Consider the following 56006-nt stretch of genomic DNA (forward strand, 5'->3'; position numbering starts at 1 on the left):
ACAAGGGCCGAGGCCTGTCCGCACCACGGCCACTCGCTGGCCCAGTGCGTCAGGCCGACCAGCGCGGGCGCGGTGGCCGCCGCGGCGAGGTGCTCGCCGGCCGGGTGGTGGCGCAGGTCCGCGGTCACGTACGCGTCGACGCCCTCGGCCGTCGCCTTCGCGAGATACGAGTCGCCCGCGCCGCCGGACACCGCGACGGTCCGGATCAGCCGGTCCGCGGCGCCCGCGCCGAGCACGCCGGGCACCGTGGCCGGCAACGCGTCGGCGACCCGCTGGACGAACTGCGCGAACGGCTCGGCCTCGGGCAGGTGGCCGATCCGGCCGATTCCGGTGGCGCCGCCCGGTTCGTGCGGGTCGAGCGGCCGGTCGACCTCCAGGCCGATCGCCTGCGCGAGCGCGTCGGACACGCCGGGGTCGGCCGAGTCGGCGTTGGTGTGCGCGCAGTAGAGCGCGATGCCGCCGCGGATCATGCGGTGCACCAGCGAGCCCTTGGCGGTGTCGGCGGGGACGCCGTGCACGCCGCGCAGCAGCAGCGGGTGATGAGCGACGATCAGCTGCGCGCCGATCTCCTCGGCTTCGGCGAGCGTCTCCTCGACCGGGTCGACGCAGAACAGCACGCGGTCGACGTTCTCGGCCGGGTCTCCGCAGACCAGCCCGACCGCGTCCCAGCTTTCCGCCAGCCGGGGCGGGTAACTGCGTTCGAGGACAGCGATGATCTCGGCTAAGGCAGGCACCTGGGGATCCTCGCACGACTGCTCTGGAACACTGCTGACCATGCCCAAGCTGGTGTTTGTGTGTTCCGGGAACATCTGCCGCTCCCCGATGGCGGAGCTGGTCTTCCGCAAGAAGCTCGCCGACGCGGGGCTCGCGGACGCCGTGCAGGTGTCCAGCGCGGGCACCGGTCCGTGGCACGTGGGCGAAGCGGCCGACCGGCGGGCGCGCGCCACGCTGAAGGCGCACGGCTACCCCACCGAGCACATCGCGGCCGAGGTCAGCGAAGAGGACCTCGAAGCCGACCTGCTGCTCGCCGCCGACGAGAGCCACCTGGGCTTCCTGCAGTCCCGCGTCGCGGACCCTTCGCGGGTGCGGCTGCTGCGTTCGTTCGACCCGTCCGCTCCGGAAGGCGCCGAGGTGCCGGACCCGTATTACGGCGGCGACGACGGTTTCGAGGACGTGCTCGGGATGATCGAGCGGAGCGTGCCGGGACTGCTGAAGTGGGTCCGCGAACAGGCGTGACGTCCGGTCCGCGTGCGCGCACGGAACGCGACGGCCTACCGTAGAGGGGTGCGGTTGCGGTTTCTGCTCCGGCCGGGATGGCTGGCGTTGACAGTGGTGGTGTTCACCTTCGCCATCTGCTGTTACACGTTGCTGGCCCCGTGGCAGTTCCGCCGCGACAACGAGCAGGTCACCCAGAACAACGCGCTGACCACGTCGTTCACCGCGAAGCCCGCGCCCGCGGCCCAGCTGCTGCCGCCCGGGACGAAGCCGGACAAGAACACCGAGTGGCACCTCGTGTCGATCACCGGCACGTACCTGCCTTCGGCCGAGGTGGTCGCGCGGCTGCGCACTGTGCAGGGCGAAGGCGCGTACGAAGTTCTCACCCCGCTTCGCGCTACTGACGGCACTGTGTACCTCATCGACCGCGGCTATGTGGGGCTCAGCAGCAATTCCGGTGTGCTCCCGTACGCAGCCGCGCCGGGCGGACAGGTGACGGTCGTCGCGCGCGTGCGAAGCGACGAGACCGACCCGAAGAACCGCGAAGCGTTCGCCGACGCGTCGACGAACGGCAAGCTGCAGAGCTACACCGTTGACTCGCGCGTGGTGGCGAAGGCTTCTGGCCTCACCATCCGGCCGGGGTACTTCCAGCTCGACGCGAACCAGCCCGGCGTGCTCAGCCCGCTGCCGCTGCCGCAGCTGGAGTCGGGGCCGTACTTCTCGTACGCGCTGCAGTGGCTGGCGTTCGGCACGATGGCGTTGCTGGGCTGGCTGTACTTCACGATCCGCGAACTGCGTCCGGGCGGTGCGCTGACGACCGAGCGCCCGCAGCGCGGCCGGCGCAAGTCCGTCGCGGAGATGCTCGCCGAAGACGAGGACGAGTACTCGCCGACCGCCTGAGTGGCCTGGTCAATTCTTCGAAAGTTGGCCCTTTGTCGGGGCCACTTCCCGTGGCGATACTGACCGCATGCTGATCCATCCCTGGGACGCCGCCGACGAGAACGAATGGCGGGAATGGCTCGCCGGACACGATTTCGGCGAACTGGTCGCCGGCGGCCGCGGCCGTGATCTGCCCGTGGTCGTGCCGACGCACTTCGTCTTCGACGGCGACGCGACCGTGCGGCTGCACCTCGCCCGGCCGAACCCGGTGTGGCCGCTGCTGGAGGAACACCCGCGCGCGCTGCTGACGGTGACCGGCGATTACACCTACATCCGCTCGGACTGGAACACCGCCGAGGATCCCGCGCTCGGCGTGCCGACTTCGTACTATGCGAGCGTGCAGCTGGCCTGCGACGTCCGGCTCGTCGACGATCCCGAGGAGAAGGCCGCGCTGCTGAACCGCCAGCTGGCCCATTTCGAACCCGACGGCAAGCGCACCCCGGTGTCCGCTGTGGACGCTCCGGACCGGCGGCTGCTGCCCGGGATTCGCGGCGTCGAGCTGACCGTGACCGACGTGCGGGCGAAGTTCAAGTACGGCGGGAACAAGAAATCCGAAGACCGGCAGCGGATCAAGGCTCATCTGTCCGAACGCGACGGTTACGGCGACGCGGCCGCGGTGGCGCACCTGAAACCCTGACGGCTCAAGGGGTTCGGCGACGGACTCCGGACAGCAGCGCCACGAGCACCGACGTACCGGCGGCCAGCCAACCGACCACTCGGGACAGCTCCACCGCGCGCGTCACGTGCCCGGCGTCCGGATTCCGCCCGACCCCGAGCACCGGCAGCTCCACGACCCCGTGCGGATACTCGGTCCGCCCGCCGACCCGGATCTCCAACGCGCCGGCGAAAGCCGCCTCGACCCGGCCGGCGTTCGGGCTCGGATGCGCGATCGTGTCCCTCCGCCAGGCCCGCCACGCGCCGCCCGCGGAACCGCCGACCACCGGCGCGCCCGCGACAGTCAACGCGGCCGCGACCCGGGTCGGCAGGAGGTGCACGAGTTCGTCCAGCCGGTCGATCACCCAGTGCCCGGGAAGCAGCCGCCGGAGCACGCCGACAGTCCGCGCCGCGAGCAACCCGGGCACGCCCGCGACCGCGCCCCACAGCAACGGGGTGACGACCACTTCGGACGTGTTCTCGGCCAGAGTTTCCACGGACGCACGGGAAAGCCCGATCGTGCCGAGCCCGTCGGTCACGCGCGGGTCCAGTTCGGACAGTGTGCCGCGCGCCGGGTCGAGACGGCCTTCCTCGAGATCGCGGGCCAGTTCCGTCCCCTGCGTGGCCAGCCCGGCCGCGCCGACGACCGCCCAGGTCGCGACTGCCGTCGTGGTCGCCTGCAGGACGGGACTGCGCCGGCCGGCGCGCTCGGCCAGCACTCCGGCGGCGACGGCCGCGCCCGCGATGCCCAAGCCCGCCGTGCGGCGCGGGCCGGCGGCGGCGACCACCCGGCGGAAGGCGGTGACCGGCGGCCGTCGCCGCGGATCGCCGAGTGCCCCGTCTGCGGCCAAACCGAGAATCAAGCCGATCGCGCGCGCCGCGCTCACCTGTAGCCCCCCGAACGTGGACGATTCAGCCGCCGAGATTACTCGACACCGCGGCGGCGATTTCGTCGCGTGCCTGCTCCACGATGTCGCGCATCGCGCGTTCGGCGCGCTCCGCGTCGGCGAGGTCGATCGCCTCGGCGACTTCGACGTGCAGCGCGACTGCCTCGGGCTGCGGTTCCTCCGGCATCAGGCCGTGCCCGGTGCGGCCGGCGAGCACTTCGGCGACCACGGAGGACAACTGCGCGAACATCGGATTCCGCGACGCGGACAGCAGCAAATCGTGGAATGCGACGTCGTGGCCGAGGAAAGCGTCGAGGTCGCGGGCCCGCGCTGTCCGCTGGAGGTGCACCGCCAGCGCGCGCAGCCGTCCGCGTTCCTCCGGGGTCGCCCGGAGCGCGGCGAACCGGGCGGCGCACGGTTCGACGGCCGAGCGCAGTTCGGTCAGCGTGCGCAGCGCGGCGGCCCGGTCCGCGCCGTCGAGCTGCCAGCGGATCAGCCTCGGGTCATAGTGGTTCCACTCGGCCGGCTCGCGGACGGTGACCCCGACGCGGCGGCGGCTGCTGGTCAACCCCATCGTCTCGAGGACCCGCACGACCTCGCGGGCCACTGTCCGCGAAGCCCCGTACCGCTCCTGCAGCTCCTCCGAGCGCAGCACCGCGCCCGGCGCCAGCTCGCCGCTCGCGATGGCCGCGCCGAGCTCGTCGAGCATGTCCTCGTGCCGATCAGTCCCCACCAGCTCAACTTAACGCTCTGACTCGATTAAGTACTACTTCTTCTTGATTAAGTAGTACTTTTGAGTTTGACTCTCCAGGGCACAAAGACGTGGGAGGTGCGCATGACGGTCATCGTGGTGATGGGCGTATCGGGCTCGGGCAAGACGACGGTCGGCACGGCGCTCGCGAAGGAACTCGGGACCGTCTACGCCGAAGCGGACACCTTCCACCCGCGAGCGAACATCGAGAAGATGACCGCCGGGCACCCGCTGAACGACGAGGACCGGGCCCCGTGGCTCGCCGCGATCGCGGAGTGGATCGGCAAGCACCACGAAGACGGCGCGGTGGTCAGTTCGTCCGCGCTGAAGCGGCGCTACCGCGACGTGCTGCGCGGCGGCGGGGACGTGTGGTTCCTGCACCTGCACGGCTCGCGCGAACTCCTGGCCGAGCGGATGAAGACCCGCAGCGGCCACTTCATGCCGGTCTCGCTGCTCGATTCCCAGCTCGCCGACCTCGAACCGCTGGAAGCGGACGAGCCAGGAGCGACCTTCGACATCACCCTCCCGCCCGCCGACCTCGTCGCGTCGGCGCTGAAAGCGTTCCAGGAGCGCGCATGACCATCCTCGCCGCCGGCTGGACCGGCCACGACACCCGCCTGATCCTCGCCACGGTGCTGGCCATCGCCGTGATCGTGGTGCTGATCAGCAAGGTCAAACTGCATCCGCTGCTCGCGCTCACACTGGGCTCCGGCGCGCTCGGCCTGGTCGCCGGAATGCCGGTCGACAAACTGCTGAAGAGCTTCACGAACGGCGTCGGCAGCACCGTCGCGTCCGTCGGGGTGCTGATCGCTTTCGGCGCGATGCTGGGCAAACTGCTCGCCGACTCCGGCGGCGCGGACCGGATCGTGGACACCGTGCTCGGCCGGGTCCGCGGGCCCGGGCTGCCGTGGGCGATGGCGCTCGTGGCCGCGCTGATCGGGTTGCCGATGTTCTTCGAAATCGGCCTCGTGATGCTGATCCCGGTGGTGCTGCTGGTCGCCAAGCGCAGCGGGAAACCGGTGCTGCTGCTGGGGATTCCCGCGCTGGCCGGGCTGTCGGTGCTGCACGGCCTGATCCCGCCGCACCCCGGCCCGCTGGCCGCCGCCGGTTCGCTGAACGCCAACGTCGGCCTCACCCTGGGCCTCGGGCTGCTGGTCGGCCTTCCCACGGTGATCATCGCCGGTCCGTTGTTCGGCCGCCTCGCCGCCAAGATGGTGCCCGACGCCGCGCCGCCCGCCCGGCTGGTTCCGGAGTCCGAGAGCACCGACGAAAAGCACCGCCCGAGCTTTGTCGCCACGCTGTCCACGGTGCTGCTGCCGGTGGTCCTGATGCTGGCCAAGGCCCTCGCGGACATCTTGGCGGGCAAGGGGAACCCGGCCCGCCGCGTCCTGGACTTCATCGGCGACCCGCTCGTCGCGCTCCTGCTGGCGGTGCTGGTCGGCATGGTCGTGCTGGGCCGCCCGGCACGGCTGAACCGGGAACGGCTGTCGTCGATCATCGGCGATTCCCTCGGCCCGATCGCCGGGATCGTGCTGATCGTGGCCGCCGGCGGCGGGTTCAAGCAGACCCTCGTGGACGCCGGGGTCGGCGACGTGATCACCAACCTCTCCAAGGGCGCGCACCTGTCCCCGCTGCTGCTCGGCTGGCTGGTCGCGGTGGCGATCCGCCTGGCGACGGGTTCGGCGACGGTCGCGACGGTCTCCGCGGCGGGCATCGTGGCCCCGCTGGCCGCGACGCTGGACCCGACGCACAACGCGCTGCTGGTGCTGGCCATCGGCGCCGGATCGCTCTTCTTCTCGCACCTGAACGACGCCGGGTTCTGGCTGGTCAAGGAGTACTTCGGGATGTCGGTCGGCCAGACGCTGAAGAGCTGGTCGGTGATGGAAACGGTGATCTCGGTGGTGGCGATCGCGTTGATCCTGCCGCTGGGCGCGTTGCTTTAGCGCTCTTCTCCGGCCGCTGGGCTCCGCTCGCGTGGAGCCCAGCGGCCGTTCTTCCGGTTGACATGTGACCTTTTGGTCACCTATCCTCGGCGTGTGCCCGACGAGGACCTGGTTTTCAAGGCTCTGGCGGATCCGACCCGCCGGTTCCTGCTCGACCTGCTCTACGAGCGCGACGGCCGCACGCTCACCGAGCTGGAGTCCGAAGTGGACATGACCCGGTTCGGGGTGATGAAGCACCTCAAGCTGCTCGAGGAGGCCGAGCTGGTCACCTCGCGCAAGGAGGGGCGGGAGAAACGGCATTTCCTGAACCCGGTCCCGATCCGCCAGATCCACGACCGCTGGATCGACAAGTACACCGCACACCACACCTCGGCATTGCTGGACCTCAAGGCCCAGCTCGAAGCCGAAGAAACCTTGAAGGAGCCCGGAAAATGAGCGACACCACGACCGTGCAGGTCCACCGCGTCTACATCAAGGCCACCCCGCAGGCGGTGTGGGACGCCATCACCAAGCCGGAATGGACCGCGAAGTACGGCTACACCGGCCTGGCCGAGTTCGACCTCAAGCGCGGCGGCAAGCACCGCACCAAGCCGACCCAGGAGTTCATCGACTCCGGTTTCACCAGCGATCTCGTCAACGGCGAAGTGCTCGAGGTCGATCCGCCGCGCAAACTGGTGATCACGTGGAAACTGCAGATGGACCCGAGCCTCGTCGCCGAGCCGTACACCACGCTCACCTACGACATCGAGGAAACGCAGACCGCGGGCACCCGGCTCACCGTCACCCACGACGTCACCGGCGCGCCGAACCACGCGGCACTGGTGTCCGGTCAGCACGAGGACATCAACGCCGGCCCGGGCGAGAACGCGGGCGGCGGCTGGGCGTGGGTCCTGTCCGACCTGAAGTCCGTTTTGGAGACGGGCAAGAACCTCACGGCCTGAGGCGAGGGTGGGGTGGCCGCCTCGGCAGCCACCCCACGGTCATGCTCGTTGCGTCGCGGCTTTCAATGCCGCCTTCGCGGAGTCAGCTGCCCCGATCTTGTCCAAACCGAACAGTGCGGCCCCGACCACCGGGTTCACTTCCACCACGCGCACCTGCGCGCGCGGGGCCACCTTCAGACACCGCCGTTCGATGTCCGCGATCACCGACGCGCTCACGCCGGTCAGCACGCCGCCGCCGAGGATGACCTCGGGGGCTGACGTCGTGAGGTCCAGGCGGCGCATGATCGCGGCGACCAGCAGGCTCACTTCCTCGGCGAACCGGGTCACCACGTCTTGCGCGACCTCGTCGCCGGACGCGGCCACTTCGAACAGCAGCGGGCAGAGTCCGTGGATCGAGGCCGCGTCGATCTCCTCGAAATGCAGGCCCTGCACCACATCCAGCAGGGTCGAGGCACCGTAGTACTCCGCGACCGCCGATTCCAGCGCAGTCCGCGGACCGCGGCCGTCCTCCGCGCGGACGGCCCACCACAGCGCTTCCTCGCCCAGCCGGTAACCGCCGCCCCAGTCGCCGGACACCTTGCCCAGCGCGGGAAACCGATACGACCGGCCGTCCGGGGCGAAGCCCGCGCCGTTGATGCCCGCACCGCACACCACTGCTACCCCGGTTCCGTCGGAGCTTCCGGCGCGCAACAAGGCGAGCACGTCGTTTCCGACGTCCAAAGTGGAACTCCAGCCGCGCCCGGACAACGCCTTGTGCAGCGCCGCTTCTTCCCGGGGGAAGTCAAGGCCGGCCAGATAAGCCGAGGTGTGCACGGCGAACGGCGGTTCGGTCGGCAATCCGCCGGAGCGAAGGGCTTCCTGGACGAACTCTTCCAATGCGGCAACGCATCCGTCGACCCCGACGCGCTGGGGAGAAACGCCGGGGCCGCGGGACGCGCCGAGCACGACACCGTCCCGCGAAACCACCAGCACTTCGGTCTTGCTGTTCCCCCCGTCGATCGCGACGACGGCGTCGCTCATGCCCGCGCCCAGGGAAGGAAATCGCGGTTGCGTGCGACGAGTTCGTCCGCGAGCCGGTCCGCCTTCGCGTACTGGCCGACCAGCGGGTGCGCGAGCAGGGCGTCCGCGACCCGGTCCCGGCCGCCCTTGATCGCGGCATCCAATGCCAGGTACTCGTAGGCCGTCACTCCGCCGATCAGCCCGGCGAACCGCGGGTCGACCGGGGACTGCGGGATCGGCGTCGCGCCGGATGAATCCACAGTGGACGAAACCTCGATCACCGCGTCGTCCGGAAGGAAATCGAACGTGCCGTTGTTGCGGACGTTCACCACGTGTTCCTCGGCGGCGCCACCGGAGGTGAGCGCGTGCACGAGCTGCACCGCCGCCTCCGAGTAGTACGCGCCGCCGCGCTTCTCCAGCGACTCCGGCTTGGTGACCTGCTCCGGGTCGAGGTAGATCTTCAGAAGTTCTTCCTCGACGTCGCTGACCACCTCGGCCCGCGGACGCTCGGTCTGCTGCTTCGCGACCTGCGCGTCGTGCGAGTAGTAATACTTGAGGTAGTACGACGGCACGGCTTGCATCCGCTGCATCCACTCGACCGGCACGCTGACCTCTTCGCCGAGGTATTCCGCGTGCTGGGCCAGGAGTTCCGGCAGCCGGTCGACCCCGTCGACCAGGACGCCGCGCTCCCAGCTCAGGTGATTAAGTCCGGTGTGGACCAGCTTGACGTCCCCGGTGGAAGCGCCGAGCAGCTTCGCGAACTTGCGCTGCAGGTTGATCGCGACGTTGCACAGGCCGACCGCCCGGTGCCCCTCCTGCAACAGCGCGCGCGTCACGATGCCGACCGGGTTGGTGAAGTTGACGATCCAGGTGTCGTCGCCGGCCACCTTGCGCACGCGTTCGGCGATGTCGAGCACCACCGGCACCGTGCGCAGCGCCTTCGCCAGGCCACCCGCGCCGGTGGTCTCCTGGCCGACGCAACCGCACAGGTGCGGGAAGGTCTCGTCCGAAGCGCGCGCTTTCTGCCCGCCGACGCGCAGCTGGATCAGGACCGCCGACGCGCCGTCGACGCCCTCCTCCAGGTTCGCCGTGATGCGCACGCGGGCCGAATGTCCCGCGTGGTCCAGCAGCCGCTGGCTGAACTCCCCGACCGCCTCGACCCGGTAGGCGTCCGGGTCGATCAGCACGATCTCGTCGACGTCGAGCGAGGCCCGCCTTCCGGCGATGCCGTCGATCAGCTCCGGCGTGTAGGTGGACCCACCGCCGACCACTGCCAGTTTCATCCCTTGACTCCCGTGAACGTGATGCCCTTGACGAACGATTTCTGCGCGAACACGAACAGCACGATCACCGGCAGCATGATCAGCGCGGTGGCGGCCATCGTGAGGTTCCATTCGACGTGGTGCATGCCTCGGAAGGACGCGATCGCCAGTGAAAGCGGCCAGTTGTCTTTGTTCTCGCCCGTGTAGAGCAACGGGCCGAAATAGTCGTTCCAGGTGAACAGGAAGCAGAACATCGCGGTGGCCGCGATCCCCGGCTTCGCCATCGGAATCAGCACCCGGGTGAGCACCCGGAACTCGTTGCAGCCGTCGATCTTCGCCGCCTCCAGGTAGTCCTTCGGAATGGTGAGGAAGAACTGCCGCAGCAAGAAGATGGAGAAGGCGTCGAAGAAGAAGTACGGCACGATGAGCGGCACCAAAGTGCCGGTGAACCCGAGCCGCACCCACAGGTCGTACAGCGGTACGACGGTGACCTGCGGCGGCAGCATCATCGCGACGACCACGAGCATGAAGCACAGGTTCTGCCCGCGCCACCGCAGTTTCGCCAGCCCGTACGCCGCCGGGATCGCCGAGACCAGCGCCCCGACCGTCGCCAGCGCCGAGTACAGCAGGCTGTTGCCGAAGTACTCCAACAGCGGCGCTTTCTGGAACACCTCGACGAAGTTCTCGAAATGCCATTCGGTCGGCCACAGGCTGGACGTCATCGCCTGATCGCTCTTCATCACCGAAGTGAGGAAGACGAACAGCAACGGCAGCATGAAGAGCACGCCGAGTGCGATGCCGACCGCGTGCGTGGCCACAAAGGACAGCTTCTTGTCCCAGCGCCGCTTGAACTTCTCCCGCGGATGCACCGGAGCAGCCGGACGCGGTGGCGCCGAAAGCGTCGTCATGCCCCATCCTCCTGATGTTGGGTCTTGCGCATCTGCCGCACCAGAATCCAGGTGAAGCCAGCGGAGACCAGGAACAGCAGCACCGCCATCGCGGCCGCGTAACCCATGTTGAAGTACCGGAAACCCTGGACGTACAACCAGATCGGATAGGTCAGCGTCGAATTTTCCGGCGCACCGATCAGCTTCGAGTTCCCGGCGACGTCCGCCGTGCCCGCGGAAGCCGAAGCGGCGACGATCGCCTGGGTGAAGAACTGCAGTGCGTAGATCATCGAGTTGACCACGCCGAACAACAGCACTGGGGAGATCGACGGCAGCGTCACGTGCCAAAACCGGCGCACCGGACCGGCCCCGTCGAGTTCCGCGGCTTCGTACTGCTCGGCCGGCACGTCCAGCAACGCGGCCAGGATGATGATCATCAGCTCGCCGGAACCCCACAGTGCGAGCAGGGTCAGCGCGGGCTTCGACATTTCCGGGCTGTTGAACCACAATCCGCCGTCAATGCCCACGAGCCGCAGGAACCGGTTCACCGGACCGAATTCCGGGTTGAACACGAAGACGAACGCGAGCGTCGCGGCCGCCGGCGGGGCCAGCGCGGGCAGATAGCAGAGCGTGCGGACGAGGCCGACGCCCGACTTCAACCGCGAGATCACCGACGCCACGCCGAGCGAGAACAGCACCCGGCAGACGGTCAGGATGATCACCAGCCACAACGTGTTGTACGCGGCGGTTTTCACCAGCGGCTCGCTGGTGAACATGCGCACGTAGTTGTCGAACCCGATCCACTGTGGAGGGTTGATCAGGTCGTAGCGGGTGAACGAGTAGAACAGCGTCGCGCCGAGCGGGTAGGCGAAGAAGACGAGGAACCCGAGGGTAGCCGGCGCCATGAACCAGAACACCGTGCGCCGGCGCTTGGCCCGGGGAGACCCCCGCCGCGCCTGGTTCGACACGGCAGGGGTTCCGGTTTCCGCTGTGGTCAGCGTGGTCATCCGCCGGCGCCCTTCTGCGCCAGTTCGTCGTCGATCTGCGCGTCGACCTTCTTCAGGCCCGCGTCCAGGTCGGGCACCGAGCCGGCCTGCCACTTCTCGGCGAAGTCGTTGACCGCCTTCAGGAACGCGTCGCCGATCGGCGTGGTCGGGTTGGCGACCAGCTTGCCGCTGTTGTAGATGTCGGTGAAGGTCTTGAACTGCGGCGGCATCTTCAGGTTCGGCGAGTTCAGCGAATCCTTGGTGCTGGGCACGTTGTTCAGGCCGTTGGCCATCTCGACGAGGGTGTCGGTGTCGAGCGTGGCCTGCTTGATCAGCTCCCACGCCGCGCCGGGGTTCTTCGCGCCCTTCGGGATCGCGATGATCGTGCCGGTGCCGAACCCGCCGCCGTACTGGCCGGCCAGGCTGTCGAGCACCGGAGCCGGCGCGGTGCCGTAGTCGAGCGAGGGCGCCTGGTCCTTGATGAAGGCGGTGCGGAACTCGCCGTCGTAGATCATCGACAGCTTGCCGGTCTGGAACCCGTTGTCCTTCGAGTACTCGTCACCGAGGCCGGCCTTGAACTTCTCGACCTTCTCGTGCCCGCCGTAGAAGTCGATGAGCTTCTTCTGGAACTGGAACATCTCCTTCCAGCCGGGGCTGGAAGAGAGCGACGATTTCCCGTCCGGGCCGAGGAACTTGGCCCCGAAGTTGGGTGCCCAGTACTGCGCCTGGTTGGCGTAGAACGGCATCGACGGCAGGAAACCCGCGGTCTTGATCGAACCGTCCGGGTTGAACTCGGTGAGTTTCTTGACGTCCTCGAACAGTTCGGTGGTGTTCTTCGGCGGGCCGGCGATGCCCTTGGCCGCGAACTGCGCCTTGTTGTAGAAGAACCCGTACACGTCGGCGAGCATCGGCATCGCGCACCGCTTGCCCTGGTACGACGTGTAGTCCCGGACTGCCTGCGGGATCTGCTCGAGGTCGATCTTGTCGCGCTCGATATAGGGCTTCAGGTCCTGAAAACTGCCGGTGGAGCACCACGCGCCGAGGTTGTCGGTGTAGAACGAGATGGCGACGTCCGGCGGGTTGCCGCCGCGGATCGACTGGGTGAGCTTGTCGTCGTCCTGGTTCCCCTCGTGCTTGATGGTGATGTTGGGGAACTTCGCCTTGAGCTTCTCCAGCGCCTTCGTGACCACGCCGTACTCGCGGTCGGTGAACTTGCTGTAGACGGTGATGGTGAGCTTGTCGTCCTTGTTCGGCGGGGCCGCGGCCTCGCCGCCGCCGGCGGGCGCGGCGGCGCCGCACGCGGCGGTCGCCAGCAGCGTGCTCGCCGCGACGGCGCTGAGCAGCAGAGATCCGCGCTTGCGCGCGAGTCTCCGGAGGCGGGTGGGAGCGGACATGAACCCTCCTGTCCTTCGGGTGGGTCTACTCGGTCGGGGACGGGGCTTGCTCTCCGGCGGACCGGCGCGGCCCGAGGAGCGTGGGGGTGACGACGCCGAAGACGTCCTCACGGGCGGTGGCGAGCGCGGACTGCAGCGCACCGGCGCGCACCGCGTTGCCCTGCACCGAAGCGACGCCGACGGGCGTGCGCGGCAGGACCAGTTCGTGCAGCCTTTCCGCGACGATCCCGGCGAACTCCTCGCCCCCGGCGCGGCTGGTCTCGCCGCACAGCAGGATGAGCTGCGGGTCGGCGACCGCGACGAGGCTGGCGACCCCGCTGGCGACGCGCCGCGCGAGATCGTCCAGAAAGCCCTGGTGCGCACCACGACGTGCCTGGGCGACGGCGTCCCATCCGCTTTCCGCGGAAATGCCGTGCGCCTTCGCGAGCCGCACGATCGCGGACGAGTCGACCAGGTTTCCGTATCGGGCTCCGGCCCGCGGCCAGCTGTCGCCAGTGTCCACAGTGGCCGGATCGGGGACGCGCATCCAGTCGATCTCGCCGCCGCCACCGGTCGCTCCGCGCAGCAGCCGCCGTCCGATCACGACCGCGCCGCCGACGCCCTCGGACAGCCAGACCAGCACGAAGTCGTCCACGTCCTGCGCGTTGCCGACGGTCATTTCCTCAACGGCGACAAGGTTTACGTCGTTTTCGATCTTGACTGTCACGCCGAGTTCGTCGCTCAGCCGCTTCGGCACGTTGAACCCGAGCCAGCCTGGGATGTGCGGAGCCGAGGACAGCAATCCAGTGCGCGGGTCGAACGCGCCCTGCGCGCCGATGACCACCGTGGCCAGATCGTCGAGCTGCAGGCCCGCGGCCTTGGCGACCCGGCGCAGCGCCTGGCCGAACGAGCCGACGACGTCCGCGTCCTCGGCCACCGGGAGCTGCACGCGGTATTCGGCGAGCACGGCTCCGGCGACATCGGCGACCACGAAGTCCGCGACCCGCGGGGTCAGGTCGACGGCCGCGACGTGCGCCAACGCGCCGTTGACCGCCCACAGCTGCGCGCGCGGTCCGCGTCCGCCGCCCGCGCGCTCTCCCGCTTTGCCGACGAGATTGTCCTGCTCAAGCCGGGTGAGCAGCTGCGCGGTAGCGGGTTTGGACAGCCCGATGGCGGCCTCCAGCTCGCCGCGGGTCATCGGCCCGTTCCGCAGCAACGCCTCGATCGCCGCGCGGTCGTTCATCTCGCGCAACGTTCGCGGACTGCCGGCTCGCACCTGGCTGCTCCTTTATTAGGAAACTTTACAGACGGTTTTCCGGGACTGTAGTGAGCGCGGCCACACGGCGTCAATGGGCTCTGGAAACAGCGGGGTAACGGCTTGATACCGCGGGATGTCGGCGACCGGCACAGGGTGACCGGGCGAGCGCGGACCGTACGCGGTCCAGACCAGCGGAACGGGGTGGTCCGGGAATCCCGGGGCCACCGGCACCCGGTGTTCGCGGTACGTGAGGGGAACCCTCACGGAATCTGACTCCCTCAGGGTGGCCCTGACGGACGGTGCCGACCTCGAAAGGAGTGAAGGGCTCCTTGCGGGAATCAGATTCCCGCAAGGAGCCCTTCACGGACAAAACCGGGATCAGGTGCGGGCCCACGAGCCGGGCCGCACCCGTCCGTCACTCCTCGGCTTCGGCCCAGGCTTTCAACATCACGCGGGCGATCGACGAGTTCCCCGGCAGCAGCAGGTTCGACGCGCCACCGGCGATCGGCGTCGGCACCCCGGTCCCGGCGTTGCGGAACGCGGCCCGAACGTCCTCCCGGGACACCCACAGCGCTTCTTCGATCTCGCCCTCCGCCGGGACCAGCGGCACGTCGCGGTCCGCGCGCGCGGTGAAGCCCAGCATGATCGACCGCGGGAACGGCCACGGCTGGCTGCCCAGGTACCGCACGTCCCGCACCTCGATCCCGGCCTCCTCGCGGATTTCGCGGACGACGCAGCCCTCCAGGGACTCCCCCGCCTCCACGAATCCGGCGAGCACCGAATACCGGTCCGGCGGCCAGATCGGCTGCCGCGCGAGCAGCACGTGCGAACCGTTGACCCCGTCGAGGTCGTGCACCAGGCAGATCACCGCCGGGTCGGTGCGCGGGTATTCCTCGTGGCCCTTGGCTTCGCAGCGGCTGGCCCAGCCGAACTGGACCAGCTGCGTCGGCGAGCCGTCGCGGCTGCAGAACCGCGACTGCCGCCGCCAGTGCCGCAGTGCCTGCGCGGTGGTGAACAGCCCGGCCGACGTGTCGTCCAGCTGCTCGCCGTAACCGCGCAGCTCGACCCACAGCTCGCCGTTGGCGCGCGGGACCTCTTCGATCACGCCCCAGCTGCCGGCCAGCCGCACGGAGTCGACGTCGCCTTCGATACTGCCGGGCAGCGACCAGTAGTCGACGTCCTCCCACTCGCCGAGGAACACCGCGTCGGCGGGCGGTTCGGTGCCGAAGTCCATCGCCTTGCGGGTGGCCAGCGCGGAACCGCCCTCGGCGACCGGCGTGCGGCCCTTGTCGTCGAGCAGCACCACGCGGGCTTCCGACCACTTCGCGGCGAGCCGCTCCGGGTTGGTGCGCAAGGTTTCCTGCCGGTCCACTGTGGAACGCGACAGCGTCGGCAGGGCACCCAGTTCGAACGGAACGCTCATCAGTCCTTCTCGCTTGCCGAAACTCCGAGCGCGGCCAGCTTAGGCGCGAGCAGGTCCGCGTCGCCGACCACGACGCCGGTGAACCGGCCCGGCGCGAAGAACTCCGCCGCGGCCTCGGCGACCTGGTCCGCGGTGACCGCCGCGAGCCGCTCCGGGTGGCTCTGCAGCCACTCGATGCCGAGACCGTTCGACGCCAGCGCCATCAGCTGCCCGGCGAGCCCGCCCTGCGACGACGTGCCGGTGACGAGCGAACCCATCGCGTACTGGCGCACCGATTCGACCTCTTCCGCGGTCGGCGGCACGGTGCCCAGCCGGAACAGTTCGTACCGGGTTTCCAGGTACGCCGCGGCGGTGACCTCGTTGGCGGTGTCCGCGTCCACATTGACCACTGCCGTGTCGCCGGTGAACTCGAAGCCCGAGTGCGCGCCGTAGGTGTATCCCTTGTCCTCGCGGATGTTTTCCACCAGCCGCGAGGAGAAGTACCCGCCGAATGCCAGGTTCGCCAGCTGCAGCGCCGGGTACCGCGGGTCGACGCGCGGCACGGTCTGCGCGGACAGCCGGATCTGCGACTGCACCGCGCCGGCGCGCGGCACCAGCAGGACGTTGCCGCCGGTCAGCGCGGGCAGCGGCGGCAGCACCACGGCCGACCGGTCCGACTGCCAGCCGCCGAGCGCCCGCTCGAGTTCGGCCGGAACCTCTTGCGGGTCAAGGTCTCCGACCAGCACGAGCACCGCACCGCGCGGCAGCACCGAGGCATTGTGCAACGCACGCACCTGCTCGGCGGTCACCTCGGCGACGTCCTCGGCCTGCGGCACCTCGCGCGTGGCCGGGTGGTCGCCGTACCGGTGCTTCTGCAGCGCTTCGCGCGCGATGGTGCGCGGCTGCGTCCGTGACACCGCGATGCGCTCGATCAGCCGCTCCCGCTCGCGCGCGACCTCCGTGTCGCTGTAGGTGGCACCGGTGAGCACGTCGCCGAGCACATCCAGCAGCGTCGGCAGCCCCTCGGACAGCGCGGTGCCGCCGATGAACAGCCGCTCCGGGTCCACGCCCGCGTTGAGGTCGCCGCCGATCAGCGCGACCTCGGCGTCGATTTCCACCCGGTCGCGGCGCGCCGTGCCGGTGAGCACGGTTTCCGCGAGCACCTCCGCGGTGGCCGCGTGCATCCGGTCCTCGCCCGCGAAGGGGATCCACAGCCGCAGCTCGACCATCGGGACGCTCGCCTTGCGCACCGCGAGCACGCGCAGCCCGTTGGAGAGCGTGGTGTCCACATGGGACAGATCGGCGGCGGCGCGCTGGTCCCCGAGCGGGGGCAGCGGACGCGGTCCGGCGGCGGTGCGGCCGATCTCCTCGGCGCTGCGGTGTGCGGCTTTGACCTGTTCAGCCGAGGTCACTGTTCCGTCCCTTCGGTGCTTGCGGGCTTCACGACGAGCACGGCGCGCGCGTCCGGGCGCAGCGCCTTCGCCGCCGCCGACACCGCCTCGCCGGAAACCGCGGACAGGCGGTCGGCGAGCTGGTAGACGAGGGACGCGTCGCCGTAGAGCAGTTCGAACGCGCCGAGCGCCAGCGTGCGCGACACGAGCCGGTCGTGCTCCGTGTGCAGGCTCGCCGCCCAGCGCGCGGTGACCTTCTTCAGTTCCTGTTCGTCCGGCGGCGTGGACGCGAGCTTCTCCAGCTCCTCGTCCAGCGCTGCCAGCACGCGCTCGCGCGGCACGTCCGGCGGGTGGATCGCGGTGATGGTGAACGTGTCCGGGTCGCGCGCCTCGAACGGGCCGAACAGCCCGGCCCCCGCGCCGACGTCGACCACCAGCGGTTCGACGTGCACCAGCCGCTGCTGCAGCCGCGAACCGTCACCGTCGGTGAGCACGCCCGCCAGCACCAGATACGAGAGGTAGCCGTCGAGGTCGTTGATCGGGTCCGGCATCCGGTAGCCGACGGCCAGCGCGGGAAGCGGCGCGTGCGCGTCGGTGTGCTCGCCGTTCAACTGCGTGGTGGGCAGCGGCTCGGAGAAGGACGGACGGACCGGAGCGGGCCGGTGCGGGACGTCGCCGAAGTGCTTTTCGATGAGCGCCTTCGCGTTCTCGACCTCGAAGTCGCCGGCGACGGTGAGCACCGCGTTGGCCGGCGAGTAGTAGGTGTCGAAGAAGGCGGCGCAGTCGTCCAGCGTCGCGCCCTCGAGGTCTTCGAACGCGCCGTAGCCGTCGTGCGCGTTGGCGAAGGTGGAGTACAGCACCGGCGGCAGCAGGATCCACGGGAATCCGCCGTACGGCCGGTTGCGCACGTTCAGCCGGATTTCCTCCTTGACGACCTCGATCTGGTTCGCCAGGTTCTCCGCGGTCAGCTTCGGCGCGCGCATCCGGTCGGCCTCGAGGAACAGCGCGCGCTCCAGCGCCGCGGCGGGCAGCACCTCGTAGTAGTCGGTGTAGTCCGGGTGCGTGGAACCGTTGAAGGTGCCGCCGCTGGACTGCACGTGCCGGAAGTGCGCCAGTTTCTCCAGGCTTTCGCTGCCTTGGAACATCAGGTGCTCGAAGAGGTGCGCGAAACCGGTCAACCCCTCCGGCTCGGAACGGAAGCCCACGTCGTAGTGCACGCTGACCCCGACCACCGGCGCGGTCGGGTCAGGAGCGAGCACCACGCGCAGACCGTTGTCGATCGTGAAACGGAAGAGCTCGGGATCGGCCATGCCCTCCACCCTACGCAGGCGCGGGCGTCTTCGGCTCGTCCGGTCGGAGGTGCCTCGCGCCCTCGAACGCGACGGTCAGTGCGGCCACGAATCCGCTGGTCCGCGCCAACGGCACGGCTTCGGCGCCGGACCCGCCGTACCAGTACGCCGACAGCGAACAAGCGTTAGCTAGCCAAGCGTCTGCTTCCCCCAGCGCGTACGCGTAGGGAAGCGCGCGAGAGGCGAGCAGTTCGTCGTCCGGCGCTTCCATGGTGCGCAGCTGTGCGTAGAGGCCGAGAAGGCGGTCTCGGAGGTCTAGGCCGGCCTTCGTCCGCTCCGGTAGGAGGTGCGCTGCGGCGGTCACGGCGAGGCCGGTGGCGAGAAGTACCAACCCGAGTTGCGCGTAACCGACGGTGAAGGCCAGCAGGATGGTGAGGAAGAGGCCGTACCCACATAGCCGCGGGCCGATCTTCGAGAGCCGCTTCGGGGAGCGCCAGCCGCGACGGACTGTGTCCGCAACCAGCTCAGCTACGCCTGCTTCGCGTACTTCGGCAAGCGTCGCAGCTTCGCCGGGTACTGCGGCCGCGTACACCGCGTACTCGAAGGCTGTCAGGTGTTCATCGGGTGGGTTGCGACGTACGAGGGTCCAGCTGCGCGGGCCGTCTTCGCTGACCCATAGGTAGTTACGGACGCATAGGTCGAGCACTGTCGCGGCCACGTCGACGGAGCTGACACGCCCAGCGAGAAGCAGTCCTACGTGCCCAGGGAGCACGCCGTCCGGCGAAGAGAAGCGGCCGTGGTCGAGAAGCGGCACGGGGGTGGGGTTGCCGGGCCGCCGGTCGCGTCGGCGGCGTACGAACACTGCGACGGCACCAGCGAGCGAAAGCACCGCGAAGGCCAACCACGCCCACCACACGGGCGCGCTCGCGGAGAAGGGGCCAGCGGGGACGAGCTTCTCGTTCGCGGCGACAGTGCCGCCGGGGAGCTCGGCAGTCAGCTGCACGCGCGAGCCGGGCTGGAGGTTGGGCACCGAGACGCGGGTGAGGCCGGAGTGGTCGATCTGCGCGGCACCGCAGCGGGTCGTCGAGCCGGGCGGGCCGGCGAGGCAGCTGAGCGCGTCCGGGACGGCGGGCGCGGCGAAGGTCGCCCGGACCAGTTCGAGACGGGTGTCCCAGCCGCCGGCGACGTCCCAGGTCACGTGCTCGACGCCGAGACTGGCGCCGACCGCACCGTCCACTGTGTACCGGAGCACGGACGTTCCGCCACGCAGGTAGAAGGTCACCTGGTCGCTGCCGGATTCGGCGTTGCCCGCGCCTTCGATGCTGATGTTGCGGATGCCGAGGACGCGGGAGTTGGCGCGCAACGGGATGGTGCGGGTCATCGAGGTGTCGCGCGGCACGGAGACTGCTTCGGTGACGGACAGGCTGCCGTCGCGCTGGACCTTCAGGGCCACTTCGACGCTCTGCGGCAGGCCAGGGAGGGACGGCTGGTCTTGCGCCGCAGCCGGAACCGGAGCCACGCAGAGGAACGCGATCAACAGCAAAGCGGCGAGTTTCATTGCGCGGACACCACCGCGCGCCGCTCGGCCATCGCTTGGATCGCGTCGATCTCCGCCGCCAGCGGGGATTCGACGCGAGCTGCCGGGGCACCCAGCGCACGGCCGCTTCGGGTTTGCCACGGCACCCTCGGAGCGGCGGCGGAGGTGGCGACTCCGGCAATCAGGAGGGCGACGCCGATCAAGGCTTCGCCGACGGTGAGGGCCAGGACGACGGTCGTCGCGATGCCCGCAATTGCCAGGACGGCCCCGGCTCGGCGCACGTGGGATTGCCTCTCGGACAGCCAGCCTCGGCGGCGCGCTTCCGCGTCGAGAAGGGCTTTCAGCTCAGACTGATCCGGCCGCGCCGCCGCGAGCGGGCCTGGCGGGAAAGCGTTCTTGACGGCTTGCTCGAACGGCGTGAGCGGGTCGGCTTCGCCGTGGGTGACCTGGCCGTCGGCGATATGCAGATGGCCGCGGTCAACCAGATCGAGGACGGTGCCAGTGAGGTCGAGTTCGCCGCGCGCGACGTACGCGAGGTACGCGGGTGGCACTCCGGGAGCAGGCGGTCTCGTGCGACGACGCAGCACGGTGGCCCCGACCAGCAGGTAGAGCACCAGTGCGAGACCACTGAGGACGGTCGGGAAACCTGGCGCGAAGGCAGCCAACGGTCCAGTGGGGACGAATCGGGCATTATCCGGCAACGGTCCCGTTTGGACCGCCAACTCGATCCGATCCCCTTGGGGCAGCACATTCTGCTCGGCATGCGCTCCCCCGCTGCGCAGTTCGGAAAACGTGCACTGCCGCGACGAACCCGGCTGCCCGGCATAGCAGTCCGCTGTGGACACTCCCGGGGCGCTGAAGGACGCGGTGACCCGGTCAAGCGTCCGATCCCAGCCGCCGGTGAGCTGAAACCGCACCTGTCCCGCGGCGACCGCACCGTCCACTGTGTACGTCACGGTGGCCGGCCCGGTGACCGTGACCGTCGTTCCGTCGGCGGCACCGGCACCGGAGACGTGGAGGTCAGTGATCGAGTAGAGCCGGTCCTCGTCGTCGCTGACCGGGATGCGTTCGGCGATGCGGTGGACGGCTGGGGCGTCGGTGACGATGCGCTCGATGACCGTGAGCTGACCGTCCGGCGCGGTGGTGACGGTGACGTCGTCGGCGAGCATGGCCTCAGCTCGGTGGGGTGAAGGGATTGTCGGATTTCGGCGGCGCGGGAGGAGGCACCGGCGGTGCGGCGGCGGGCGGACCGTACTGCGGCGGCGCAACGGCGGGCTGGCCGTACTGCGGCGGTGCAACGGCGGGCTGGCCGTACTGCGGCGGCGCAACGGCGGACGGTCCGTATTGCGGCGGCGCGATCCGGGCGTGGTCGCGGTTGCGGCGTTCGCCGAGCACCGCGGTGAGGAAGACCCACGGCGGCATCCCGTGCGGCAGCGGCACCCCGATCGCCGCCGCAACCTGCTGCGCCAGGCCGAAGCCGAGCGACGCGGCCGCTTCCGGGCGCAGTTCGTGGTAGCGGCCGAGGTATTGGCGGGAAGCCAGGGCGAGGTCGTCGGTGAGGCCGCTGAGGTCGAAGTGCGCGGCCCACGCTTCCAGGCCCGGCGGCACCACCAGAATCGCCTGCGCGGACCGCGGCACGCGCTCGCGGATCACCAGCGTGCCCGCGAGGTAGTCGCCGACTCGGCGACCGTTCGACGACGTCAGCGACACGATGACAGCCACCGCGCCGAGGAAGCCGAGTGCCCAGAAGTCGACGAAGAAGCCGGCGAGCGCGCGGGTCAGCGCGTGCCGGAAGCTGATCGGGCCGCCGTCGAGGCGCACCACGCGCAGGCCGAGCGCGAGTTTGCCGAGCGAACGGCCGCGGCTGAGCGTTTCGAACAGCACCGGGTAGCCGATCACCACCAGCACGAACGTGGTCAGCATCAGCGCGACGGTGAGCGCCGAGTCGAACGAGCCCGCGGTCAGCGTCAGCGCGACGAGCACGAGCAGCAGCAACGCGGCCTGGACGAGGACGTCGAGCAGCATCGCGACCGCGCGGCTGGCGAGCTTCGCCACCCGCAGGTCGAGGACGACGGCCTCACCGGTGACGAGATCGGACTCTTCCTGCACGAGGCCAGCGTAGAGCGCCGGGCACTATCCTTGGCGGCGGAGGAGGTGGCCGGTGGACGTCGACGTGTTCGTCGCGGCGCACAGCGCGGAGTGGAACCGGCTCGGCGAGCTCGCCGGACGGCGCAGGCTGACCGGCCCGGAGGCGGACGAGCTGGTCACGCTGTATCAACGCACGGCGACGCATCTGTCGATGATCCGCTCGACCGCGCCCGACCCGGCCCTGCTGGCGAGGCTGTCGGCGCTGGTCGCCCGCGGCCGCTCGGCGGTCGCCGGCTCGCACAGCCCGGCATGGCGCGAGGTCGGCCTGTTCTTCACCCGCCGCTTCCCGGCCGCGGTGTACCTGAGCCGCCGCTGGTGGATCCCGGCGGCGCTGCTGTCGGTCGCGGTGATGGCGGTGCTGGGCGTGTGGATCGCCGGCGACCCGCAGGTGCGCGCGTCGCTGGTGTCGCCGGACGAGGTGAAGGCGATGACCGCGCCGGGCGGCCAATACGAGACGTACTACTCGAATGGCCCAGCGGCGTCGTTCGCGGCGAAAGTGTGGACGAACAACGCCTGGGTGGCGGCGACGTGCCTGTTCCTGGGCGTCGCGCTCGGCTTGCCGGTGATCGCCGCGCTGTGGATGAACTCGCTCAACGCCGGGGTCGCGATCGGCCTGATGTCCTCCGCGGGCCGCGGCGACGTGCTGCTGGGCCTGCTCCTGCCGCACGGCCTGCTGGAACTGACGGCGGTGTTCATCGCGGCCGGCACCGGGCTGAAACTCGGCTGGACGGTGGTGGACCCGGGCCGCCGCTCGCGCAGCGCGGCGCTGGCCGAGCAGGGCCGTTCAGTGGTGGTGATGGCGCTGGGGCTGGCGTGCGTGCTGCTGGTGTCGGGAGTGATCGAGGCGTTCGTGACGCCGTCCGGCTGGCCGACGTGGCTGCGAATCGGCATCGGGGCGGTGGTGGAGCTGCTGTTCCTGACGTACGTGTTCACGCTGGGGAGGCGGGCCGCTCGTGACGGCGAAACCGGGGATGTGGATCGGCGAGCCGCCGGAGACGCGCTTCCCGAAGCTGGCTGAGAAGTTCGTGAAGGACCTACAACCGGCCCGCGGCCTTCAGGGCGAGGTAGCGATCGGCCAGCGCAGGCGGCAACTCCTCCGGCACCGCGTCCACCACGCCAACCCCGTGCCTCGTCAGCCACGCCACCGAAGACTCCCGATCCGCCAGTGCCCGCTCCGCCGCAGCCGCGTCGTAAACCGCCTCCGCCGAGCCTCGCGAAGCCGCCATTTCCGCCACCCGGGAGTCCGCCACCGAAGCCACCAGCACCTCGTGCCGAGCCGTCAACGACCCCAGCACCGGGAACAGCCCCTCCTGCAACGGGGCCGGTTCCAGCCCGGTCAACAGCACCACCAGAGCCCGCCGCCGGGTGCGGCGCAGGACTTCCGCGACCATCCCCCGCGCATCCGTCTCCACCAGCGACGGTTCGATCGTGGCCAAGGCGTTCACCAAAGACGGCGTCGAAGCGTTCGGCACCGACGCCCGCACCCGGCGGTCGTACGCGACCAGGTCGACCCGGTCCCCCGCCCGCGAAGCCAGCGCGGCCAGCAGCAGCGCCGCGTCCATCGCCGCGTCCAGCCGGGGCGCGTCCCCGACTCGACCGGCCGAGACCCGGCCGGTGTCCAGCACCAAAACCACCTGCCGGTCGCGTTCCGGACGCCACGTCCGCACCATCACGTCGGACGCCCGAGCCGTCGCGCGCCAGTCGATCGACCGGACGTCGTCGCCGATGACGTATTCGCGCAGGGAGTCGAATTCCGTTCCCTGGCCCCGGATCAGCACCGCGTTGCGGCCGTCCAGCTGCTGCAGCCGAGCCAGCCGCGAAGGCAGATGCTTGCGGCTGTGGAACGGCGGCAGCACCCGAACCGTCCACGGCACCTCGTGCGAACCCTGCCGCGCGGCCAGCCCCAGCGGGCCTGCCGCGCGCACGGTCACCCGGGCCGCGACGCGGTCACCACGGCGGGTCGGGAGCAGCGTGGTCGGCAACGCCCGCCGTTCGCCGGACGGAATCACCAGCGCGTGCCGGTCGTCGGCTCCCGCGCTCGGCGGCCAGGCATCCCGCAGCGAGCCGCGCACGGTGCGCCGGCCAGGGTTCGTCACGGTCAGCGTGACTTCGGCGGGTTCCCCCAGCCGGACGGAAGTGCTGCCGCTGCGCGAAAACCGCAGCGTCCGCACGCTGCCGGCCAGCACGAGATCCACGACGACCAGCACCAGCAGCACTGCGACCACGACCGCGACGCCGGTGCCGGACGGGAACAGCAGCCCGACCACCAGCGCCCCCAGCAGCGCCAGCAGCCCGAGCCGCCCGGTGACTGCCATTTAGCGCGGCACCGGCACGGAGGCCAGCACCCGGTCGAGGACGCCGTCCGAGGTCACGCCTTCGAGTTCGGCTTCGGGCCGCACGTCGAGACGGTGCCGGAGCGCGGGGCGGGCGAGCGCCTTGACGTCGTCCGGCGTCGCGTAATCGCGGCCGGACAGCCAGGCCCACGCGCGCGTGAGGGCGAGCAAAGCCGTTGCGCCACGCGGAGAAACGCCGATGCGCACCGCCGGGAGTTCCCGCGTGGCGCGGCACAGGTCGACCACGTAGCCGATCACTTCCGGACCGACGGTCACCCTCGCGACCGCCTCCCGCGCGGCCGCGAGGTCCGCCGCCCCGGCGACCGGGCGAACCCCCGCGGCGGCGAGGTTTCGCGGGTCGAAACCCTGTGCGTGCCGCCAAAGAATGCCGATCTCGTCCTCCCGCGACGGAGCCGGCATGGTCAGCTTCAGCAGGAATCGGTCCAACTGCGCTTCGGGCAACGGATAGGTGCCCTCGTACTCGACCGGGTTCTGCGTCGCGATCACCACGAACGGATCCGGCAGCGGACGCGAGGTGCCGTCGATCGACACCTGCCGCTCCTCCATCGCCTCCAGCAACGACGACTGCGTCTTCGGCGGCGTCCGGTTGATTTCGTCGGCCAGCAGCAGATTCGTGAACACCGGGCCCTCACGGAAGGAGAATTCGCCGCTGTGCGCGTCGTACACAATGGACCCGGTGACGTCGCCCGGCATCAGGTCCGGCGTGAACTGCACCCGCGTCGTCTTCAGGTCCAGCGACGCCGCCAACGCACGCACCAGCAGCGTTTTCGCGACGCCGGGAACGCCTTCCAGCAGCACGTGCCCTCGGCAGAGCAGCGCGAGGATGAGCCCGGTGACGGCCGCGTCGTTGCCGACCACAGCCTTCCCGACCTCGGTGCGCAGCGCGATCAGGGCCGCCCGCGCGTCCTGCCTCTGTTCGGTACTCAAGAACGCTCCACCTCTCGTTCCACCGCGTCCAGTTCGTCCGCCAGCCGCACCAGCGCCGCCTCGTCGGACGGCGACGGGCCGTACAGCACCGCCCCGACCTCGTTCGGCACCCGGCCGGTCCGCGCGCACACCGTCTCCACCACCGCGGGCGGGCCGGCGTCGCGCGGCAAGCCCAGTCTCTTCCGCAGCCGCGTCCGGGCCGCCTCGCGCAGGGTTTCCGCCGCGTGCCCGGTCGCCCCGCCCCGCCGGTACAGCCGGGCCCGGCCCTCCGCCGTTTCCGCCGACCGCACGACCACCGGCAGCGGCTCGCGCACCACCGGCCCGAGCCGGCGCGCCCGCCACAGTGCGAAAAGGACGATCGCGATTCCCGCGGTCAGCGCGCCGTATCGCCAGCCCGGCGGGATCAGGTCGACGAACGGCTTCTTCTCGCCGTCCAGCGCGGGGTCCGCTGTGGACGGTACGTACCAGACCAGCTGCCGGTGATCGCCCAGCAGCCGCATGCCGAACGCCGCGTTGCCTTCCTTGGCGATCTGGTCGTTGGTGAACGCGTCCGCCGAGCCGAGCACGCTCACCGTGCCGGTCCGGTCCGCCACCTGGACGAACGTCGGTTCGCCGCTGTCGCGGTAGCAAGCCCGCGCTGTCTTGTCGTCGGTGCGGTAATGGCGTCCGCCGAGGGTGACCGAGCCCGCGCTGACCGCCGCGCCGACCGTGCAATCCGGTTGCAGCGTACGGACTTCTCCCGTCCCTGCCGCGGAAACCGTCCGCGCCGTCATGCCCAACGCGGCCGATCCCGGCGCGACGAGCACGAGGTGCGCGACCCGGCGGCGCAGATCGGCCAATCCGTCCTTCGGCACCAATTGCGGATCGGTGACCAGCAGAGTTCCGCTGTCGGCGGCCTCGCGCGCCTCGGCGAGCGAATGCGCGGCGCGGATCCGGACGCCTTCCTGCTCCAGCAAATGCGCGAGCGCGTGACTGCCGCGCGGTTCGTAGGAACCGGGATCGAACTCGCCGCTGGTCTGGTCGCCCCGGCTGAGCACGATGGCCATCGCGACGATCACGATCAGCAGGAGCAGCGCCAACGGAACCCGGGCGCCCCGCCAGATTCGGCGCAGATCCGGCGAAACAGCTGTGCTCATGCGTCCGCCAGCACCGGTCGGGCACGCCGGACGTGTTCGTCCACTTCGGACAAGCTGCGGTACCCGGCTTCGGTGCCCGGCCGTCCGCCGTAGTGCACGTCGTCGAACTGCCGCGCGGCAGCGGCGAGTTCCACCGCCAGGTCCGGCAGGAACCTTCCGGCTTCGGCGACCGCCTCGTCCGCGGTCCGGCCGGAACGGACGTCGAGCAGCGCGCGTTCTTCCATCCCCCGCACGAGCGCGCGGAACCGGTCCCGCACCGCGTCGGCGAAATCACCGCGAGCGGCGGCTTCCTCGGCGGCTTTCCGGTACTCGTCCGCGGTCTGCCGCCGCCCGCTGAACACCTGGCCGGTCGTTTTCGCCGACCGGCCGACCTTGCCCACCCGCAGCCGCACGACCACGATCAGCACGATCACCAAGGCCAGCACCAGCAGCAGGCCGAGCGGGCCGCCGGGCACCCCGGACAACGACTCGAACAGCCGGGAGACGAGCCGTCCGAGCCATTGCCAGAACCGCTCGAGCAGACCCGGCTGCGCGGCCGCGTAATTCGGGTCGGTCAGCTCCTGGACCGCTCGCAGCCGGGCCGGGTCCCGGTCGATGTCGACCGGGACGTCGGCGAGAAAACCGATCACCACGCCTGCCGCGGCGGTTGCGGCGGCTGGATGCCCGCCGCCCTGGCCAGTTCGATGTCCATGCCCTCGCGGCGCATCCGCTGGTCGATGTAGAGCACCACGGTGACCAGCGCGGTGAACGGCATGACGATCGTCTCCGCGATCACCTTGCCCACCGACTCCAGCACGAGACCGCCGGTCGTCACCTTCGGCACGGTCGCCTGCGGGTCGAAGAGGCCGCTGAACGCGCCCGAGCCGAGGCTGAACGGAACGCTGATGATCGCCGAGATCAGCCAGCTGATCACGGCCCCCAGCAGGAGCACCCCGAACACCCGCCAGAACATCCCCGACACGAGCTGGCGCGACCGCGAGAACGCCTGTCCGATGGTGCCGCGTTCCAGCACCAGCGCGGGGCCGGCGAGCGACCAGAACACGTACGGCAGCACTGCGGGCAGCAGGCAGAACGCCGCGGCGACGATCGTGGCCAGCGTGTACAGGACGGTGACCGCCAGCAGCGGCAGCAACCGCGGCGCGGCTTCGCGCATCGCCGAACCGAAGTCGACCGGACGGCCGAGCACCGCTTTGCCCATCACCACGGTGAGGAAACCGGTGAGGAAAGTCTGCGCCAGCATCGAGATCACGAGCGTCGGCAGCAACGCGGTGAGCGTGGAGCCGAGCAGGCTGTAGAGCGCGTCGAGCTGCTGTTGCTGCGTCGCGGCCGGACCGAGCTGGGCGACCCGGTTGAAATCGGGCACCAGCCACAGCGTCGCGACGAGGTTCAGCCCCGCCGAGACGACCGCGACGATCGCGGAGACGCCGAGGATCAGCAGCGGATACCGGCGGATCGCGGTGATCGCGCCGTCGAGGATGTCGCCGACGTTCAACGGACGCAACGCGATCACGCCCGGTTTGCCCAGTCCGTTCGGACCCCAGCCCGCGCCGGGATGGCCGTAGCCGCCGCCGGGGTACTGCGGAAGCGGTTGCTGGCCCGGGGATTGCCCTGGGGATTGCCATTGCCCGCCGGCCGGGGGCGGCGTTCCGCCGGGTGCCGAGAAGGTGCTGGGCGGCGGGGTTTGCCCGAACGGAGGGGTCGCGCCAGCCGGGGTCGCGCCGCCCGACGGCGGCGTGGCACCAGCGGGGTTCGCACCACCCGAAGGCGACGTCGCGCCAGCCGGGTTCGCGCCACCTGAAGGCGAAGTCGCGCCAGCCGGGGATTCGGCACCCGGCTGCGGCGTCGAGCCAGCGGGATGCACGCCGCCCGACGAGGCCGGGCCAGCCGGGGACACACCACCGGGCTGCGCATTTTCGCTGGCAGGCGACGGAGTCGCGCCGGTCTGGCCCGTCCCGGCGGGCGGATTCGCCCCGGCCGAAGCGGCGTTTTCGCTGGCGGACGACGAAAATCCGCCGTTCGGGCCGGACGGCGAGGACGAGATGTCCTTTTCGCCGGTCTCCGGCGGGGTGGCAGCGGACGCTCCGGGATCGGGGCTGGCGAAGCCCCGGCTCGGCGTAGGCGTGTCGTCCCCCGCCCCGGGCGCACCGGGTGAGTTTGTCATCGGAGCCCCTCGTCTGCACGGCCTTGCGGTTGCTGCCGTCACTCTTCCAGAGCCGCCCGCACCCGGCCAGACCTGGGGGGACGTCCGGGCGGGCAGCCCGTCCGGCGAAGTGGTGCGGCGGCCCGGGCATCCCCCGATATGCTGAACGGCAAGCCGGGGTACGCCCGGCCCGCGCCGAGACCTACCGGGACTGCCCTGATGACGCAACCGCCCTACGGCCAGGTGCCGCCACGCGGGACCGTTCAACCGCCGCCGGTGCCGGGCCAAGGACCGGTGCCGCCGGGCCAGTACCCGGGCCGGGCGCAAGGTTCCAACCAGGCCCAGGCGCCGTACCAGGGACAGCAGCCGCCGTATCAGGGTCCGCCGCCGCAGGGGCCGCAGTGGCAACAGCCGCCGTCCTACCCGGTGCCGCCGCGCAAGCCCACCGGGCTGATCGTCGGGCTGTGCCTCGGCGCGGTCGCGGTGCTGGCACTGGGTGTCGTGGCGATTGTTTCGCTGAACCGCGGGTCGGGGCCGAGCAACGCGGGCTACCAGGCCGCGCCGCCGTCGCCGTCGTCCGCCTACGAACTGCCGCCGGCCAGCGGCTCGTCCACCTCGTCGAGCGCGCCGACCACTTCGTCGGAAAGCCCGACCACCTCGACCAGCGCGGGTCCGCACAAGATCCTCAAGCTGGCCGACCACCCGATCCTGCAGGACCCCAACGCCGGCCTGCAGAACCTCGTCTGCAACCTGCCGCCGTGGACCAGCACGCAGGACGGCGCCGAAGCCTTCTTCACCGCCGCGAGCAAATGCCTCGACGCGGCGTGGGGCCCGTTCCTCGAGTCCTACAACCTGCCGTTCACGCCGCCCGCGCTGCACTTCCCGACCGGGCCGAGCTTCGACACCGAATGCGGCACCATCCAGGTCGGCATCGCGACCGCGGCGTACTACTGCGAAAACAATCTGTACGTCCCGTTCAAGGGCCTGCAGACCGATCAGTACGGCAACAACCCGGGCGTCTACCTGGCCTTGTTCGCCCACGAGTACGGCCACCACGTGCAGGAAGTCGCGGGCATCATGGACGCCGCGTGGCAGAAGATCTACGCGGCCGGGCAGAACAGCCCCGAGGGCCTCGAAATGTCGCGCCGCAAAGAACTCCAGGCACAGTGCTTCTCCGGAATGTTCCTGGGCGCGCACGTCGACCGCGGCGGCACGATCACCCGCGACATGTACAACAAAGCCTGGAACGACCAGGAAACCCGCGGGGACAACACTTCCCGCAGCCACGACCACGGCACCAACGCGCACTACGCGCAGTGGTGGCGTGCCGGGGCGAAGGACAACCGGATCGCGGACTGCAACACCTTCGCCGCCCCGTCTTCGGACGTCAGCTGACCACTGCGTCCGTAGTGATCAGTGGCCCGGCGTCGCCACTACAACCGGAGTGGTGCCGGAGAGCGCTGCCGCTGCCGTGCTTCTCCGCGCGTCAGCTGAGCAGGGCGAGCTTGCCCGAGCCGCGGATCACCAGGTACGCGTACATCCCGCCGCAGAAACAGGCGAACACCAGCAGCGCCAGCGCGATCGGCGCGCGCAGGTCCTGTGCCCCCGCCGTGGTGTCCGGCATGGTGACTGAAATGACGCCGTCCGCCGGAGCGTCGTCCGGGACCAGCACCTGGAGGTGCTCGTCCTTGCCGTGCCCGCAGCTGTCGAGCGTGCCCTCCCGCGGTTTGCCGCCGAGCTGGAACGAGACCGATTCGGCCGCGCCGGGCACGGAGCAGTCGACGGCCTTGGTGACCCGGGCGTCCACCGGCGCGCCCGGGGACTTCGCCTGAATGCTGAGCAGCCCCGGGCCGGCGAGCCACGTCAAGACCACGACGAGCACCCCGACCGCGATCGGGATGCCCATCTGCAGCCCCCGCTTGACGGGGCTCTTATGCGGGGGTTCGGAAACCTGCACGACGCCATGCTTCCAGATGCCGGGGGCAAAACCCAGTGAGGTGCCCGCGCACGGGGGACCCCGGCCGGGACCGCCCCGTCCGCCGAGCCCCGGTTCGCTCTGCCCCGGACCGCGCCTGGGCATCACCCCAATGCCGCATTCGGTGCGCCCTAATCACCCGAAGTGGCATTGGTTGCGCCGCATGCCCCCAACGCGGCATTCGATGCGGCCCACCCAACGCGGCAGCAGTTGTCCCGTACACCCCCGAAACGGCGCTCGCGCGCCCCACACGCCCAACGCGGCATTGGTCGCCCCGCAAAACCCAAAACGGCGTTCGATGCCACCCACCCAACGCCACAGCAGTCGCCCAGCACACCCCAAAGCGGCATTCGGTGCGGGCCTACCCAACCAACGCCACAGCGGTCGCCCCGCACACCCCCGAAACGGCATCCGCGCGCCCCACACACCCACCGCGGCATTGGTCGCCCCACAAAACCCAAAGCGACATTCAATGCGACCCACCCAACGCCACAGCAGTCGCCCAGCACACCCCAAAGCGGCATCCGGTGCGCCCCAGCCGCGCCCAACGCGGCATGGGGGCTTCGCCGCACCGCGACGGCGCTGGGGCTCTCCCCGCCGACGGGACCGGCACGATGCCGAGGTCCGTGAATGCCGAGGTCCGTGAAGGGCTCCTTGAGGGAATCTGATTCCCTCAAGGAGCCCTTCACGGACTTCCGAGGAGCGAAACCCGCGCCCCGCCCGGTGCCGCATCCCCATGTCGGAGCAGCACTGCAGCACCGAGCAGCCCTCAGCGCTCGATGTGATCGACCTGAGTGACCTTCTTGACGTACAGCAGCCGGTCCCCCGGCTCGAGCGCGTCCGCCTGCGGGGCGTCCACCCGGTAGAGCACTCCGTCGCGCACCACGCCGAGCACCGTGTCCGACAGGTGCCGGGGCGAGCCGCCTTCCTCGCTGGGCTCGATGCTGCGCTCGGCGATCGCCAGGCCGGACTCCGGCGTCAGCAAGTCCTCCACCATGTCCACTACAAGTGGAGTGGATGTCGCCATCCCGAGCAGCCGGCCGGCCGTCTCGCTCGACACCACGACCTGGTTCGCGCCGGACTGCTTCAGCAGGTGCACGTTCTCCGCCTCGCGCACCGAAGCCACGATGTGCGCCTTCGGGGCCAGTTCGCGTGCGGTGAGGGTGACCAGCACAGCGGTGTCGTCGCGGTTCGGTGCGACCACTACCGCTCGCGCGTGCTGCACGCCGGCGACTCGCAGGACGTCCGCCCGGGTCGCCGATCCGTGCACGGTGACGAGGCCGAGCGCGCTCGCCGCGTCCAGCGCCTGCTGGTCGGTGTCGACGACCACGACGCGGTTGGCCTGCACCTCTTCGTCGCCGAGCAGCGCGTTGACCGCCGAGCGGCCCTTCGTGCCGAAACCGACGACGACGGTGTGGTCGCGCACCTTCGTCCTCCACTTCTGGATTTTGAACGCCTGCCGGGAGCGCTCGGTGAGCACTTCCAGGGTGGTCCCGACGAGGACGATGAGGAAGAGCACCCGCAGCGGCGTGATCACGATGACGTTGACCAGCCGCGCGGACGCGGTGGCCGGGGCGATGTCGCCGTAGCCGGTGGTCGAGAGGGAAACTGTCGCGTAATAAAGCGAGTCGAGAAGCGAAAGGCCGTCGCCGTTGGCGTCGCGGTAGCCGTCCCGGTCGAGGTAGACGATCAGCACCGTGGCGAGCAGGGCCAGCATCGCGCCGATGATCCGCTTCACGATCGAGCGCATCGGGCTGACTGTCAGCTCGGGCATCCGGATCACGCCGACGAGCTCGTGGTCGGGCCGGTCGTTCAACCGGACGTTCAGGGGCAGCCGTTTCAGGGCCTTCATGCACCGGCTCCCCGCGGGCGTTCGGCGTCACTCACAGCCGGGAGGATAACCCAATCGGAGCACCCGCACATCCGTCCCGAGGAGGCTGCTGTGGCAGGCTTGCCGCATGTCCGAGCCTCGCGCGTCGCAACGTCCGGCGCATCTTCTCGCCGCTCTCCTCGCCGGGGCGGGCGTCCTGCACTTCCTCCGGCCGAAGCCGTTCGACGCGCTGGTCCCGAAGGAATTGCCCGGTGACCGGCGCACGTGGACGTACGCGTCGGGCGTCGCCGAGCTGACCGTCGCCGCCGGGATCGCCGCGCCGCGCACGCGCCGGCTCGGCGGACTGGCGGCGGCGCTGCTGTTCGTCGGGGTGTTTCCAGGGAACGTGAAAATGGCGTTGGATTACCACCGGCGCGGCCGTCCGGCGCGGGACCGCGCGGTGGCGTGGCTGCGGCTGCCGCTGCAGTGGCCGTTGGTGAGCTGGGCATTGACCGTCCGCGATCGGGCCTAGCTCTTACTCCTGCGGAATGTTGCGCACCAGGGCGCGCAGGCCTTCCGCATCGAGCAGGTCGGCCGGCCGCAGCGTGTGCCCATGTCGGACATAGTGGAAGGCCGCGCGCACCTGATCCACCGGCACCTTCTTCAGCGCTGCCCACGCCAATCGATACGCACCAAGCTGAATCTCCAGTGCCGGCAACCGTTCTTCGGACGGCACCGAGCCGGTTTTCCAGTCCACGACAGTCCAGCCGCCGTCGGGGTCCGCGTACACCGCGTCCATCCGGCCGCGCAAGGTGAGGCCTTCGACGTCCGCGGAAAACGGCACCTCCACCGCGACCGGGACCCGGTCGGCCCATTCACTGTTCTCGAAAGCTTCTTGCAGGGCTTCGAAATCAGTGTCCGGCGCTTCGCCGACGTCCGCCGCACCGGGGAGGTCGTCGATCTCCAGCAGCCGGTCGCCGGAGAACCGTTGCTCCAGCCAGCTGTGGAACGCGGTGCCGCGGCGAGCGAAGGTGTTGGGCGGCAAGGGAAGCGGCCGACGCAGCCGTTGCGCCAGAGCATCCGCATCGGACGCCAAATCGACCAACTGGCTCACGCTGAGCTGCGCGGGCAGCGCCACGCGATCCACAGTGGACTGAGCGCGGGCGCGTTCGGCCAGAAGGACGTCGGTGTCGGCGGCCCAGCCGTCCGGGTCTTCCGGATCGACGACGTCCTCGTCGTCTTCGAAGTATTCGTCATCCGGCAGGTAGTCTTCTTCGTCCTCGGGTTCCGGCGGCAGCGGGATTTCGTCGTCGTCGGCCGCCGGAAGCGGTTCGGCTTCCGGTTCGGGCTCGGGTTCCTCTTCCAGGGCGGCCATTTCCGCCAGCAGCAGATCCACCCCGGTGGCCACGCCGGACCGCCGGTCGCCCAGCGGGTCCACCGGCCACCGCGCCGTCCGGGAATCCGCTACCAGCGGGTTTTCCTCGTCCTCCGCCGGTTCGTCGGCCCAGACGTCGATCACGCCCAACGGTGGGTCGGCCTCGTTCATCACCTCGGCGATTTCCGACAGGAAGATCGACGGGCCTTTGGCGCGTGTGCTGCTTTCGTTCCACCAATGCCCGGATACCAGCAACGCACGCTCGGAACGGGTCAGCGCGACGTAACAAAGCCGGCGTTCCTCGTCGGCTTCCCGCGCTACGAACCCTTCTTCGTGCAGTTCCAGCGCTTCCTGTACTTCCTTGCGGTCATAACCTTCCGCGATCTGCAGCTTCGGCAGGTCCGCCGCGTCACCACGCAAATGCGCGGGCAGCGCGGTAGAAGTACGCAACCAGGAAGACGAGCGGCGCTTGCCCGGAAAGACCTCCGCGACCAGATGCGGGACCGCCACCACTTCCCACTCGAGCCCCTTGGCGGAGTGCACGGTGAGCACCTGCACCCGGTCCGGAACCACCTGCACCTCACCCGGCGTGAGACCGTCTTCCGCGTGTACCGCGGTGTTCAGGTAGTCCACAAAGGACAATAGCGTCGCCGTCGGCGCGGTCTCCGCGTAGTCGGTCACGACTTCCGCGAACGCGTCCAAATGCGCGCGGCCCGCTGATCCGGGACGGGCAAGCGATTCGACGTCGAGCAGCATCGTGCGTTCGACGTCCGCCACCAATTCCGGCAGCGACTGATCCAGCCGACGACGCAGGGCAGTCAATTCCGCGCCCAGGCGGCGAATCCGCCGGTACCCCTCCGCGGAATAACGCTCGGGTGCACCGGGTTCGTCAACGGCGTCGATCAGCCCCGCGGTTTCCGCCCGTTCAGCGACGAGTTCCGGTTCCTCGCCGTCCTTCGCGCGCGGCTCGGGCGAGGTCAGTTCGTTGGCCCGTCGCCACAACGCCGCGACGTCCGCCGCCGCGATCCGCCAGCGCGCACCGGTCAGCAACCGGGCCGCCGCGCTGCCCGCCAGCGGATCGGCAAGTACTCGCAGGGTGGACACGAGGTCGGCGACCTCCGGTTCGTCCAGCAACCCGCCGAGGCCCACGACCTCGACCGGCAGGCCGCGCATCCGCAGTTCCGCCGCGATCGGCGCCATGTCCGCCCGGCGCCGCACCAATACCGCCGCGGTGGGCGGCTTGCCGGATTCCTCTTTCTCCGCGTGCCACCGCTGCGCCAGGTGGTCGGCGACCCACTCACGTTCCGCGCGCACGTCCGGCAGCAACGCGACCGCGATGTCCGCCGGGCCGGCCCCGTCCCGCGCCCGCAGCCGTTCCACGCCAAGTCCGCGCTGCCGCAACGGTTCCGAGATCGCGTTGGCCAATTCCAGGATTTCCGGCGGATTGCGGAAACTGGTGAGCAGCCCGAATTCGTGCGCGGCTTCCAGCCGCTCCTCGCCGCGACGCGGAAAGTCCGTGGTGAACCGCGGCAGGTTCGCCGCACTCGCGCCGCGCCAGCCGTAAATCGCCTGCGCCGGGTCGCCGACCGCGGTCACCGGCATCGGCGGATGCTCAACACCGCCGAACAGCGACCGCAGCAGCACTCGTTGCGCGTGCCCGGTGTCCTGGTACTCGTCCAGCAACACGGCCCCGTAGCGCTCGCGCTCCCCCGCGACCACCGCTGGATACCCCTCCGCGAGCTGCGCGGCCAGCGACATCTGGTCCGCGAAGTCGAGCGCGCCTTCCGCCCGTTTGCGCCGATGGTAATCCTCGACCAGCGGCAGCAAAGCCAGCCGAAAACGTTGCGCCGCCAGCACTTCCTGCAGCTTCACCGGAAGCGAGGCACGCTGTCCTTTAGCACGCGGAGCGTTCTCGATGATCTCGCACAACCACTCGGTGTACTGCCCGAGCTTCTCCGTCGAAATCAGATGCTCGCCCAGTTCACCGGCCAGCGCGAGCAGTTGCGCGGTGACCGTCGGCGGCACCCGATCGGTGTCCAGGTCATTGTCCCAAGTGGACACCACTCGATGCGCCAGCTGCCACGACGAAGTCTCCGACAGCAACCGCACGCCGGGCTGCACCGGAAGCCGCAAGCCGTGCTCCGACAGCAAGCGTCCGGCATACGCGTGATAAGTCAGCACGGTCGGCTCACCGGCGACCACAGTGGCCCGCAGCGCGCCCGACGGATCGATCCGCTCCAACAGGCCCGAACCAGCGAGCCGCCGCAACCGCGCCCGCACCCGCTCGCCAAGCTGACGCGCGGCTTTCCGGGTGAAGGTCAGGCCGAGCACCCGTTCCGGGCTCACGATTCCGTTGGCCACCAACCAGACCACGCGCGCGGCCATGGTTTCGGTCTTCCCCGCGCCCGCGCCCGCGACGACCAGCGACGGCTCGACCGGCGACGCGATCACGGTCGCCTGCTCGGGCGTCGGACGGTGCAACCCCAGTGCGTCCGCGATTTCCGCGGGTCCGACCGGGTTGGCGATCACCACCGGGCTCACGGTCCGGTCACCTGACGCCCTTCCGGGCGCAACGGGCAGCACCCGCGCGCCGGACACCGGTCGCAGTCGGCGTTCTCGTGCGCCTGGTAGTCCGGGCCGACCGCGGCGGCCGCGGCCGACCGCACGAGTTCCAGCCACTCGCGCCCGTTGTCCTCGTCCATCGGCGGTTGATCTCGTTGTGTGGCACCGGTTTTGTTGTTCCCCTTCGCCACGTACACGAGCTTCGCCCCGCCCGGCGTTTTCTTGCCCTCGACCGCGCCCAGCAACACCGCCAGCTGGTACGCCGCGAGCTGCGGATGCTTCTCCGCGTCCGAACTGGACACCGGCACCTTGCCGGTCTTGATGTCCACGATGACCGGACGCCCGTCCTTGTCCGTCTCGACCCGGTCGACGCGCCCGCGCAGCAGCACGCGCACCTCTTCGTCGCCCATCGGCAACTCGACCTCGATGTCCTGCTCGACCCCGGCCTCGATCAGCTCCTGCCGCGACTTTTCCAGCCATGACACGAAGTTGCGCAGCATCTGCTCCACCCGGGACCGCTCACGCCGGGAGAACCACGGCGCGCCAGCGTCCACCCGCACCCACGCTTCGTCGAGCGCGGCCTGGATCTGCTCCTCGGTACTGCCGCCCGCGATCGCTTGCGCCAAACCGTGCACCAGAGTTCCGGTCACCGCCGCCAGCTGCGCCGGGTCGCTGCCGCCATGGCGCTCGATCAGCCAGCGCAGCGGACACTTCACCAGGATTTCCACAGTGGACGGCGAGATCCGCATCAGGTCACCCGGCCCGTGCACCGGGTCCTCCGTGGACGCCTCCATCAACCCGTACCACGTGTCCGGATGCGCACCCGGAACCCCAGCGGCCGCCAACCGGGCAAGTTGCTTCGCCGCCCGCTTCCGACGGTCCGGGGCCGCCTTGTCGTCGCACACGACCTCGCGCAACTCGCCGACCAGCTCGGCCAGCACGAGCGAGCGGCCCGGCGGCTTCATCCGGGAGTCGAGCATGCCGTCGTCCGCACCGTTCTCTTCGAGATCGTCGAGGAACCGGGACGGCTGCTCGTCTTCCCCAGCCACCGCGGTCACGAGCAACGTCCGGCGCGCCCGGCTCGCCGCGAGGTAAAACAGCCGTCGTTCCTCGGCGAGAATCGGCGCGATGGCGGAGACCTTGTCATGTTCGTCCACTCCGGACAGCAGGTCGACCAGCCGCTCGACGCCCAGCAGCGAACCGCGCAGCCGCATATCTGGCCACGCGCCCTCCTGCACGCCGGCGATCGCGACCACTGTCCACTCGCGACCCGCCGATGCGTGCGCAGTAAGCAGCGAAACCCCTTCGCCGGGAATCGCGGCCGGAGCGAGCGTGTCCCCCGCGATGTTCTGCGACGACAGGTAATCCGCGAACGCCGCGACGCTCGCCTTGGGCAACCGGTCGGCATACCGGCCCGCCGCGTCGAACAACGCCACCACCGCGTCCAGGTCACGATCAGCCTGCGCGCCGAGCGATCCGCCGCGATCCACCAACCGCAGCAACCGTTCCTGCAGTCCGCTCGCCTGCCATAGCTCCCACAGCACCTGCTCGACGCCTTCACCACGGCTCACCGCCTGGTGCGTGACGCTCAGCAGGTTGCCCACCCGACGAACCGGCAGCGCCTCATTGTCCGCGAGACCGACGAGAATGTCGCCGCCGCGCAACGCTTCCACGAGCAGCTCGTCACTCGACCGTTGTCCGCCGCCGGCCAGCTCGAGCCGCCGAAGACCCCGCCGCAACCGCCTCAGCGCCAACGGATCTGCCCCGCCGAGCGACGAGGACAGCAACATTTCCGCGATATCGACGTCGAGCAGTTCCGGCTCCGCGGCGATCCGCAGCACCGCCAGCAGCGGCCGCACCGCGGAATGCTTCGCCAACGGCAATTCCTCAGTAGCCGAACCGATCGGCACGCCGGCCGCCCGCAAGGCGCGTTGCAGGACAAGGAAAGTCCGCGCCGGAGACCGCACCAGCACTGCCATCTCCGACCACGGCACCCCGTCGACGAGGTGCGCCCGGCGCAACTGGTCCGCGATCCAGCTGGCCTCCGCCGCCGGAGTCGGCATCAACCGCACCCGCACCTTGCCACCGCGTTTCCCCGGCGGAGCAACCAGTTTCCGATGCGGTGACGCACCGGGCAACGTCGCGCCGAGCTTCGTGACCGCTGCCCGGACCGTCGGAGCGAGCCGGTGCGAGGTCGTCAGCAGGATCGTCCGGTCGCCGTCCTGGTCGGAATCGGCGAACAGCTTCGGGTCCGCGCCGCGGAAGGAAAACACCGACTGGTCCGGATCTCCGGCCACCACGAACTCCTCCGCGGTGTACCCGATCGTGCGGATCAACTGGACCTGCAACGGATCGAGGTGGTGCGCGTCGTCCACGAACAGGTGGCGGACCCGGCCTCGCTCGCGTTCGCGCAGTTCCTCGTCGTCCTCCAGCGCGAGCAACGCCGAGGTCACCAGCTCGGCGGCGTCGAGCGCGGGCGCGGCGGGCAGGCCGAGCGCGTTGCCTCCCGCCCCTTGCAGCTGGGTGACCTCCTCGTACTGCGCCCAGAACTGGCCGGCGGCGACCCACTCCTCGCGGTCCTGGCGATGCCCGAGCTCGGTCAGATCCTCCGGTCCGAGCCCGCGCTCGGCCGCCCGCATCAGCAGGTCGCGCAGCTCCTCGGCGAACCCGGGCACGGTCAGCGCCGGCCGCAACTGCTCCGGCCAGTTCGTCGCGCCCTCCTCCAGGTCGCCCTCCAGCAGCTCGCGCACGACCACGTCCTGCTCCGCCCCGGCCAGCAACCGCGGCGGCGGCAGTTCCTCGGCGCGCGCTTCCAGGCGCAGCAAGGAAAACGCGTATGAGTGCACTGTGCGCACCAGGGGTTCACTCACCGTGCGCGGCAGCGGGGATTTCTGGTCCGGGTCCGACGTGAGCCGCCGGGTCAGGTCGGCCCGCAGCGCGTCCGCCGCCCGGCGGGACGTCGTGAGTACCAGCACGCTCTCCGGATCCGCTCCCTCGGCGATCCGGCGCGCGGCGGCGGTGGCGAGCAACGCGGTCTTGCCGGTGCCCGGACCGCCGAGCACGCGGCGGAATCCAGCCGGTGCCGACAGCAGCCGGCGCGCGTCTTCGCCCCAGGTGAACGTGGGGGTGGCAGGGACCGGCGGGCGCACCAGCCGCGCCTGCCCGTTCCCTGCTCTCCGCACGTGCACATCAGCGATGGAACCATGCCCGCTCACCCGGGTGGCGCACCGGCACACCCCTCGGCAGGACTATCCTCGGCCGGGTCATGAACGACGAACTGCACGAGCGGATACGCGCAGTCATCGCCGACGTACCCGCGGGGACAGTCGCGACGTACGGCGACGTCGCAGCGCTCTCCGGCGCGCCCTCCCCGCGCATGGTCGGCCGCGCCCTCGCCGAGGACGGCCACGACCTGCCCTGGCACCGCATCCTCCGCGCGAACGGGACCCCCGCGCCGCATCTGCTGCACGAACAGCTCGAGCGGCTGCGTGCCGAGGGCGTGCTGGCCGACGGCGACAAGGTGGACCTGCGGAAGTACCGCTGGCGGCCGAATGGGGACGAGCCCGGCGAGGACGAACCTCCCGGCTTGTTCTAGCGCCCTTCCTTGACCGGTGCTGCGGCACGACAGCGCGCAGCTGTCGCCCCATGCGTGTTCAGCAGCGCAGAGGCGGGTCCGGCCGGGCTTCCGTAGAAGCCGACGAGGGAACCCTCCAGGAATCCTCCACGGACCGGACGCCCAGCCGCCCGCGGACATCGCGCTCTGCGCTTCCGGAGCCGGGAAAGCGTGGCGTCCGCCATCCTCCCCAGGCATAGCCCGCACCGCCCTATTTAGGTTAGCCTCACCTCATGAGCGCCCTGACTTACCACCCCGGCCGGGTCACCGCGGTCCGGCGGGTCACTCCGCACATGGCTCGTGTCACCTTCGACTGCCCCGGTCTCGCGGCAGCGGGCCCAGCGGCGCCGGACGCGTACGTGAAGGTGTTCTTCCCGCTCCCTGGCGACGAGGACCCGAACCTGCCGCCCGCCGAGACGGAGGACGGCGACGTCCTGTCCTGGTATCGGCGGTACCTCGCGATGCCCGACGAAGTGCGGCCGCCGATGCGGACGTACACGGTGCGCGCGGCGCGTCCGGAGAGCGGCGAGGTGGACATCGACTTCGTGCTGCACGAGGAGACTGGTGGGCCGGCGTCGACGTGGGCCGGGCAGGCGGAGGTCGGCGGCCAGGTGGTGTTCCTCGGGCCGCACGGGCTATACGACGTGCCGGACGGGACGACGTGGCAACTGCTGGTCGGCGACGAAACGGCGTTGCCCGCGATCGGCGGGATTCTGGAGAGGCTGCCGCGGTCGGCGCGCGCTTCGGTGTACATCGAGATTCCGGACCGCGCGGAGCGACAGACCTTCGAGACCAACGGTGCGGTCGAGGTGCACTGGGTGGTCCGCGGCGCGCGTACGCATGGCGAAGCGCTCGTAGACGCCGTACGCGCGGCTGAGCTGCCCAGCGGCACGCCGTACGCGTGGGTCTCTGGCGAAGCAGGCGTCGTGAAGCTCGTACGGCGACACCTTGTTCGCGAGCGCGGCTTCGACAAGACAGCCATCTGCTTCACCGGCTACTGGCGGCAAGGGCTCAGCGAAGAGGCTGCGGGACGACAGCAGGCCGAAGCGTCCTAACTCAGCTTCGCGACGACCAGCTTCACCAACGCGCCGAGGCGCTGACGCTCCGGCTGTAGCGTGCTGATTCCGGCTGCCTCCAACGGAGCCGCAGTGACCGGACCAACGCACGCGCAGACGACCGTGCCACCGCGCAGGGTCTCGCGCAGCTCCGCGCCGTGGCCGGATTCGTCGGCGAGAGCGAGGAAGTTCGTCGCGGCGGGGGCACTGGTGAACACCAACGCGGCCAGTTCTCCGGACAGCACTTCGCGGATCAACGAGAACACCGGCGCCGGGTCCGGCGGCGTGTGCCAGCGGTAGGGCTGCACGGCGAGTACCGACGCCCCGGCCTCGACGAGTGGATCGCTGAACTCCGGCAGGGGTGCGCCGTGCAGTTGCAATGCCACGCGCGCGCCCTTGACACCCGCTTCGCTGAGCGCGCCGAACAGCTCTTCGTTGCTCTCGCCGGGTGCGGAGTACTCCTCACGCAGACCGACGCCACGCACGGCACCGACCGCTTTCGGCCCGCGCGCGAAGATCCGCGCCCCGGCGAGCGTCTCGAGCAGTCCCTCGCGAAGACCCCAGCCTTCCGCGGCGTCGAGCCAACCGCGGAACCCCGCGCCGGTGGTGACCGCGGCGAGGTCGACCGGAGCGGCGAGCACGGCTTCGGTGCCGCGGCGAAGTTCCGGATCATCGGCCAGTGGGACGATCGTGATCGTCGGCGCGTGCCGCACTTCCGCGCCGTGCCGGAGCAACGCGCCGATCAGGTCGTCCGCGCGCCGCTCGGCCGTGACGCCGATCCGCACGCCGTCCAGCTCACCCATCGCTTGCCTCATTCCCGGTGTAGGCGTGCCGGGCGATCGGCGGAGGCCCGCAGGCGAAATCTCCGCGTCGCGCCGCAACGGCACCCTGATCAGCTAGTCCATTCGCTCGGCCCGTCTCCGGCTGCCACGCGCTGGGCCGGAACGCCGCCACTCCGTCCCGCTCGATCATCCGCTCGGCCGCCTCCCGCTGCCGCGCTGGGCCGGAACAACGCCATCCAGCCCGCCTGCCCTGCGCCGCGCCAAGCCAGGACAACACCACCCGCCATCCAGCTCACCCACTCGGCCCGTCTCCCGCAATGGCGCGCCAGGCTAGAAGAACGCCGCCGCCCCGTCCAGTTCACTCATACGCCCGCGCCATCTCGCGAATCGCCGCCGCCAGTCCCGTGCGCAGGCCCTCCGGTGCGAGCACCTCCAGATGCGGCCCGAACCGGAGCAGTTCGCCGATCGCCGGTTCTCCCGGTTCGACCGGCAGGTCGATCGTCAACCATCCGTCGCCGTCCGGTTCCGCTCCGGCGGCGACTGCCTCGCGAAGCGCCCGGGCACCGACGCTGCCCGCGTAGAACGGTACGAGAGCTTGAGCCCGCGGCGAGAGGCGGACTGTCGCCTTTCGGGGGTACATCCGGCGTTCGAACTGCTCGGACCACTCCTGCCAGTAACGAGCGAGGTCGAAGTCCGCCGGTCGCTCGAACTCCTCCCCGAGGTCGGTCAGCTCGTGGATGCGCGAAATCCGGTAGGTGCGATCGGTCCCCTCGCACCGGGCCGCGAGGTACCAGTTGCCCGCCTTGAGGATCAGCCCGAGCGGTTCGAGCACCCGCTCGACCTCGCGTTGTCCCCACCGTTCGTACCGGACTCGGACCCGTCGCCCGGCCCAGACCGCGTCGGCGACCGCGGACAGCGTCGGCAGGCTTTCGATGCCGCGATGCCACCCGGGCACGTCGAGGTAGAACCGCTCGGCGACGCGGCCGGCGCGGCTGCGCAGTTCCTGCGGCAAGGCGGCGTACAGCTTCAGCTGCGCCGCCGCCAGCACCGTGCCGAGCCCCAGCTCCGCGGCCGCGACCGGGAGCCCGGCCAGGGCCAGCGACTGGGCTTCGTCCTCGTTGAGGCCGGTCAGCCGGGTCCGGTAGCCGTCGACGAGCTGGTAGCCGCCGCTGCGGCCGCGGTCGGCGTACACCGGCACGCCCGAGGCCGACAAGGCCTCGATGTCCCGGTACACCGTCCGGACCGAAACCTCCAGCTCAGCGGCCAGTTCCTCGGCGGTCATCCGGCCGCGGTTCTGCAGCAGGAGAAGCACGGTGAGCAAACGGCCGGCACGCATGCGCCAAGTATGACTGAAATACCTGACACAGGATGGCAGGTATGGGTGCTTGAGTAAGCGGCATGAACACGTTTGGCATGACGAAGTGGGATGAGCACGTGGCGAGCGGCGAGGAGGGCGGCCCCCGCGTCGCCTACGTGCACGCCGCGATGGAGTACTCGGGCGTGATCCAGGGTGCCGCCACCGGCGATTACCTGCTGTACTACCCGGGCGAGGGCTACGACGGCGGCGCGACCACGTCGCCGGGCTACGACCGGTTCGAGGGCACTGTCGACGGCCGCCGCGGCACGTTCATCGTCCGGCAGGAGTGGGGTTTCGACCCGAAGAGCATCCGCTCGACGTTCGAGGTCGTCGCCGGCTCCGGCACCGGTGAACTGACCGGCATCCGCGGTACCGGCACCGTGCACGGCGTACTGGGCGAACCGACCGTGTCGTACACCTTCGACTACACGCTCTGAAGGAGGCCGGGATGCTCGAGGTGTCGCGCAAACAGGCGCTGGCGTACCGGATCGCGGAACAGGGGCTGCACCGCTCCGTCGCCGATCCGTACGAGCTGCCGCTGCTGGACCTCGGGCTGCAGGACAGCATGCGCGACACCGCCCTGCTCTCGCTGGCGGCCCGGATGCCGGATCCGGTCACGCCGGAGTCCCTGGTGGACGACGAGCGGCTCGCCCTGGTGTGGTCGCACCGGGGCGCGCCGCATTTCCACCGGCGCGCGGACCTGCCGGAGCTGGTCGCCGCCCTGATCCCGATCAGCGAGCCGGACGCGCTGGCCCGGATGCTGTGGCAGAAGAAGGACCTCCAGGTCGCGGACGAATCTCCGGTGGACATTATTTTCACGACCGCGCGGGCGATCCGGAAAGTGGTCACGAAGCCGATGACCAAGGGAGTGGTGAGCGGGGAAATCACCAAGCTGCTGCCGCCGTCGTTCAGCCGGTGGTGCCGTCCCTGCAATGCCACCCACGTGCACGAACAGCTCATGCGCCTCGCCGCCCTGCACGGCGGTGCCCGGCTCGAAGCCGGGCAGAGCCCGGCGACGCTCGCGCCGCTGGAGGGTCGCGGACGGATGTCCACTCGCCCCGATCCAGCCGCGGTTTCGCGGGTGCTGGAGCGGTATTTGCGCTTCAACGGACCCGCGACGCCGGGGGACGCGGCCGGTTTCGCCGGCACCGCGAAGACCTGCATCAGCGAAACCTGGCCCGAGACGGTCACCGAGGTCAAAGTGGACGGGCGGCGGGCCTTCCTCCCGAATGACCGGTTAACCGCGCTGGAGAACCCGCCGTCGCCGGCCGGAGTACGTCTGCTGCCGCCGCTCGATCCGTACACGCAGGGCCGCGACAAAGCGGTCCTCGTTCCGGACAAAGCGCGCGCGAAAGAGGTCTGGAAAATTCTCGGCAGCCCCGGCGCGCTCTTGGTCGACGGCGAGATTCTGGGCGTTTGGCGCACGAAAGCATCCGGCAAACGGCTGGTCTTCTCGCTCACCGAATTCGACCCGCTCCGCCGCGCGGACCGCGCGGCCGCCGAGGACGAAGCCGCCCGGGCCGCGTCCGCCCGGGGCTACCAGGACTTTTCCGTGACCTGGGCTTGACCGGCGAGCTACAGTTCTGCCGTGCAGGAATGGCTGCTCGACTCCGACCCGACCCTGCGCTGGCAGGTCGAACGGGACCTGGCGGGCGCGCCGCCCGAAGTCTGGACGGCCACCCGGCACAAGATCGCGACCGAGGGCTTCGGCGCCCAACTCCTCGCCCGCCAAGACCCGGACGGGCAGTGGGCCGGCGGCGCGTTTTTCCCAGCGGAATTCACTCCCGGCCCCAATACCGGGCAACCGTGGACGGCCACCACGTGGTCGCTCACTATGCTCCGCGAATGGGGCCTGGATCCGGCGGTGCTGCGGGCCAATCGCACCGCCGAATTGATCGCGGAGAACAGCCGGTGGGAATACCACAATTTGCCGTACTGGGACGGCGAGGTCGACGTCTGCATCAATGCCTGGACGCTCGCGAACGGCGGCTGGCTCGGCGTTGACGTGTCCCGGCTCGCGCACTGGTTCCCCGAGCACCAGATGACCGACGGCGGCTGGAACTGCGAATGGGTCGACGGGTCGAAGCGCGCTTCCTTCCACTCGACGCTGAACGCGGTGAAGGGGCTGCTCGCCTACGACATCGCGACCGGCGGCACCGACGAGACCCACGCCGCCCGCCGCGCCGGCGAGGAGTACCTGCTGGAACGCCGTCTGCTGTACCGGCTCTCGACCGGCGAGCAGGTGGCGTCCTGGGTCGACCATTTCGCGTATCCGGTGCGGTGGCACTACAGCGCGATCAACGCCCTCGAGTACTTCCGCGAAGCCGCCATCGTGGACGACATTCCGCCCGACCCGCGGCTGGCCGACGCGGTGGAACGGGTGCGCGCCGCGCGGCAGCCGGACGGAACCTGGCTCCAGGACGGCCGCTTGCCCGGCGACATGTGGTTCGAGGTCGACGTCCCGGCCGGGGAACCCTCGAAATGGCTCACGTTGTACGGCACGCGAATTCTGTCCTGGTGGGACTCCGCACAGTCCTGACTGGACCGGCCTGACTGGACCGGGCGACACGAAAGCCGACGTCGTCCACCCGGAAGGTCGGGTGGCTCCGGCGCCGCACCGACACGCGGACGCTCCAGTGCTCGTCCGCCCAGCCGCCGCCCTTAAGCACCCGGTACTCGCCGTAGACCGCCGGGTCGTACAGATCCCAGCACCAGTCCCAGGCGTTGCCGAGCAAGTCGTAGGCACCCCACGCGTTCGGCCGCTTCTCGCCAGGCGGATGCAGCCTGCCGCCGGAGTTTCCTTCGTACCAGGCGATCTCGTCCAGCTCGCCGTACCTCGGGCCGTCGGTGCCCGCACGGCAAGCGTGCTCCCATTCGGCTTCGGTGGGCAGCCGATAGCCGGTCGAGGACCGGTCCCACTCCACCTCGTCGCCGGCCAGCCGATACGCGGGTGGCAGTCCGTCCTGTTCGGACAGTGTGTTGCAGAACCGCACCGCGTCCAACCAGGACACCTCGACCACCGGCAGCTCACCGCTGCCGAGGAACTGCTCCTGGGTGACCGCGAGCGCGCCTAACTCGAACTCGGGAACGTCGACTGTCCAGCTGCGTTCTGTCCGCCGGTCGGTGAGCGTCACCGATCCCGGCGGAATCGGGACCATCCGCACGCACCGAGGCTAGCCGATCGATGCCGGAGTGTCGCCGGGATTCACCGCCAGCCGGTAGCCTCGCTTGACCACCGTCTGCACCACGCCGGTGCCGCCGAGCGACGTCCGCAATCGGCCGATCGCCGTCTCCACCGCGTGCGCCTCTCCCCCGGACGGAAGCTCAGCCGACAGCTCTCGCCGCGTGACCACCCGGCCGGGCTGCCGGGCGAGAGCCCGCAGCAGCGCCATCGGGGCTGGCGCGATCTCGCGCCATTCGCCGTCCACCAGCGCGCCGGTGCCGCGGATCTGCAGCACGTGGCCGGCGGCATGCAAGGTCGGCGAGGCGGTGACCAAAGCATCCGCGACGGTTCTCGCCAGCGCACCGATCCGCGACCGTCTCGGTTGGACCACCGGAACGCCCAGCGAAGCCAGTGGCGCGGCCGTGATCGGCCCAACGCACGCCACGATCACCCGGCTGCTCAACGCCTCGATCAACGCGCCTAGCCGACCAGTCCGCCGAGCCATCGCGACGGTCGACGCGGCAGCGGGCGCGCTCGTGAACGGCAACGCGTCGATCGTTCCTTCCAGCACCGCGTCCAGCAACCGGTCGAGCGGTCCTGGATCGGTCGGTGCCACCCAGCGGTACACCGGAATCTCGATCACCTCGGCCCCGGCCTGCCGAAGAGTCTCCGCGAAGTACGGCAACGGCTCGCCATGCAGCTGCAGCGCGATCCGCCGACCGTCCACTCCGGACTCCGTCAGGTACTGCAGCAGCTCCGCGCTGCTCTCCGAAGTGGGCGAGTAGTCCTCGGCCAATCCGGCCGTCCGCACCGCCCCAGCCGCTTTCGGACCGCGGGCCATCAGAGACGCGTTCGACAGATGATCGAGCACCTTCTCGGCGAGACCCCAGCCTTCCGCGGCCTCGATCCAGCCGCGGAAGCCGATCCCGGTCGTCGCCACCACGATGTCCACTGGCGACTCCAGCAACCGCATCGTCGCCGCGTGCAATTCGGTGTCGTCGGCCAGCGGCACGATCCGGATCGCCGGCCCGTAACGAACGGCGGCACCCTGGCGCACCAGCAGCGCGCCCAGCTCTTCAGCCCGGCGCGCTGCGGTGATTCCCACCGTGAACCCGGCCAGCGGCCGGACATCGGTCACGGCGAGCCCACCTCGATCACCCCGTCCCGCACTCGAACCGGATACACCGGAACCGAAACCCCTTCCGCGTCAAGACACGCACCAGTGCGGAGCGAGAACCGTTCTTTGTAGACCGGCGACGCGACGACCGGTTCTCCCCCGGCGTCACCGACGATCCCGCGCGACAACACGGCCGCGCCACTGCACGGATCCCAATTGGACAGTGCGTACCAGCCGTCGCCGGCGTGGAACACGGCGACCTGCTGGCCGTCGATCAGCGCCGCGGCTCCGGAGAACTCCGGAATGTTCGCGGCCGCGCACACCGCGGTCCAGGACGAGGTCATGGTCATCGCCGCACCTCCGGAATTCCCAGCAGCACCGGGATCTTCTGTTCCCGTTCCTCCCGGAACGAGATCGACGGGTCCGGCGTCCCGGGCGCGTTCACGAACGAACTGAACCGCGCCAGCTTGTCCGGGTCCTCCAGCACCCCTCGCCATTCGTCGGTGTAACCCTCGACGTGTTTCGCCATCGCCGCGTCCAGGTCCTCGCAGATGCCGAGGCTGTCGTCCACGATCACCGCGCGCAGGTGGTCGAGGCCGCCTTCCATCTCCTCGATCCACGGTGCGGTGCGCTGCAACCGGTCCGCCGTGCGCACGTAGAACATCAGGAACCGGTCGATGGTGCGCACCAGCGTCTCGGTGTCCACATCAGACACCAGCAGTTCCGCGTGCCGTGGCGTCGCTCCGCCGTTGCCGCCGACGTAGAGGTTCCAGCCATGTTCGGTGGCGATCACGCCGAAGTCCTTGCCGCGCGCTTCCGCGCATTCCCGCGCGCACCCGGAAACTCCGGCCTTGATCTTGTGCGGCGACCGCAGACCGCGATACCGCAGCTCCAGATCGATCGCCAGCCCCACACTGTCCTGCACGCCGTAGCGGCACCAGGTCGAACCGACGCAGGATTTGACCGTCCGCAACGCCTTGCCGTACGCGTGCCCGGACTCGAAGCCCGCGTCGACCAGTCGCCGCCAGATGTCCGGCAGCTGGTCCACAGTGGCCCCGAACAGGTCGATCCGCTGTCCGCCGGTGATCTTCGTGTACAGCCCGAAGTCCTGCGCGACCTGCGCGATCACCATCAGCTTCTCCGGCGTGATCTCGCCGCCGGGAATCCGCGGCACCACCGAATAGCTGCCGTTGCGCTGCATGTTCGCGAGGAACCGGTCATTCGTGTCCTGGAGCGAGGCCTGCTCGCCGCCGAGGATGTGCCCGTTGCCCAGCGTCGCCAGAATCGACGCCACCGCGGGCTTGCACACCGCACAACCGGTCCCGGTGCCGTAGCGGCTCACCAGCTCGCTGAAGGTCGTGATCTGCGTCGCCTGAATGATCTCGAACAGGTCCGCGCGAGACTGGGTGAAGTGCTCGCACAGCGCCTTCGACTGCTCGACCCCGCAGGCGTTCAGCAGCTTCGCCAGCATCGGCACACACGAGCCGCAGGACGTCCCCGCCCGCGTGCACGCCTTCAGCTTCCCTACCGAATCGCAGCCGTCCTCGGTAATCGCCCGGGTCAAGGCACCCTTGGAAACCCCATTGCACGAACAGACCTGGGCCTCGTCCGGCAATGCGTCCACGCCGACCGCCGCGCCGCCACCCGCGGGGGCGAGCAGCGCACCCGGGTCGGCGGGCAGCGGGCGGCCGACCAGCGCCCGCAGCGTGTTGTACTCCGCCGCGTCGCCGACCAGCACCCCGCCGAGCAGCGTCCGGCCGTCGTCGGTGACCACGAGCTTCTTGTAGGTTCCGGCCACGGCGTCGTTCACCGCGACTTCCAGCGATCCTTCGGTGGCCCCGTGCGCGTCGCCGAAGCTGGCGACGTCCACGCCCATCAGCTTGAGCTTCGTCGCGGTGTCGGGTTCGGGGAAGCTCGCCGCCGCGCCGGTGAGCTGCGCCGCGACCACCTCCGCCATCGCGTATCCCGGCGCGACGATGCCGTATACCCGGCCTTCGACCGCCGCGCACTCGCCGATCGCGTAGACCGCCGGATCGCTCGTCCGGCACGTCGCGTCGACCAGCACGCCACCGCGCTCGCCAACGTCCAAACCGGACTCGCGGGCCAGGTCGTCCCGAGGCCGGACCCCGGCGGAGAAGACCACCAGGTCGACATCCAGCTCCGTGCCGTTGCCCAGCCGGGCCAGCAACCGCGAGCCGTCGGCCTCGATCGCGTCCGTTGAGGTTCCGGTGTGGACGGTCACGTCGAGGTTCGTGATCAGCCGGCGCAGCAGACCGCCGCCGCCATCGTCGACCTGCAACGGCATGAGCCGCGGGGCCATCTCGACCACGTGCGGCGACAAACCCATGTCCCGCAATGCCTTCGCCGCCTCGAGACCGAGCAGACCGCCGCCGATCACCATCGCCGCCCGGCGGCCGCGCCCCTGCCGTTCCGCCGCGGCGCGAATCGCGTCGAGGTCCTCGATCGTCCGGTACACGAACACGCCGGGCAGATCCCGGCCCGGGACCGGCGGGACGAACGGACGGGAACCGGTCGCCAATACCAGCGAGTCGTACGGCTCGACGTGTCCGGAAGCCGTCGTGACTGTCTTGGCGTCGCGGTCCACCGACACGACGAGTTCGCCGAGCCGGAGCTCGACCGCGTCGTCGTCCGCGTAATCCGAGCCCGGCAACGCCAACGCGGCCGGATCCCAGCTGTCCACATAGGAAGTCAGCGCGACCCGGTCGTAAGCGGGACGGTTCTCCTCGCCGAAGACGACGACCCGCCATTCGCCCGCCGTGTCTGCCGCGCGAAGTGCCTCCACGAACCGGTGCGCGACCATGCCGTGCCCGGCAACCACCACTGTAGGCATTTCAGACCTCCGCTCCTGCCAACGCCACCTGCCCGCGCACTGTCGGCTTGCGCAGGTAGCCGAACCACGTCACACCCACGCACACCGCGTAGAAGACCAGGAATCCGACGAACGCCGGAACGCCGCTGTGCGTGCTGGCGAACGACTGCCGGAAGGCGAGGTTGATGAACAACCCGCCCAGCGCGCCGATCGCCCCGGCCAATCCGATCAACGCTCCGGAAAGCCGGCGAGCGTTGCGCAATTCCGCCGCCTCGTCCGCCCCGGCCTGAATCGCGGCCCGCGCCTTCACCTGGAAGATCGCCGGGATCATCTTGTACGTCGATCCGTTGCCGATTCCGGTGAGCACGAACAAAACGATGAACGCGGCGGTGAACGTCGCGAGCGAGTCCGTCGAGGAAGCCACCACCAGCACCACGGTCGCCAGCGCCATCGCGCCGAAGGTCGCGAAGGTGACCCGGCCGCCGCCGATCCGGTCCGACAGCCAGCCGCCGATCGGGCGCGACAGCGAACCCAGCAGCGGGCCGAGGAACGTCACCGCGGCTGCCTGCAACGGCGTCCGGCCGAATTGGTTCTGCAGCACCAAACCGAAGGCGAAGCTGTAGCCGATGAAAGAGCCGAACGTGCCGACGTACAGCAGCGACATCACCCAGGTGTGTCCATAACGGACCACCTCGCGCATTGCCTTGGTGTCACCGCGAACGCTGGACAAGTTGTCCATGAACAGCGCCGCACACGTCGCGGCGAGCACGATCAGGGGAAGGTAGATGTAGAGCACCAAGCGCGGCGCGGTCGCACCCGCGGTGCCGATCACGAGCAGCCCGACAAGCTGAATCACCGCCACGCCGAGGTTCCCGCCGCCGGCGTTCAACCCGAGTGCCCAGCCTTTGTGCCGTTCCGGATAGAAGGTGTTGATGTTGGCCATCGACGACGCGAAGTTTCCGCCGCCGACGCCGCCGAGCGCGGCCATCAGCACGAACGTGCCGAGCGAGGTGCCCGGGTGCAGCACGATGGCGGTCAGCACCGTTGGAAGGAGAAGCAGAACGGCGCTGATGACCGTCCAATTGCGACCGCCGAAGCGCGCGACCGCGAAGGTGTACGGGATGCGCATGATCGCGCCGACCACCGTCGGCGTGGACACGAGCAGGAACTTGTCCGCCGCGCTGAACCCGTAGGCCGGGCCCATGAACAGCACCACGACCGACCACAGGGTCCAGATCGAGAAGCCGATGTGCTCGGAAAACACGGAAAACCACAGATTGCGCCGGGCGACCCGCTTGCCGGTCGTTTCCCAGAACTCGTCGTCCTCGGGATCCCAGTGCTCGATCCAACGGCGGGTCATGGTGTCCTCCTCATTGCCGGGGGCGGTCATTGCGCGGCCAGCCAGTCCGCGACCGCGCCGACCGTGTCGCGGCAGCTGCCGCATCCGGTGGTGGCGCGGGTGGTATGGGCGAGTGCGGCAGCGTCGGTGGCGCCACCCCGCCAGGCTTCGATCAGCCGGCCTTTGGTCACCGCGTTGCAGCGGCAGATCACTGTGGACGAAGGAAGATCCGCCGGGCTCGCCGCCGTCGGCGCACCCGCGGGCAACGCGCGACCGAGGAGCACAGCGAGCCGATCTTCCGGGATCGGCGTGCCTCGGTCGTGCAGCTGCGTGACGGTGGCCGCCGCGTCGGGCAGCCCGAGCAGGATCGCGCCGGTCACGCGATCGCCGCGGACGACGAGCTTGCCGTACCTGCCACCAGTCGGATCATCGAACGTGACGACCTCAGCCGCGTCGTCGTCGCTGGTCACCTGCGTTTCGCCGAGCGCGGCGAGATCGATGTCGCGCGCCTTGAGCCGGGTCACCGTACGCGTCCCGCGATAGCGCGCGGTGGCGTCCGTGCCGGTGAGCAGGTCGGCGAGCACCGTGGCCTGCTCCCACGCGGGCTGCACCAATCCGGCCGGCGCGCCCGGGTGCCGAGCGCAGTCGCCCAGCGCGTGGATCCGGCCGTCGCTGGCCCGGAGCAGATCGTCCACCAGGATTCCGCGATCGACCGCGAGCCCAGCGGCTTCGGCGAGCGACGTCTCCGGCCGCACCCCGGCCGCGACGACTACGAGGTCCGCGGGAACGAAGCTGCCGTCATCGAGTTTGAGACCGTCTCCCGGCAGGTGCCGGGCGGCAGTCACCTCGAATCGGAATGTCACGCCCAGCTCCGCCAACCGACGCGCCAGTACCCGGCCGGCACCGGAATCCAGCTGCCGCTCCAGTACGTGCGGCTGCGGATGCACCACCGTGACGTTCGCTCCGCGACCGGCCAAGCCCCGCGCGGCTTCCAAGCCGAGCAGTCCACCGCCGAGTACCGCGACCGGCGCGCCCGGACGTGCTGCAGCCACGATGCGCGCGCAGTCGTCCAGCGTCCGGAATGTCACGACCTCCGGCCCGAGTTCGAGTCCTTCGACCGGCGGCAGCCAAGGCGCGGCTCCGGTGGCGAGGACGACTGCGTCGTAAGAGAATTCCTCGGTTTCCGTGCAGACCATCCGTCGTGCTGGGTCGATCCGCGTCACTCGCGTGCCGAGCCGCAGGTCGACCCGCGCCTGTGCGGCCCACTCGGAATCGTGCAGCCGCACCGTGTCCGGGCTCATCCCGCCGGCGACCACAGTGGACAGCAACACCCGGTTGTACGCCGGATGCGGCTCCTCGCCGAGCACGGTCAACCGCACCCGGTCGCCTTCTGGATCGCGCCGCCGGATTTCGTCCGCGAGCCGGGCCCCGGCCATTCCGTACCCGATGATGACGACGTTTCGCGCGCTCATGCTTCCGCCCTCGCCAACGACACCGCGCACACCTTGAACTCCGGCATCCGGCTCACCGGGTCGAGTGCCGGGTTGGTCACCAGATTCGCCCGCGCCGCGCCGGGAAAATGGAACGGCAGGAAGACGAGGTCGGCCCGCATCGACGGCACACACCGCACTCGCGCGACGGTCTCCCCGCGACGCGAGCGCACCACCGCGTGGTCTCCGTCGGCCAGTCCGGACCGCGCCGCGGTGTCCGGATGCACCTCGACGAACACCTCCGGCACGACCGCCGTCAGTTCCGCGATCCGGCGGGTCTGCGCACCGGATTGGTAGTGCTGGAGCACCCGGCCGGTCGTGGCCTGCAACGGAAACGCTTCGTCCGGCAGCTCGGCGGGTCCACTGTGGTCAACGTCGGCGAACCGCGCGCGTCCGTCCGGATGCGCGAATCCGTCGAGGAACATCCGCGGCGTGCCCGGATGCTTCTCGTCGGGAACCGGCCAGTGCAGCGCTTCCCCGGACCGGAGCCGTTCGTATGTCACGCCGGAGTAGTCCGCGGCTCCGCCCTTCGACGCGGCACGCAACTCCTCGAAGACCTCGGCCGCGTCCTCCGGAAACCGTTCGGCGGGCTGTCCGATCCGGACTGCCAGTTCCCGCAACAGCGACAGATCGCTGCGCACTCCGTCCGGTGGCGTAATCGACCGCTGGCGCAACAGCACGCGACCCTCGAGGTTGGTCAACGTGCCCTCTTCTTCGGCCCATTGCGGCACCGGGAAGACCACGTCGGCGAGCGCCGCGGTTTCCGACAGGACGAAATCGGCCACCACGAGAAGATCCAGTCCGGCCAGGCGTTCCTGCACCCGGGACGAACGCGGAGCCGACACCACCGGATTGCTCCCGAACACCAGCATCGCCTTGATCGAATCCCCCAGCGCGTCGAGCAATTCGACCGCGGAACGTCCCGGTCCCGGCAAGCTCTCCGCTGGCACCCCCCAGACCGCGGCGACCTGCGCACGCGCCGCCGGGTCGTCGATCTTGCGGTAGCCGGGCAGCTGATCCGCCTTCTGCCCGTGCTCGCGGCCGCCCTGGCCATTGCCCTGCCCAGTCAGGCAGCCGAAGCCAGACCCGGTTCGGCCGGGCAATCCCAGTGCGAGGGCGAGATTGATCCACCCGCCGACCGTCGCGGTGCCGGACGCGTGTTGCTCCGTTCCGCGCGCGGTGAGCACATACGCGTTGCCGGCCCGGGCCAGCATTTCCGCGGCCCGACGCTGATCCGCGGCCGAGACCCCGGTCACTCGCTCGGCTCGCTCCGGCCACCAGGTCGCGGCGATGCGCCACATCTCGTCGAAGCCGGCCGTCCGAAGATCCACATAGGACTTGTCCAGGTGTCCCTCGGCGACGACCGCGTGCAGGATCCCCAACGCCAGCGCGAGATCCGTCCCCGGTGCCGGGGCGAGGTGCAGCGCGGCCCGCTCGGCCGTCGGGGTGCGGCGCGGATCGATCACGATCAGCTCCGCGTTGTCCAGATGCTGCATGAACGGCGGCATCGTCTCGGCCGGGTTCGCCCCGGCGAGCAGAATGACGTCCGCGTTCGCGAGATCAGTGACCGGGAAGGGAAGTCCGCGGTCCACCCCGAACGCGCGCATCCCGGCCGCGGCGGCGGACGACATGCAGAATCGGCCGTTGTAGTCGATTTGCGAGGTTCCGAGCGCGATGCGGGCGAATTTCCCGAGCAGATACGCCTTTTCGTTGGTGAGCCCGCCGCCGCCGAACACCGCGACGGAGTCCGCACCGTGGTCCCGGCGCGAGGCGCGGAGCCGATCCGCGACGAAATCCAGCGCCTCGTCCCAGGAAACCGGCCGCAGTTCGCCGGCCCGGCGGAGCAGCGGCGAGGTCAGCCGGGCACCGGACTCCAGCAGTGAACCGGCCGTCCAGCCCTTCTGGCACAGGCCGCCCGCGTTGACCGGGAAATCCCTTGGCGTGACCCGGGTCTCGTCCAGGCGCATCCCGCACTGCAAGGCGCAGTAGGGGCAATGTGTGTCGACGTGCGGCACAGGCGCTCCTCGGATCGGCGATGACCCGACGGTAAGGACGCCGTGTTACCTCAAAGTGCCCGAATGTTTCGGGCAGTTGACATTGCCCGCCGTCACAGCGGGGGTGCGCAGTGAGTCAAAGGATCGCGCTGACCTCGCGAGCCGCTGCGCGCAGGCCGTCCAGTGCGGCGTTGGTGGACTTGGGGTCGAGCGCGTGCGAGGCGAGGCGGAAGAGCATGGCGCGCAGCAGGAGCTGGGGCCATTCCGGGAGGTGGGCCCAGCGCTCCAGGAGGGCACCGGTGGCTCCGCCCCAGGTCAGGGAGTCGACAGCGGCGATCGCCGCACCCCATTCGCCGGGGCGGTAGTACGGGACGAAGTCGACCACGCCGGGGGCCGTGTCGCCGTCGAAGAGCAAGCCGGCCAGGAGTTCGCCGTGCGCGACCTGGTGCGGGAGCTTGATCGTGCGGCGAGCCGGGGCGAGGATTTCGAACCAGCGGCCGCCTTTCTCCTCGGGGAGGGGACGGTCGAGTTCTTCCCAGGCGATCCGGTCGGCTATCGCGTCCCGGTCGTCCCGGGAGGAGAGAAAGTCCGGTCGAGGGAGGTCGGCGGTAGCCCGGTGCAGCCGCACGGCGGCGAGGACGGTTTCGTCACAGCGGTGTTCGGCGGTGCCGGGGACGTAGCGCCAGGCGGACCAGTCCCCGACTATCCAGCGGCCGTCTCGCGAGCGGACCGGTTTGGAGATGCGGAGGCCCGGGTCTTCGGCGAAGTCCAGGGCGCGGGCGGTCCAGAGGGCTTGGGAGCGGTCGGTGACGCGTTTGAAGACCACGTCCCCGGCGTGCCAGGTTTCGGAGTCCGGCAGGAGCGTGATGGCGTCGGCGTCGCTGCCGAACGCGGAGCAGACGCGTTCGGAGGGACGTTCGAGGGTTGACCGCACAAAGGGGGAGGTTACCCCGGTGGGGGTGGGGTTACCGGGGAGACTCGCTGGTCATGGGGCGGCTCGTCGCCTAGCGGCGACATTGCGCCCTCCGGCGTGCGTGGGGCACCCCGAAGCTTGATTGTGCTGACGGTCTGAGGGTGGTTGTCAAGGCGGGAAAGCGTGCCTTGACAACCACCCTCAGACCGCAG

The 56006-nt window shown here is 70.0% G+C and carries 49 protein-coding genes (1 of these 49 only partly in view); 15 read left to right on the plus strand and 34 right to left on the minus strand.

All coding sequences use genetic code 11. The features are described 5' to 3' along the window. Positions 1-734: the 5' portion of a Nif3-like dinuclear metal center hexameric protein gene (locus tag L942_RS35630; RefSeq protein ID WP_037368797.1), read on the minus strand. It extends 85 nt beyond the left edge of the window; 734 of the gene's 819 nt are visible here — the first part of the coding sequence; the start codon lies at positions 732-734; its stop codon lies off the left edge, out of view. Between the two features lie 40 nt (positions 735-774). Between L942_RS35630 and L942_RS35635 the strand changes: the two genes are divergently transcribed. The 3 genes from L942_RS35635 (at position 775) to L942_RS35645 (ending at position 2791) form a co-directional block, all read left to right on the plus strand. Then, on the plus strand, positions 775-1236 hold the full coding sequence (locus L942_RS35635) for a low molecular weight protein-tyrosine-phosphatase (protein WP_037368798.1): 462 nt from the start codon (positions 775-777) through the stop codon (positions 1234-1236). A 48-nt stretch (positions 1237-1284) separates the two neighbouring features. Next, positions 1285-2115 carry an SURF1 family cytochrome oxidase biogenesis protein gene (locus L942_RS35640; RefSeq protein WP_037368800.1) on the plus strand — a complete coding sequence of 277 codons (831 nt, stop codon included), beginning with the start codon at positions 1285-1287 and terminating at the stop codon, positions 2113-2115. A gap of 67 nt (positions 2116-2182) precedes the next feature. Continuing rightward, positions 2183-2791 (plus strand): FMN-binding negative transcriptional regulator, encoded by a 609-nt coding sequence (locus L942_RS35645; RefSeq protein WP_037368801.1) that lies wholly within the window; start codon positions 2183-2185, stop codon positions 2789-2791. Positions 2792-2795: 4 nt separating this feature from the next. Here L942_RS35645 and L942_RS35650 read toward each other — a convergent pair whose 3' ends face one another. Together L942_RS35650 and L942_RS35655 are read right to left on the minus strand one after the other, a co-directional pair. Beyond that, positions 2796-3695 (minus strand): cobalamin biosynthesis protein CobD/CbiB, encoded by a 900-nt coding sequence (locus L942_RS35650; RefSeq protein WP_037368803.1) that lies wholly within the window; start codon positions 3693-3695, stop codon positions 2796-2798. 25 nt (positions 3696-3720) lie between these two features. Next, positions 3721-4404: a FadR/GntR family transcriptional regulator gene (locus L942_RS35655; RefSeq protein ID WP_037368805.1), complete on the minus strand. Its 684-nt coding sequence runs from the start codon at positions 4402-4404 to the stop codon at positions 3721-3723. Positions 4405-4530: 126 nt separating this feature from the next. Between L942_RS35655 and L942_RS35660 the strand changes: the two genes are divergently transcribed. The 4 genes from L942_RS35660 (at position 4531) to L942_RS35675 (ending at position 7330) form a co-directional block, all read left to right on the plus strand. Beyond that, a complete protein-coding gene (locus L942_RS35660) occupies positions 4531-5025 on the plus strand; it encodes a gluconokinase (RefSeq protein WP_037368808.1) in 495 nt (164 codons plus the stop codon). Next, a complete protein-coding gene (locus L942_RS35665; RefSeq protein ID WP_037368810.1) occupies positions 5022-6389 on the plus strand; it encodes a GntT/GntP/DsdX family permease in 1368 nt (455 codons plus the stop codon). Before L942_RS35660 ends, L942_RS35665 begins: the two co-directional genes overlap by 4 nt. A 93-nt stretch (positions 6390-6482) precedes the next feature. After that, positions 6483-6824, plus strand: a complete 342-nt coding sequence (locus L942_RS35670; RefSeq protein ID WP_037368812.1) for an ArsR/SmtB family transcription factor — start codon at positions 6483-6485, stop codon at positions 6822-6824. After that, the gene (locus tag L942_RS35675; RefSeq protein WP_037368814.1) at positions 6821-7330 is read left to right on the plus strand and encodes an SRPBCC domain-containing protein; all 510 of its coding nucleotides are present in this window, start codon (positions 6821-6823) and stop codon (positions 7328-7330) included. The genes L942_RS35670 and L942_RS35675 overlap by 4 nt, the downstream gene beginning before the upstream one ends. 39 nt (positions 7331-7369) lie before the next feature. Here the strand turns inward: L942_RS35675 and L942_RS35680 are convergent, their stop codons facing one another. The 12 genes from L942_RS35680 to L942_RS35735 all read right to left on the minus strand — a co-directional run bounded on the left by L942_RS35680 (position 7370) and on the right by L942_RS35735 (position 21823). Further along, positions 7370-8350 carry an N-acetylglucosamine kinase gene (locus L942_RS35680; RefSeq protein WP_037368816.1) on the minus strand — a complete coding sequence of 327 codons (981 nt, stop codon included), beginning with the start codon at positions 8348-8350 and terminating at the stop codon, positions 7370-7372. Beyond that, entirely contained in the window at positions 8347-9612 is a 1266-nt protein-coding gene (locus tag L942_RS35685) for a 6-phospho-beta-glucosidase (protein ID WP_037368818.1), read from the minus strand. The genes L942_RS35680 and L942_RS35685 overlap by 4 nt, the downstream gene beginning before the upstream one ends. After that, on the minus strand, positions 9609-10499 hold the full coding sequence (locus tag L942_RS35690) for a carbohydrate ABC transporter permease (RefSeq protein WP_037368820.1): 891 nt from the start codon (positions 10497-10499) through the stop codon (positions 9609-9611). Before L942_RS35690 ends, L942_RS35685 begins: the two co-directional genes overlap by 4 nt. Next, a complete protein-coding gene (locus tag L942_RS35695; RefSeq protein WP_037368822.1) occupies positions 10496-11485 on the minus strand; it encodes a carbohydrate ABC transporter permease in 990 nt (329 codons plus the stop codon). The genes L942_RS35690 and L942_RS35695 overlap by 4 nt, the downstream gene beginning before the upstream one ends. Continuing rightward, on the minus strand, positions 11482-12858 hold the full coding sequence (locus tag L942_RS35700) for an extracellular solute-binding protein (RefSeq protein WP_037368824.1): 1377 nt from the start codon (positions 12856-12858) through the stop codon (positions 11482-11484). The genes L942_RS35695 and L942_RS35700 overlap by 4 nt, the downstream gene beginning before the upstream one ends. A 25-nt stretch (positions 12859-12883) precedes the next feature. Then, positions 12884-14113, minus strand: coding sequence for an ROK family transcriptional regulator (locus L942_RS35705; protein WP_440201359.1), 1230 nt, complete (start codon positions 14111-14113; stop codon positions 12884-12886). A 397-nt stretch (positions 14114-14510) separates the two neighbouring features. Next, the gene (nudC, locus tag L942_RS35710) at positions 14511-15518 is read right to left on the minus strand and encodes an NAD(+) diphosphatase (RefSeq protein ID WP_037368826.1); all 1008 of its coding nucleotides are present in this window, start codon (positions 15516-15518) and stop codon (positions 14511-14513) included. Beyond that, a complete protein-coding gene (locus L942_RS35715) occupies positions 15518-16909 on the minus strand; it encodes a M16 family metallopeptidase (protein ID WP_037368829.1) in 1392 nt (463 codons plus the stop codon). The genes nudC and L942_RS35715 overlap by 1 nt, the downstream gene beginning before the upstream one ends. After that, complete coding sequence (locus tag L942_RS35720) at positions 16906-18198, minus strand: M16 family metallopeptidase (RefSeq protein ID WP_037368878.1); 1293 nt, start codon at positions 18196-18198, stop codon at positions 16906-16908. The genes L942_RS35715 and L942_RS35720 overlap by 4 nt, the downstream gene beginning before the upstream one ends. A gap of 10 nt (positions 18199-18208) precedes the next feature. Beyond that, entirely contained in the window at positions 18209-19735 is a 1527-nt protein-coding gene (locus L942_RS35725) for a DUF2207 family protein (protein ID WP_037368831.1), read from the minus strand. Continuing rightward, positions 19732-20883, minus strand: coding sequence for a DUF2207 domain-containing protein (locus tag L942_RS35730; RefSeq protein ID WP_037368833.1), 1152 nt, complete (start codon positions 20881-20883; stop codon positions 19732-19734). The genes L942_RS35725 and L942_RS35730 overlap by 4 nt, the downstream gene beginning before the upstream one ends. A 4-nt stretch (positions 20884-20887) precedes the next feature. Next, on the minus strand, positions 20888-21823 hold the full coding sequence (locus tag L942_RS35735; RefSeq protein WP_037368835.1) for an RDD family protein: 936 nt from the start codon (positions 21821-21823) through the stop codon (positions 20888-20890). A 52-nt stretch (positions 21824-21875) separates the two neighbouring features. Here L942_RS35735 and L942_RS35740 point away from each other — a divergent pair, with 52 nt between their 5' ends. Then, positions 21876-22880, plus strand: coding sequence for a stage II sporulation protein M (locus L942_RS35740; protein ID WP_037368837.1), 1005 nt, complete (start codon positions 21876-21878; stop codon positions 22878-22880). Between the two features lie 16 nt (positions 22881-22896). On the opposite strand, the gene L942_RS35745 is transcribed toward L942_RS35740, so the two are convergent. From L942_RS35745 to L942_RS45735, 5 genes are read right to left on the minus strand one after another with little or no spacing between them, the layout of a single operon-like run. Then, positions 22897-24177, minus strand: coding sequence for a DUF58 domain-containing protein (locus L942_RS35745; RefSeq protein ID WP_037368839.1), 1281 nt, complete (start codon positions 24175-24177; stop codon positions 22897-22899). After that, on the minus strand, positions 24178-25143 hold the full coding sequence (locus tag L942_RS35750; RefSeq protein ID WP_037368841.1) for an AAA family ATPase: 966 nt from the start codon (positions 25141-25143) through the stop codon (positions 24178-24180). It abuts the gene before it with no gap. Next, a complete protein-coding gene (locus L942_RS35755) occupies positions 25140-26279 on the minus strand; it encodes a DUF4350 domain-containing protein (RefSeq protein WP_037368843.1) in 1140 nt (379 codons plus the stop codon). The genes L942_RS35750 and L942_RS35755 overlap by 4 nt, the downstream gene beginning before the upstream one ends. Further along, positions 26276-26911, minus strand: a complete 636-nt coding sequence (locus L942_RS35760; RefSeq protein ID WP_037368845.1) for a DUF4129 domain-containing protein — start codon at positions 26909-26911, stop codon at positions 26276-26278. Before L942_RS35760 ends, L942_RS35755 begins: the two co-directional genes overlap by 4 nt. Further along, positions 26905-28440: a hypothetical protein gene (locus L942_RS45735; protein ID WP_235079600.1), complete on the minus strand. Its 1536-nt coding sequence runs from the start codon at positions 28438-28440 to the stop codon at positions 26905-26907. Before L942_RS45735 ends, L942_RS35760 begins: the two co-directional genes overlap by 7 nt. Positions 28441-28638: 198 nt before the next feature. On the opposite strand from L942_RS45735, the gene L942_RS35770 reads away from it, so the two are divergent. After that, positions 28639-29814: a neutral zinc metallopeptidase gene (locus tag L942_RS35770; protein WP_235079601.1), complete on the plus strand. Its 1176-nt coding sequence runs from the start codon at positions 28639-28641 to the stop codon at positions 29812-29814. 91 nt (positions 29815-29905) lie between these two features. Here the strand turns inward: L942_RS35770 and L942_RS35775 are convergent, their stop codons facing one another. Then, on the minus strand, positions 29906-30325 hold the full coding sequence (locus tag L942_RS35775) for a hypothetical protein (RefSeq protein ID WP_037368880.1): 420 nt from the start codon (positions 30323-30325) through the stop codon (positions 29906-29908). 838 nt (positions 30326-31163) lie between these two features. After that, positions 31164-32246 carry a potassium channel family protein gene (locus L942_RS35780; RefSeq protein WP_037368849.1) on the minus strand — a complete coding sequence of 361 codons (1083 nt, stop codon included), beginning with the start codon at positions 32244-32246 and terminating at the stop codon, positions 31164-31166. Positions 32247-32352: 106 nt separating this feature from the next. On the opposite strand from L942_RS35780, the gene L942_RS35785 reads away from it, so the two are divergent. Beyond that, entirely contained in the window at positions 32353-32736 is a 384-nt protein-coding gene (locus L942_RS35785) for a DoxX family protein (protein ID WP_037368851.1), read from the plus strand. Between the two features lie 3 nt (positions 32737-32739). On the opposite strand, the gene L942_RS35790 is transcribed toward L942_RS35785, so the two are convergent. Then, the gene (locus tag L942_RS35790) at positions 32740-36120 is read right to left on the minus strand and encodes an ATP-dependent helicase (protein ID WP_037368881.1); all 3381 of its coding nucleotides are present in this window, start codon (positions 36118-36120) and stop codon (positions 32740-32742) included. Further along, entirely contained in the window at positions 36117-39290 is a 3174-nt protein-coding gene (locus L942_RS35795; protein ID WP_037368853.1) for an ATP-dependent helicase, read from the minus strand. Before L942_RS35795 ends, L942_RS35790 begins: the two co-directional genes overlap by 4 nt. Before the next feature lie 116 nt (positions 39291-39406). Between L942_RS35795 and L942_RS35800 the strand changes: the two genes are divergently transcribed. Continuing rightward, a complete protein-coding gene (locus L942_RS35800; RefSeq protein WP_037368855.1) occupies positions 39407-39736 on the plus strand; it encodes an MGMT family protein in 330 nt (109 codons plus the stop codon). Positions 39737-39987: 251 nt separating this feature from the next. Then, positions 39988-40809, plus strand: a complete 822-nt coding sequence (locus tag L942_RS35805) for a siderophore-interacting protein (RefSeq protein ID WP_051166482.1) — start codon at positions 39988-39990, stop codon at positions 40807-40809. Here L942_RS35805 and L942_RS35810 read toward each other — a convergent pair. Both L942_RS35810 and L942_RS35815 read right to left on the minus strand, forming a co-directional pair. Next, the gene (locus L942_RS35810) at positions 40806-41612 is read right to left on the minus strand and encodes a uroporphyrinogen-III synthase (protein WP_037368857.1); all 807 of its coding nucleotides are present in this window, start codon (positions 41610-41612) and stop codon (positions 40806-40808) included. The genes L942_RS35805 and L942_RS35810 overlap by 4 nt on opposite strands. 337 nt (positions 41613-41949) lie before the next feature. Next, the gene (locus L942_RS35815) at positions 41950-42927 is read right to left on the minus strand and encodes a helix-turn-helix transcriptional regulator (protein WP_037368859.1); all 978 of its coding nucleotides are present in this window, start codon (positions 42925-42927) and stop codon (positions 41950-41952) included. A gap of 62 nt (positions 42928-42989) precedes the next feature. Here L942_RS35815 and L942_RS35820 point away from each other — a divergent pair, with 62 nt between their 5' ends. From L942_RS35820 to L942_RS35830, 3 genes are read left to right on the plus strand one after another with little or no spacing between them, the layout of a single operon-like run. After that, positions 42990-43385 (plus strand): DUF3224 domain-containing protein, encoded by a 396-nt coding sequence (locus L942_RS35820; protein WP_037368861.1) that lies wholly within the window; start codon positions 42990-42992, stop codon positions 43383-43385. Between the two features lie 11 nt (positions 43386-43396). Continuing rightward, complete coding sequence (locus L942_RS35825) at positions 43397-44515, plus strand: winged helix DNA-binding domain-containing protein (protein ID WP_106965159.1); 1119 nt, start codon at positions 43397-43399, stop codon at positions 44513-44515. 21 nt (positions 44516-44536) lie between these two features. Beyond that, complete coding sequence (locus tag L942_RS35830) at positions 44537-45487, plus strand: squalene cyclase (protein ID WP_037368863.1); 951 nt, start codon at positions 44537-44539, stop codon at positions 45485-45487. Here L942_RS35830 and L942_RS35835 read toward each other — a convergent pair. The 8 genes from L942_RS35835 to L942_RS35870 form a co-directional block, all read right to left on the minus strand. Further along, positions 45435-46112: a formylglycine-generating enzyme family protein gene (locus L942_RS35835; RefSeq protein ID WP_200863034.1), complete on the minus strand. Its 678-nt coding sequence runs from the start codon at positions 46110-46112 to the stop codon at positions 45435-45437. The genes L942_RS35830 and L942_RS35835 overlap by 53 nt on opposite strands. Positions 46113-46121: 9 nt before the next feature. Further along, entirely contained in the window at positions 46122-47249 is a 1128-nt protein-coding gene (locus L942_RS35840) for a uroporphyrinogen-III synthase (protein ID WP_037368864.1), read from the minus strand. Next, positions 47246-47578 (minus strand): nitrite reductase small subunit NirD, encoded by a 333-nt coding sequence (gene nirD, locus L942_RS35845; protein ID WP_440201360.1) that lies wholly within the window; start codon positions 47576-47578, stop codon positions 47246-47248. The genes L942_RS35840 and nirD overlap by 4 nt, the downstream gene beginning before the upstream one ends. Continuing rightward, positions 47575-50079: a nitrite reductase large subunit NirB gene (nirB, locus tag L942_RS35850; RefSeq protein ID WP_037368867.1), complete on the minus strand. Its 2505-nt coding sequence runs from the start codon at positions 50077-50079 to the stop codon at positions 47575-47577. The genes nirD and nirB overlap by 4 nt, the downstream gene beginning before the upstream one ends. A 1-nt stretch (position 50080) precedes the next feature. Then, on the minus strand, positions 50081-51418 hold the full coding sequence (locus tag L942_RS35855; RefSeq protein ID WP_037368868.1) for a nitrate/nitrite transporter: 1338 nt from the start codon (positions 51416-51418) through the stop codon (positions 50081-50083). A 26-nt stretch (positions 51419-51444) separates the two neighbouring features. After that, the gene (locus L942_RS35860) at positions 51445-52869 is read right to left on the minus strand and encodes an FAD-dependent oxidoreductase (RefSeq protein ID WP_037368869.1); all 1425 of its coding nucleotides are present in this window, start codon (positions 52867-52869) and stop codon (positions 51445-51447) included. After that, the gene (locus tag L942_RS35865; RefSeq protein WP_037368870.1) at positions 52866-54902 is read right to left on the minus strand and encodes a molybdopterin oxidoreductase family protein; all 2037 of its coding nucleotides are present in this window, start codon (positions 54900-54902) and stop codon (positions 52866-52868) included. The genes L942_RS35860 and L942_RS35865 overlap by 4 nt, the downstream gene beginning before the upstream one ends. A 115-nt stretch (positions 54903-55017) precedes the next feature. Further along, entirely contained in the window at positions 55018-55815 is a 798-nt protein-coding gene (locus tag L942_RS35870; protein WP_037368871.1) for a TIGR02569 family protein, read from the minus strand. Positions 55816-56006: the final 191 nt, after the last annotated feature.

The organism is Amycolatopsis orientalis DSM 43388 (assembly GCF_000411975.1).
GTDB lineage: Bacteria > Actinomycetota > Actinomycetes > Mycobacteriales > Pseudonocardiaceae > Amycolatopsis > Amycolatopsis orientalis_D.

Coding starts and splice junctions, on each gene's coding strand:
- L942_RS35635 (WP_037368798.1), top strand. CDS start 775: ATGCCCAAGCTGGTGTTTGTGTGTTCCGGGAACATCTGCCGCTCCCCG.
- L942_RS35645 (WP_037368801.1), top strand. CDS start 2,183: ATGCTGATCCATCCCTGGGACGCCGCCGACGAGAACGAATGGCGGGAA.
- L942_RS35655 (WP_037368805.1), bottom strand. CDS start 4,404: ATGCTCGACGAGCTCGGCGCGGCCATCGCGAGCGGCGAGCTGGCGCCG.
- L942_RS35660 (WP_037368808.1), top strand. CDS start 4,531: ATGACGGTCATCGTGGTGATGGGCGTATCGGGCTCGGGCAAGACGACG.
- L942_RS35665 (WP_037368810.1), top strand. CDS start 5,022: ATGACCATCCTCGCCGCCGGCTGGACCGGCCACGACACCCGCCTGATC.
- L942_RS35675 (WP_037368814.1), top strand. CDS start 6,821: ATGAGCGACACCACGACCGTGCAGGTCCACCGCGTCTACATCAAGGCC.
- L942_RS35680 (WP_037368816.1), bottom strand. CDS start 8,350: ATGAGCGACGCCGTCGTCGCGATCGACGGGGGGAACAGCAAGACCGAA.
- L942_RS35685 (WP_037368818.1), bottom strand. CDS start 9,612: ATGAAACTGGCAGTGGTCGGCGGTGGGTCCACCTACACGCCGGAGCTG.
- L942_RS35690 (WP_037368820.1), bottom strand. CDS start 10,499: ATGACGACGCTTTCGGCGCCACCGCGTCCGGCTGCTCCGGTGCATCCG.
- L942_RS35695 (WP_037368822.1), bottom strand. CDS start 11,485: ATGACCACGCTGACCACAGCGGAAACCGGAACCCCTGCCGTGTCGAAC.
- L942_RS35700 (WP_037368824.1), bottom strand. CDS start 12,858: ATGTCCGCTCCCACCCGCCTCCGGAGACTCGCGCGCAAGCGCGGATCT.
- nudC (WP_037368826.1), bottom strand. CDS start 15,518: ATGAGCGTTCCGTTCGAACTGGGTGCCCTGCCGACGCTGTCGCGTTCC.
- L942_RS35720 (WP_037368878.1), bottom strand. CDS start 18,198: ATGGCCGATCCCGAGCTCTTCCGTTTCACGATCGACAACGGTCTGCGC.
- L942_RS35725 (WP_037368831.1), bottom strand. CDS start 19,735: ATGAAACTCGCCGCTTTGCTGTTGATCGCGTTCCTCTGCGTGGCTCCG.
- L942_RS35730 (WP_037368833.1), bottom strand. CDS start 20,883: ATGCTCGCCGACGACGTCACCGTCACCACCGCGCCGGACGGTCAGCTC.
- L942_RS35745 (WP_037368839.1), bottom strand. CDS start 24,177: ATGGCAGTCACCGGGCGGCTCGGGCTGCTGGCGCTGCTGGGGGCGCTG.
- L942_RS35755 (WP_037368843.1), bottom strand. CDS start 26,279: ATGAGCACAGCTGTTTCGCCGGATCTGCGCCGAATCTGGCGGGGCGCC.
- L942_RS45735 (WP_235079600.1), bottom strand. CDS start 28,440: ATGACAAACTCACCCGGTGCGCCCGGGGCGGGGGACGACACGCCTACG.
- L942_RS35770 (WP_235079601.1), top strand. CDS start 28,639: ATGACGCAACCGCCCTACGGCCAGGTGCCGCCACGCGGGACCGTTCAA.
- L942_RS35775 (WP_037368880.1), bottom strand. CDS start 30,325: ATGGGCATCCCGATCGCGGTCGGGGTGCTCGTCGTGGTCTTGACGTGG.
- L942_RS35780 (WP_037368849.1), bottom strand. CDS start 32,246: ATGAAGGCCCTGAAACGGCTGCCCCTGAACGTCCGGTTGAACGACCGG.
- L942_RS35785 (WP_037368851.1), top strand. CDS start 32,353: ATGTCCGAGCCTCGCGCGTCGCAACGTCCGGCGCATCTTCTCGCCGCT.
- L942_RS35800 (WP_037368855.1), top strand. CDS start 39,407: ATGAACGACGAACTGCACGAGCGGATACGCGCAGTCATCGCCGACGTA.
- L942_RS35805 (WP_051166482.1), top strand. CDS start 39,988: ATGAGCGCCCTGACTTACCACCCCGGCCGGGTCACCGCGGTCCGGCGG.
- L942_RS35810 (WP_037368857.1), bottom strand. CDS start 41,612: ATGGGTGAGCTGGACGGCGTGCGGATCGGCGTCACGGCCGAGCGGCGC.
- L942_RS35815 (WP_037368859.1), bottom strand. CDS start 42,927: ATGCGTGCCGGCCGTTTGCTCACCGTGCTTCTCCTGCTGCAGAACCGC.
- L942_RS35820 (WP_037368861.1), top strand. CDS start 42,990: ATGAACACGTTTGGCATGACGAAGTGGGATGAGCACGTGGCGAGCGGC.
- L942_RS35825 (WP_106965159.1), top strand. CDS start 43,397: ATGCTCGAGGTGTCGCGCAAACAGGCGCTGGCGTACCGGATCGCGGAA.
- nirD (WP_440201360.1), bottom strand. CDS start 47,578: ATGACCATGACCTCGTCCTGGACCGCGGTGTGCGCGGCCGCGAACATT.
- nirB (WP_037368867.1), bottom strand. CDS start 50,079: ATGCCTACAGTGGTGGTTGCCGGGCACGGCATGGTCGCGCACCGGTTC.
- L942_RS35855 (WP_037368868.1), bottom strand. CDS start 51,418: ATGACCCGCCGTTGGATCGAGCACTGGGATCCCGAGGACGACGAGTTC.
- L942_RS35860 (WP_037368869.1), bottom strand. CDS start 52,869: ATGAGCGCGCGAAACGTCGTCATCATCGGGTACGGAATGGCCGGGGCC.